This is a genomic window from Kluyvera sp. Awk 3 (genome assembly GCF_028069715.1).
Taxonomy (GTDB): domain Bacteria; phylum Pseudomonadota; class Gammaproteobacteria; order Enterobacterales; family Enterobacteriaceae; genus Kluyvera; species Kluyvera georgiana_A.
Genome location: NZ_JANEWH010000018.1, coordinates 1 through 52,235, shown reverse-complemented (window position 1 = coordinate 52,235; position 52,235 = coordinate 1). Strand labels below are relative to the sequence as shown.

53 protein-coding genes and 1 tRNA gene are annotated in these 52,235 nt (G+C 56.9%); 29 read left to right on the top strand and 25 right to left on the bottom strand.

From position 1 onward, the window contains the following. The first annotated feature begins 89 nt into the window (after positions 1-89). Positions 90-737: a biofilm master transcriptional regulator CsgD gene (gene csgD, locus NNN71_RS06305; RefSeq protein WP_163449623.1), complete on the top strand. Its 648-nt coding sequence runs from the start codon at positions 90-92 to the stop codon at positions 735-737. Between the two features lie 62 nt (positions 738-799). Here the strand turns inward: csgD and NNN71_RS06300 are convergent, their stop codons facing one another. The 4 genes from NNN71_RS06300 to ghrA all read right to left on the bottom strand — a co-directional run bounded on the left by NNN71_RS06300 (position 800) and on the right by ghrA (position 3,693). Beyond that, positions 800-1,282 carry a DUF1097 domain-containing protein gene (locus NNN71_RS06300; protein WP_271458107.1) on the bottom strand — a complete coding sequence of 161 codons (483 nt, stop codon included), beginning with the start codon at positions 1,280-1,282 and terminating at the stop codon, positions 800-802. A gap of 96 nt (positions 1,283-1,378) precedes the next feature. Further along, positions 1,379-1,930, bottom strand: a complete 552-nt coding sequence (locus NNN71_RS06295; protein ID WP_223802316.1) for a TorD/DmsD family molecular chaperone — start codon at positions 1,928-1,930, stop codon at positions 1,379-1,381. Positions 1,931-1,950: 20 nt separating this feature from the next. Further along, the gene (locus tag NNN71_RS06290; RefSeq protein WP_271458106.1) at positions 1,951-2,688 is read right to left on the bottom strand and encodes a phosphatase; all 738 of its coding nucleotides are present in this window, start codon (positions 2,686-2,688) and stop codon (positions 1,951-1,953) included. A 66-nt stretch (positions 2,689-2,754) separates the two neighbouring features. Further along, complete coding sequence (gene ghrA, locus NNN71_RS06285) at positions 2,755-3,693, bottom strand: glyoxylate/hydroxypyruvate reductase GhrA (protein WP_271458105.1); 939 nt, start codon at positions 3,691-3,693, stop codon at positions 2,755-2,757. 261 nt (positions 3,694-3,954) lie between these two features. Here ghrA and NNN71_RS06280 point away from each other — a divergent pair. Next, positions 3,955-4,042 (top strand) — tRNA-Ser (locus NNN71_RS06280). 451 nt (positions 4,043-4,493) lie between these two features. Here the strand turns inward: NNN71_RS06280 and NNN71_RS06275 are convergent. The 10 genes from NNN71_RS06275 to putP form a co-directional block, all read right to left on the bottom strand. Next, complete coding sequence (locus NNN71_RS06275) at positions 4,494-5,495, bottom strand: methionine ABC transporter ATP-binding protein (protein ID WP_163447955.1); 1,002 nt, start codon at positions 5,493-5,495, stop codon at positions 4,494-4,496. A gap of 10 nt (positions 5,496-5,505) precedes the next feature. After that, positions 5,506-6,279, bottom strand: coding sequence for a MetQ/NlpA family ABC transporter substrate-binding protein (locus NNN71_RS06270; RefSeq protein WP_167576211.1), 774 nt, complete (start codon positions 6,277-6,279; stop codon positions 5,506-5,508). A 21-nt stretch (positions 6,280-6,300) separates the two neighbouring features. Further along, positions 6,301-6,966 (bottom strand): methionine ABC transporter permease, encoded by a 666-nt coding sequence (locus tag NNN71_RS06265; protein ID WP_271458104.1) that lies wholly within the window; start codon positions 6,964-6,966, stop codon positions 6,301-6,303. Positions 6,967-6,974: 8 nt separating this feature from the next. Continuing rightward, positions 6,975-8,198: an SfnB family sulfur acquisition oxidoreductase gene (locus NNN71_RS06260; protein ID WP_271458103.1), complete on the bottom strand. Its 1,224-nt coding sequence runs from the start codon at positions 8,196-8,198 to the stop codon at positions 6,975-6,977. A 284-nt stretch (positions 8,199-8,482) separates the two neighbouring features. Then, positions 8,483-9,271: a phosphate starvation-inducible protein PhoH gene (gene phoH / locus NNN71_RS06255; protein WP_064548999.1), complete on the bottom strand. Its 789-nt coding sequence runs from the start codon at positions 9,269-9,271 to the stop codon at positions 8,483-8,485. A gap of 23 nt (positions 9,272-9,294) precedes the next feature. Then, on the bottom strand, positions 9,295-9,549 hold the full coding sequence (locus tag NNN71_RS06250; protein ID WP_163447951.1) for a hypothetical protein: 255 nt from the start codon (positions 9,547-9,549) through the stop codon (positions 9,295-9,297). Between the two features lie 319 nt (positions 9,550-9,868). Next, positions 9,869-11,143 carry an iron uptake transporter deferrochelatase/peroxidase subunit gene (efeB, locus tag NNN71_RS06245; RefSeq protein ID WP_271458102.1) on the bottom strand — a complete coding sequence of 425 codons (1,275 nt, stop codon included), beginning with the start codon at positions 11,141-11,143 and terminating at the stop codon, positions 9,869-9,871. A 5-nt stretch (positions 11,144-11,148) separates the two neighbouring features. After that, positions 11,149-12,276 carry an iron uptake system protein EfeO gene (efeO, locus tag NNN71_RS06240; RefSeq protein ID WP_271458101.1) on the bottom strand — a complete coding sequence of 376 codons (1,128 nt, stop codon included), beginning with the start codon at positions 12,274-12,276 and terminating at the stop codon, positions 11,149-11,151. Between the two features lie 49 nt (positions 12,277-12,325). Continuing rightward, on the bottom strand, positions 12,326-13,159 hold the full coding sequence (gene efeU / locus NNN71_RS06235) for an iron uptake transporter permease EfeU (RefSeq protein WP_065356260.1): 834 nt from the start codon (positions 13,157-13,159) through the stop codon (positions 12,326-12,328). Positions 13,160-13,428: 269 nt separating this feature from the next. Continuing rightward, complete coding sequence (gene putP / locus NNN71_RS06230; RefSeq protein ID WP_163447948.1) at positions 13,429-14,937, bottom strand: sodium/proline symporter PutP; 1,509 nt, start codon at positions 14,935-14,937, stop codon at positions 13,429-13,431. Between the two features lie 410 nt (positions 14,938-15,347). Between putP and putA the strand changes: the two genes are divergently transcribed. Next, positions 15,348-19,310, top strand: coding sequence for a trifunctional transcriptional regulator/proline dehydrogenase/L-glutamate gamma-semialdehyde dehydrogenase (gene putA, locus NNN71_RS06225; protein WP_271458100.1), 3,963 nt, complete (start codon positions 15,348-15,350; stop codon positions 19,308-19,310). 38 nt (positions 19,311-19,348) lie between these two features. On the opposite strand, the gene NNN71_RS06220 is transcribed toward putA, so the two are convergent. Continuing rightward, positions 19,349-20,689 carry an MATE family efflux transporter gene (locus NNN71_RS06220; protein WP_271458099.1) on the bottom strand — a complete coding sequence of 447 codons (1,341 nt, stop codon included), beginning with the start codon at positions 20,687-20,689 and terminating at the stop codon, positions 19,349-19,351. A gap of 197 nt (positions 20,690-20,886) precedes the next feature. Here NNN71_RS06220 and NNN71_RS06215 point away from each other — a divergent pair, with 197 nt between their 5' ends. Next, positions 20,887-21,282, top strand: a complete 396-nt coding sequence (locus NNN71_RS06215; protein WP_271458098.1) for a lysozyme inhibitor LprI family protein — start codon at positions 20,887-20,889, stop codon at positions 21,280-21,282. Here the strand turns inward: NNN71_RS06215 and rutR are convergent. The 3 genes from rutR to NNN71_RS06200 form a co-directional block, all read right to left on the bottom strand. Next, positions 21,279-21,917 (bottom strand): HTH-type transcriptional regulator RutR, encoded by a 639-nt coding sequence (gene rutR / locus NNN71_RS06210; protein WP_053390154.1) that lies wholly within the window; start codon positions 21,915-21,917, stop codon positions 21,279-21,281. The two genes, NNN71_RS06215 and rutR, sit on opposite strands and share 4 nt — an antisense overlap. Positions 21,918-22,034: 117 nt before the next feature. Next, positions 22,035-22,211 carry a general stress protein gene (locus NNN71_RS06205; protein WP_053390153.1) on the bottom strand — a complete coding sequence of 59 codons (177 nt, stop codon included), beginning with the start codon at positions 22,209-22,211 and terminating at the stop codon, positions 22,035-22,037. A gap of 249 nt (positions 22,212-22,460) precedes the next feature. Then, positions 22,461-22,763, bottom strand: coding sequence for a hypothetical protein (locus NNN71_RS06200; RefSeq protein ID WP_271458097.1), 303 nt, complete (start codon positions 22,761-22,763; stop codon positions 22,461-22,463). Between the two features lie 285 nt (positions 22,764-23,048). On the opposite strand from NNN71_RS06200, the gene wrbA reads away from it, so the two are divergent. Continuing rightward, positions 23,049-23,654 (top strand): NAD(P)H:quinone oxidoreductase, encoded by a 606-nt coding sequence (gene wrbA, locus NNN71_RS06195; RefSeq protein WP_271458096.1) that lies wholly within the window; start codon positions 23,049-23,051, stop codon positions 23,652-23,654. 16 nt (positions 23,655-23,670) lie between these two features. Then, positions 23,671-23,898, top strand: coding sequence for a YccJ family protein (locus NNN71_RS06190; protein ID WP_053390150.1), 228 nt, complete (start codon positions 23,671-23,673; stop codon positions 23,896-23,898). Positions 23,899-23,960: 62 nt separating this feature from the next. Here the strand turns inward: NNN71_RS06190 and NNN71_RS06185 are convergent, their stop codons facing one another. From NNN71_RS06185 to NNN71_RS06170, 4 genes are read right to left on the bottom strand one after another with little or no spacing between them, the layout of a single operon-like run. Next, entirely contained in the window at positions 23,961-24,644 is a 684-nt protein-coding gene (locus NNN71_RS06185; RefSeq protein WP_271458095.1) for an amino acid ABC transporter permease, read from the bottom strand. Continuing rightward, positions 24,634-25,416 carry an amino acid ABC transporter permease gene (locus NNN71_RS06180; protein WP_271458094.1) on the bottom strand — a complete coding sequence of 261 codons (783 nt, stop codon included), beginning with the start codon at positions 25,414-25,416 and terminating at the stop codon, positions 24,634-24,636. The genes NNN71_RS06185 and NNN71_RS06180 overlap by 11 nt, the downstream gene beginning before the upstream one ends. After that, a complete protein-coding gene (locus NNN71_RS06175; RefSeq protein WP_053390147.1) occupies positions 25,416-26,234 on the bottom strand; it encodes an amino acid ABC transporter ATP-binding protein in 819 nt (272 codons plus the stop codon). The genes NNN71_RS06180 and NNN71_RS06175 overlap by 1 nt, the downstream gene beginning before the upstream one ends. A gap of 1 nt (position 26,235) precedes the next feature. After that, positions 26,236-27,063 (bottom strand): ABC transporter substrate-binding protein, encoded by an 828-nt coding sequence (locus NNN71_RS06170; protein ID WP_053390146.1) that lies wholly within the window; start codon positions 27,061-27,063, stop codon positions 26,236-26,238. 428 nt (positions 27,064-27,491) lie between these two features. On the opposite strand from NNN71_RS06170, the gene NNN71_RS06165 reads away from it, so the two are divergent. The 5 genes from NNN71_RS06165 (at position 27,492) to NNN71_RS06145 (ending at position 30,253) form a co-directional block, all read left to right on the top strand. Then, a complete protein-coding gene (locus NNN71_RS06165; RefSeq protein ID WP_053390145.1) occupies positions 27,492-27,902 on the top strand; it encodes a Spy/CpxP family protein refolding chaperone in 411 nt (136 codons plus the stop codon). 4 nt (positions 27,903-27,906) lie between these two features. Continuing rightward, positions 27,907-28,158, top strand: a complete 252-nt coding sequence (locus NNN71_RS06160; RefSeq protein WP_053390144.1) for a hypothetical protein — start codon at positions 27,907-27,909, stop codon at positions 28,156-28,158. A gap of 190 nt (positions 28,159-28,348) precedes the next feature. After that, positions 28,349-28,927, top strand: coding sequence for a TetR/AcrR family transcriptional regulator (locus NNN71_RS06155; RefSeq protein ID WP_064548968.1), 579 nt, complete (start codon positions 28,349-28,351; stop codon positions 28,925-28,927). A gap of 19 nt (positions 28,928-28,946) precedes the next feature. Beyond that, positions 28,947-29,735, top strand: a complete 789-nt coding sequence (locus NNN71_RS06150; protein ID WP_271458093.1) for a winged helix-turn-helix domain-containing protein — start codon at positions 28,947-28,949, stop codon at positions 29,733-29,735. Next, complete coding sequence (locus NNN71_RS06145; protein WP_014839979.1) at positions 29,735-30,253, top strand: FidL-like protein; 519 nt, start codon at positions 29,735-29,737, stop codon at positions 30,251-30,253. Before NNN71_RS06150 ends, NNN71_RS06145 begins: the two co-directional genes overlap by 1 nt. Positions 30,254-30,257: 4 nt before the next feature. On the opposite strand, the gene fosA is transcribed toward NNN71_RS06145, so the two are convergent. Beyond that, a complete protein-coding gene (gene fosA / locus NNN71_RS06140; RefSeq protein WP_271458092.1) occupies positions 30,258-30,674 on the bottom strand; it encodes a FosA3/FosA4 family fosfomycin resistance glutathione transferase in 417 nt (138 codons plus the stop codon). 449 nt (positions 30,675-31,123) lie between these two features. Between fosA and NNN71_RS06135 the strand changes: the two genes are divergently transcribed. From NNN71_RS06135 to NNN71_RS06065, 15 genes are all read left to right on the top strand, one after another. Beyond that, the gene (locus tag NNN71_RS06135; RefSeq protein ID WP_001540796.1) at positions 31,124-31,402 is read left to right on the top strand and encodes a BMC domain-containing protein; all 279 of its coding nucleotides are present in this window, start codon (positions 31,124-31,126) and stop codon (positions 31,400-31,402) included. Positions 31,403-31,418: 16 nt separating this feature from the next. After that, a complete protein-coding gene (locus tag NNN71_RS06130; protein WP_006821084.1) occupies positions 31,419-31,703 on the top strand; it encodes a BMC domain-containing protein in 285 nt (94 codons plus the stop codon). 14 nt (positions 31,704-31,717) lie between these two features. Then, positions 31,718-31,996 (top strand): BMC domain-containing protein, encoded by a 279-nt coding sequence (locus NNN71_RS06125; RefSeq protein ID WP_015585230.1) that lies wholly within the window; start codon positions 31,718-31,720, stop codon positions 31,994-31,996. Positions 31,997-32,049: 53 nt separating this feature from the next. Then, positions 32,050-33,639 carry an acetaldehyde dehydrogenase (acetylating) gene (locus tag NNN71_RS06120; protein ID WP_163447936.1) on the top strand — a complete coding sequence of 530 codons (1,590 nt, stop codon included), beginning with the start codon at positions 32,050-32,052 and terminating at the stop codon, positions 33,637-33,639. Between the two features lie 26 nt (positions 33,640-33,665). Then, positions 33,666-33,923, top strand: a complete 258-nt coding sequence (locus tag NNN71_RS06115; protein ID WP_163447935.1) for a EutN/CcmL family microcompartment protein — start codon at positions 33,666-33,668, stop codon at positions 33,921-33,923. A gap of 15 nt (positions 33,924-33,938) precedes the next feature. Next, positions 33,939-35,093, top strand: a complete 1,155-nt coding sequence (locus NNN71_RS06110) for a 1-propanol dehydrogenase PduQ (protein WP_271458091.1) — start codon at positions 33,939-33,941, stop codon at positions 35,091-35,093. A gap of 25 nt (positions 35,094-35,118) precedes the next feature. Next, entirely contained in the window at positions 35,119-38,505 is a 3,387-nt protein-coding gene (cutC, locus tag NNN71_RS06105; RefSeq protein ID WP_271458090.1) for a choline trimethylamine-lyase, read from the top strand. Between the two features lie 49 nt (positions 38,506-38,554). After that, entirely contained in the window at positions 38,555-39,502 is a 948-nt protein-coding gene (cutD, locus tag NNN71_RS06100) for a choline TMA-lyase-activating enzyme (RefSeq protein ID WP_163447932.1), read from the top strand. An 11-nt stretch (positions 39,503-39,513) separates the two neighbouring features. Continuing rightward, entirely contained in the window at positions 39,514-39,927 is a 414-nt protein-coding gene (locus NNN71_RS06095; protein WP_271458089.1) for a BMC domain-containing protein, read from the top strand. Further along, positions 39,924-40,544 (top strand): phosphate propanoyltransferase, encoded by a 621-nt coding sequence (locus tag NNN71_RS06090; RefSeq protein WP_163447930.1) that lies wholly within the window; start codon positions 39,924-39,926, stop codon positions 40,542-40,544. Before NNN71_RS06095 ends, NNN71_RS06090 begins: the two co-directional genes overlap by 4 nt. A gap of 11 nt (positions 40,545-40,555) precedes the next feature. Next, on the top strand, positions 40,556-41,236 hold the full coding sequence (locus NNN71_RS06085; protein ID WP_271458088.1) for a hypothetical protein: 681 nt from the start codon (positions 40,556-40,558) through the stop codon (positions 41,234-41,236). A 19-nt stretch (positions 41,237-41,255) separates the two neighbouring features. Further along, on the top strand, positions 41,256-41,666 hold the full coding sequence (locus NNN71_RS06080; protein ID WP_163447928.1) for a DMT family transporter: 411 nt from the start codon (positions 41,256-41,258) through the stop codon (positions 41,664-41,666). A 17-nt stretch (positions 41,667-41,683) separates the two neighbouring features. Next, complete coding sequence (locus NNN71_RS06075) at positions 41,684-42,013, top strand: DMT family transporter (protein ID WP_065356243.1); 330 nt, start codon at positions 41,684-41,686, stop codon at positions 42,011-42,013. A 678-nt stretch (positions 42,014-42,691) separates the two neighbouring features. Next, a complete protein-coding gene (locus NNN71_RS06070) occupies positions 42,692-44,215 on the top strand; it encodes a sensor domain-containing diguanylate cyclase (protein ID WP_271458087.1) in 1,524 nt (507 codons plus the stop codon). A gap of 163 nt (positions 44,216-44,378) precedes the next feature. Further along, positions 44,379-46,472: a heparinase II/III domain-containing protein gene (locus tag NNN71_RS06065; protein WP_271458086.1), complete on the top strand. Its 2,094-nt coding sequence runs from the start codon at positions 44,379-44,381 to the stop codon at positions 46,470-46,472. Here NNN71_RS06065 and NNN71_RS06060 read toward each other — a convergent pair whose 3' ends face one another. Then, positions 46,473-47,168, bottom strand: coding sequence for a FadR/GntR family transcriptional regulator (locus NNN71_RS06060; RefSeq protein ID WP_163447925.1), 696 nt, complete (start codon positions 47,166-47,168; stop codon positions 46,473-46,475). A gap of 316 nt (positions 47,169-47,484) precedes the next feature. Between NNN71_RS06060 and NNN71_RS06055 the strand changes: the two genes are divergently transcribed. The 3 genes from NNN71_RS06055 to NNN71_RS06045 all read left to right on the top strand — a co-directional run bounded on the left by NNN71_RS06055 (position 47,485) and on the right by NNN71_RS06045 (position 51,767). After that, positions 47,485-49,269: a sodium:solute symporter family transporter gene (locus NNN71_RS06055; RefSeq protein ID WP_163447924.1), complete on the top strand. Its 1,785-nt coding sequence runs from the start codon at positions 47,485-47,487 to the stop codon at positions 49,267-49,269. After that, positions 49,247-50,023, top strand: a complete 777-nt coding sequence (locus NNN71_RS06050; protein WP_271458085.1) for an SDR family NAD(P)-dependent oxidoreductase — start codon at positions 49,247-49,249, stop codon at positions 50,021-50,023. Before NNN71_RS06055 ends, NNN71_RS06050 begins: the two co-directional genes overlap by 23 nt. Positions 50,024-50,201: 178 nt before the next feature. Continuing rightward, the gene (locus NNN71_RS06045) at positions 50,202-51,767 is read left to right on the top strand and encodes an EAL domain-containing protein (protein WP_333909572.1); all 1,566 of its coding nucleotides are present in this window, start codon (positions 50,202-50,204) and stop codon (positions 51,765-51,767) included. Here the strand turns inward: NNN71_RS06045 and NNN71_RS06040 are convergent. Then, on the bottom strand, positions 51,764-52,120 hold the full coding sequence (locus tag NNN71_RS06040) for a hypothetical protein (RefSeq protein ID WP_271458084.1): 357 nt from the start codon (positions 52,118-52,120) through the stop codon (positions 51,764-51,766). The genes NNN71_RS06045 and NNN71_RS06040 overlap by 4 nt on opposite strands. Between the last annotated feature and the right edge of the window lie 115 nt (positions 52,121-52,235).

The window sequence follows — 52,235 nt, the reverse complement described above, 5'->3', positions numbered from 1 at the left end:
ACCAACCACACAGCAATCACATTTCAGCAGCACTTAAATTGATGATTTATAATACTTGCCTGCTGTGAAAACGATATTGGGGACTCATCATGGCAAAAGAGCTCACCTTTACTAACCAGACGCTTTCCTTAATCACCAGACCGTCGCTGCAGTCATGCGCGCTGTCCCAGAACTTAAGGAAACTACTTAAGATGGATGTTAAAATCATCAACATTCATCTCGTTAGCATTGAGAACTTAAGCTCAGACATTATCCTTTTCGATATGATGGAAACGGATAAACGTCTTATAAAAGCCTGGCAGGAAGAGCTGTGCAAACTCAGCAATGGCGTAAAGCTACTCCTGTTCAACACACCCGAGGAGTACTCTTACCCGGATATCGAGGTGTGGCCGCACATTAGCGGCATTTTCTATGCGCATGATGAAGAACCTTTTCTGGTGAAAGGTTTGCAGAAGGTTATGGAGGGGGAGTGTTATTTTTCGCGCAAGCTCGCCAGCTACCTGATCATGCATGCCGGCAACTATCGCTATGACAACTTAGAAAGCACTATCCTTACCTATCGGGAAAAAGAGATCCTGAATAAGTTGAGGATCGGCGCGTCCAATATTGAGATAGCCCGCGCGCTATTTATCAGCGAAAGTACGGTAAAAACGCATCTGTATCATCTGTTTAAGAAAATTGACGTCAAGAATCGCACGCAGGCCGTTTCCTGGGCCAACGACAATTTTAAACATTAGCGACGGGCACAAAAAAACGGCGGGAGGATGAATCCCCCCGCCGTTTTGTCCTCTCAACGCCATTACAGCGCCGATTCTTTTGTCTGTTTACTCTCTGCTTTACGGCTCGCCAGCCACAGGCCGCTGTTTTTCATGGCATAGCCAAACAACAGACCGACCAATAGCGAAGGAACTACCGCTCGCCAGTTCCCCTGCCCTGCAAACGTCGCACAAGCGCCGATAAAGGTGCCGGGAACGAAAGACAGCAGCAGCTGTTTTGACTGTATGCACATCAAAAAGGCCACCACCCCGGTCATCACGTAGCTGACGATCTCCAGATGCGGCGCCAGCGCGCTGCCGTAGATAATCACCAGCGCCCAGATGACACCGCTCATGGTGGTACAGGCTGAAATAACCAGCCCTTTCAACCCGCCCTGCGGACAGGCGAAATAGGCCGTACAGCCAAGAAAACCGGCCCAGCTTAATAAACCCAGCGATACGGCTACCCATCCCCAGATACCGGAGAGAATGCCTGTCGTGATTGCGATAGCTAAAATAACGTTCATAGCGAGCATCTTAGCAGATGCTCGACTTTATGATGAGATCACGAGCACGTTATTCTCATCACGTACATTTCATTTGCACTAAAAATGTGACTTAAATCACTCTTCATCTTCTTCCTGCAGTTCATCCCACATCGCCGCTATCGCTTCGCGCGTCATCGGCGCCATAGTACGCCAGAAGGCGGTCGTCGCATGGGCTTCCACTTTACCGAGAAACGTTTCAAACCACGGCAGCAGATACTCAGCAAACAGCGTTTCGAGCGCGTCGCTATCCTCTTCAACGTTATCTTCCAGCCAGGAAGCCGCCAGCAACAGCGTCCCCATCTGATCCGCCGGACCCTCGCCCAGCGGCATACCGTTGCTGGTCAGGAAGGTGCGCACTTCTGCTTCGCTCGCCCCTTCCACCCATGCGCTGCGCACTGGCGGAACGCGACACTCTTCACCCACGAACAGCGCGTTGTAGTCGGCAGCAATCTGCTGAATATCGCAGCTCTTTTGCAGACGAGCCAGCAGTTCATCCTGCTCCAGCGGCCAGTGTGCCGCCAGCTTGCCTTCCCGAATCAGGGTAAACAGCGGCACCAGCAGAGGATCCTGCGGCTGACGATAATACAGGGAACCCAGCGCGCGGCAGAGGATTGAAAACTCGTTCATTCAGTTATTCCAGTTAGTCATTAAAAATCAGCAAATTCAGGAATCGACGGCATCCCGCGCGATTCAAGGAAATTCAGGAAACGTCGTGGGGTGACGTTAAGGATCCGATCCTGTGGGAAATCAACGGCATCAAGGATCTTCTGGCATTCGGTAAACTCGCCCAGGGTAAACGCGGTGTGCGAGTCAGAGCCCAGAGCCAGCCAGCCGCCCGCATCGCGAACCGCAGCGGCTATCGCCAGGCAGTTTTGTTCGCTGCCAACGCGCGAGCTGACAAACGAGGAGTTGTTGATCTCCAGCGCCACCTGATATTTCGCGGCGGCGGCGGCAATTGCCGGAATATCCACCGGGAACTTCGGATTACCAGGATGGGAGATCATGTGCACATTACCGCTCGCCATCGCGGCGATCATCGCCTGGGTATGCGTCTCTTTGTCCTGCGGAGCAAAGACCGGCTCGTGGAAACCGGCGATGATAAAGTCGAGCGAGGTTAACATCGGCCCGGTACAGTCGATTTCTCCCGCAATATTTTTGATATTGGCCTCAATACCGCGCAGGATACCGACGTCCTCTACAATTCGCGGCCAGATACGCATATTCACAAAGTGCCAGTAGTGCGGCGCATCAGCCATGTCCGGGCCATGGTCGGTAATGGCGAAGAGTTTAATCCCTTTACGTTTCGCCTCTGCAATATAGTCATGCAGCGTACTGTATGCGTGCGTGCTGGCAACGGTGTGCATATGTAAGTCAACAGGATACATCACTTTCTCCTCTCTCGTGATAAACCAAGGATAGCAGGAAAGCCTTGCGTTTATTAGCCTGACGCATCAATAGCCACGTACCCGATCGACCTGCCCGCTCGGCGTTTCGCCACGTTCAAGCTGGGTAATGGTCTGAGCAATATAGGCAATCGCCTCCTGTGGACGCGTTACAGCAGCCACGTGCGGCGTCATGGTGACGCGTGGATGAAGCCACAGCGGGCTCTCTTTCGGTAGCGGTTCACGGCTGAACACGTCGAGCATGGCGGCTTTGAGTTTACCGCTATCGAGAGCCGCCAGCAGGTCGTTCTCCACCACGTGGACGCCACGGGCGAGGTTCAGAACATAGCTGTTGTCTTGCAGCTGTTCCAGTAAGGAGGCATTGATAATACCCACGGTTTCCGCCGTATTTGGCAGCAGATTAATCAGCACCCGCGTACCGCGTAAAAACTCGCCCAGTTCAGCATCTCCGGCGAAACTGGTCACCTGTGGCCAGCTTTTGCGGCTGCGGCTCCAGACCCGCACCGGGAAGCCCCACGCCAGCAGGCTCTCTGCCACTTTCGACCCCAGAACGCCTGCCCCCATGATCCCAATGGTAAATTCGTCATGGGTATAGTCGGCCAACGGTTGCCACGTAGACTCCCGCTGCAATGCCTGATAATCATCAAAGCGGCGGAACCAGTGCAGCACCTGGCTTACCGCATATTCCTGCATCTGAATACCCATGCCGGTGTCTTCCAGGCGGAACAACGGAATCGACTGGGGCAGCATTTCCGGATTGGCCTTCAGTTTGCTGAGGATGGAATCTACTCCCGCCCCCAGCGCAAACACCGCCTTCAGCGCACGGCCTTGTAACATCTCGACCGGTGGATGCCACACCAGCGCGTAATCTGCCGGCGCATTGTCCCCGCGCTCCCAGCCGCGAATACGCGCGCCGGGTAGCTTTTTGCTTAGCTCAGCAATCCAGTAAGGGGTATCAAACGTCGGGTGATAAAAGATGATCTCCATAGTGACTCCTGCTCAGAGCGCCCGTATTCGCGTCAACCAGGCGCGGTTTTCGATTATTTTTGTGGTTTCACAGAATAACAAATTTCGGATACCCGTCCGGAAAAATGCAGGGGTGATCGCAAAAAAGACGATTTATGAATGTTTAAGAAGCAATTTGCTTGAAGTTTGTCTAAACGCACGATTTTTCGAAAAAGTTTATTGACGCTGACGGCCCTTTTCCCTACATTAGCGCTCGTCCCAGCGATGCTGGGAAGACAATATGGTGAGGTGTCCGAGTGGCTGAAGGAGCACGCCTGGAAAGTGTGTATACGGCAACGTATCGGGGGTTCGAATCCCCCCCTCACCGCCATATTCGAGAAAGAGCTCGTACGCAAGTACGGGCTTTTTTTTTCGCATGTTGCACGCCTGCGGGGGGATGAGAATCCCCGACCGGGGTTCGACAACTGGCGCAGCCAGTTGGACAGACCGCGAACGCAGTGAGTGGGCTGCCCCGAAGGGGCGAGCAAAGCGAGTCAATCCCCCCCTCACCGCCATATTCGAGAAAGAGCTCGTACGCAAGTACGGGCTTTTTTTTTCGCATGTTGCACGCCTGCGGGGGGATGAGAATCCCCGACCGGGGTTCGACAACTGGCGCAGCCAGTTGGACAGACCGCGAACGCAGTGAGTGGGCTGCCCCGAAGGGGCGAGCAAAGCGAGTCAATCCCCCCCTCACCGCCATATTTAAAGAAGAGCTCGTACGCAAGTACGGGCTTTTTTTTCGCATGTTGCATGCCTACGGGAAGATGCCTCCTGTAACCAGGCTATCCCACCGCCACGCTATCCGCGACCTGTGCCGCCAGGCGCAGCGATTCCGCCGTAAGCGGAGTATCAACGCGGATGCGCAGCTGCCCGACGATCCGTCCCTGTATCGCTTCACAACTGCTGTACACCAGCTGTGAGCGACCGCCCAATACGCTCGCAATTTGCTGTAAATCCGGTTCCCGCCCATTCACGCCGTTAAAATGCAGCGTCACCAGTTGCTGCCCTGTGGTTAATAATTCGCGATTCTCCTCCCGCCCATGATGCAACGTTTGCAGCATCCCACGGGTCACCTCGTGCTGCGGGTCGCCAAAGACGCGCCATACCTCGCCTTGTTCGATTACACGCCCCTTTTCCAGCACCGCGACGCGATCGCAGAGCGTGCGAATCACATCCATTTCATGGGTGATGAGGATAATAGTCAGCCCCAGCCGCTGGTTAATCTCTTTGAGTAAACTCAGCACCGCCAGCGTGTTCTCCGGGTCAAGCGCTGAAGTCGCCTCGTCGCACAGCAGGATCTCCGGCTGAGTAACCAGCGCGCGGGCTATACCGGTGCGCTGCTTTTGCCCGCCCGACAACCGCGCGGGCCAGCTGTCACGCAGGGCCTCCAGCCCGACCAGGCGCAACATATCGTCCACCCTGCGGCGACGCTCGGCGGCAGGAACCCCGGCCATTCTCAGCGGCAGCTCGACATTCTCCGCCACCGTCTTCGTCGACATCAGATTGAAATGCTGAAAGATCATCGCCACGCGACGGCGCAGATCCCGCAGTTGTCCCCGTCCACCGCCGCTCATCGGCACCCCATGAATGGCAATCTCGCCGCAATCGGCGGTTTCCAGACGGTTAAACAAGCGCAACAGCGTCGATTTCCCCGCGCCGCTGCGTCCGATAATGCCGAACACCTCTCCGGCATGGATATCCAGATGAATATCGTCCAGCGCCTGCACGCCGTTGGCGTAGGCTTTACTGATGCCCTGCAGGCGAATATGCGGATGTTGCGTCATAGCCACTCTCCTAAAAACCGGGGGCAATTTTTCCCTGATACTTTGTCAGAATGAACTGGCGAACCGCATCGGAGTTCAGCGCTTTGGCCAGTTTCTGAATACCGGGATCGTTAATGTTATCCGGGCGTGCGACGAGGTATTCGATATACAGGCTTTTGCCTTTTTCGACGATCAGCGCTTTATCGGTATCAATACCGGCTTCCAGCGCGTAATTAGCGAAAATAAACGCCAGATCCACCTGACTCACCGCCCGGGCCAGCATAGCGCCTTCCAGCGGGCGAATCTTGAAGTGGTGCGGGTTGGCGGTGATATCCTTCTGGGTCGATTGCGGATCCTCCGGATGCTTTAACGTGATCAGCCCCGCCTCGCTCAGCAGCACCAGCGCTCGCCCGGTATTGACCGGGTCATTCGGAATGGCGATCGTCGCCCCCTCCGGCAGTTCACTCAGGCTTTTGTATTTGGTGGAATAAGCGCCAAACGGCTCGATATGCACGCCGACCACCGGGACCAGATTGGTGTGGCGGTTCTTGTTGTAATCATCGAGGAACGGGCGGTACTGGTAGTAGTTGGCATCCAGATTTTTTTCCGCCAGCTGCTGATTCGGCTGGATAAAGTCGTTAAAGACTTTCACCTGCAAATCAACGCCCTCTTTTGCCAGCGTCGGCTTCACAAACTCCAGAATTTCGGCGTGCGGCACCGGCGTCGCGCCGACCACCAGCGTTTCATTTGCGGCGGCAGAAAAGGAAAACAGCGCCAGCAGACCGGCAATCACAGTTTTTTTCATCGTTTCACCCTGTCGGTATCGTTATTTTCGGCTCATGCGGCGCACCAGACGGTCGCCGCTCATTTGTAATATCTGCACCAGCGCAATCAGCAGCACGACCGTGACCGCCATGACATCTGTCTGAAAACGCTGATAGCCAAAGCGAATGGCGAGGTCACCCAGCCCGCCCCCGCCAATCACCCCCGCCATGGAGGTGTAATCCACCAGCACAATCGCCGTGACGGTCACCGCGGCAATCAAACCCGAACGTGATTCCGGCAACAGCGTGTGCCAAATGAGCTGCCAGGTATTGCCGCCCATCGCCCAGTTGGCTTCCACCAGCCCGTGATCGACCTCGCGTAGCGAGGTCTCAACCAGCCGCGCAAAGAACGGTGCGCAGCCCGCCACCAGCGGCGGTATCGTGCCCTGAACGCCCAGCGACGTGCCGGTAATCAGCGTGGTGAACGGGATCATCACAATCAGCAAAATAATGAATGGCAGCGACCGCATTATGTTCACCAGCAACGACAGCACGCGGTGCAGCAAGGGCGCATACAGCAGGCGCAGCTGTCCGGTCAGATACAGCAGGATGCCTAACGGCAAACCTATCAGAATCGTGAAGCCGAGCGCCCAGCCCAGCATGGTTAACGTATCGATTCCGGCTTCGGCCACATCCCGCCAGTCAATCTCAGCAAGAAAAGCGAGCATGCTCTCTCCTAGTTCCAGTCGTGACGCGCCGGAGCCTTGCCGTTGAGCACCCAGTTGCCAAGCAGGTGGTATTTCCAGCGCACCGGGTCGTGCAGCGTATGTACGCGACCATTACGCCAGTGGCGGTCGAAGTTGTAGCGGGGATGGGTTGAGCGCGTTCCCCCTAGCTCAAACAGCCTTGAGGCGGCCTCCAGCGCGGCTTCGGTGGTAAAGATTTTGGCGCGCGCCACGGCGAGCGAAGCCAGCGCCACCGTCTCTTCGCTCAAATGATGTTTATAGCGATCCAGTACCTTCCCGGCCTGCTCCAGCAACGCTTCCGCAGCGGCGATTCGGCTGTCGAGCACGCCAATCTGGTAAATGGTCAACGGATCGTCGCCCGCGCGTTCCACGCCGGCATCAATCCACGGACGCGCAAATTGATTCACAAAACTGACGGTGTCGTTCAGCGCCGCACGGGCAATTCCGGCGTCAATCGCCGCCGTCGTCAGCTGCGCAAACGGCCCGGCCAGGGTTGGCGTGTCGTACGACTTCCAGCTTGCAATCAGATTGAACGGCTCAACCGGCAGATTGTCGACCAGCACCGTGCCGCTCGAGGTTGTGCGTTGCCCCAGACATGCCCAGTCGTTAACCACCGTCAGCCCCGGCGTGCGCCGCGGCACAAACGCCAGCTGCGCTCGCCCCTCTTCGTCCAGCGCCAGCACGCCCAGCCAGTGCGCATACAAAGAACCCGTGCAGTAACCTTTACGTCCGTTGATGCGCAGCCCATCTGCCGTATGGGTCAACCGGGTCTGAATGTCCTGCACCGTCTTGCCGCCGGTTTCCGACAGCGCGTTGGCAAAGCGGTGGCCGCTGAGCGCCAGTTCAAAGAAAAAGCGTCGCTGTTCGTCGCTGCCCTGTAGCCGAATATCTTCCAGCAGGCAGTAATGGTTTTGCGGGATTTGCCCCAGCGCCGGATCCGCCGCGGAGATAATAGCGATGACCGTCGCCAGCGTGGCCGCCGACACCTCCGCACCGCCATATTCACGCGGTATGGTGATGCCCCACAGCCCACTGTTGGAAAAAGTGTTTACCACCTCTGGCGGCACGACGCCGCTGAGATCGCGATCTGCGGCGCCAGGCTGCAAATACGCGGCAATTTCATGGGCAATACTGATGGCTTCCTCATCGCTGGTAATGCGATAAGCATGAGGAGGGAGTTGAATATAGTCTGGGGTATCCTGGGTTACTGGCATAGCATCTTCTCTTCGATATTATCTGCGCGTGCCAACACAATTATCCGCTTGATATTTGTACATATCCCTTTATGGAATGAATTATTGTGTCTTTACGCTGTTAAGTTATATCTGTTGATAGCAAGCTTTGTGCCAGCCACGATGGTCATATATTTCAATGAATTAGAGAGTATGGGGTGCGATGCGCGGTGTGAAATGCAACTGGCTGGCGCCACGGCTGTCGCATTTGCAACAGCCACAAACAACAAAGCCCGGTTTCCCGGGCTTTGCAGACGTGACAACGGTTAGTAGTAGGCTTTCAGCGTACGCTGGCATAGCGCCGAACGTACGCAATCCTCTTTGGTGAATCGAACGATCCCAATCATCTCATCTTCTTCAAAACGCTCCAGCGCATCGCTAAGACCAGACTGCACGCCGCGCGGCAGGTCACACTGGGTGATATCCCCGTTGACGATAACCGTAACGTTCTCCCCGAGGCGGGTTAAAAACATCTTCATTTGTGCCGCCGTGACGTTCTGGGCCTCGTCCAGAATCACCACCGCATTTTCAAATGTTCGTCCGCGCATATAGGCGAACGGCGCGATCTCTACCTTACCAATTTCCGGGCGCAGGCAATATTGCATAAAGGAGGCACCCAGTCGTTTCACCAGCACGTCGTAGACAGGGCGGAAATACGGGGCGAATTTCTCCGAGATGTCGCCGGGCAGGAACCCCAGGTCTTCATCGGCCTGAAGAACGGGGCGCGTCACGATAATCTTCTCGACGTCCTTGTGGATGAGCGCCTCCGCGGCTTTCGCCGCGCTGATCCAGGTCTTGCCGCAGCCCGCTTCGCCGGTGGCGAAGATCAGCTGCTTACTCTCGATAGCATTCAGGTAGTGGGCCTGAGCGTCATTGCGGGCCGCAATCGGCGAGTGGTCACGGGTATCCCGCGCCATGCCTATCGCTTCCACACCACTCATCTGCACAAGCGAGGTGACCGATTCTTCTTCACGTTGTTTATGACTGCGTGAATCCCGTCTCAGCACACGTTTTGCTTCGCGACGAGCTTTGATCACTGCTTTTTGTCTTCCCATGGATAGCACCTTGAGTTGTTAGTTTACATCACACGCGCTAACAGCAGCGCGATTATGCGCACGAACGTCTGAGGTTTGGCTTCCTTGTAAGCCATAGCAACTGCCTGTCGAAATGACGCCAACGCACGGCTACGCGCACCGCGCATCAGGTCGGGAACTGCGAGTTGAATTTGATACAGGAGAAAATTTGAGGTGACGAAATCGCTGCCGGAGATGGGGCCTCCGCGCTGGATGGTGCGGGCTGTTGGTCTGTTGAGTCCAGTCAAGGACGCTACCATTCGCGATCTCCATAGTAAACGGAAACTACCGCTTTATTTATTATTACATCTAAATCAACCAAAGATGCAACATAATATTTACATAAACTCAACGATAGATGACAGAGATAGCATCTGACACTTATATGACAGTTTTATATCAATCAGGGAGAAAATGGAAAAAAAGGACTGATTTTTGGCGATATTTTGGTACTGCAGAGAAAGAAAAGGGGCAAACGCACTGACCGCACTGTCCCCTCTCCCCTGTAGGGAGAGGGGGCACATTGTGCTAATACTCTATCTGGGGGATACCTCAGACATCAAAGCCTACAAAGCAATATCACGCACCGAGCAACGTACTCCCCAGATAGCTCTGCTCCGACGCCACGCCCGGCAGCACAAAGAAATACCCGCCGCCAATCGGCTTCACGTACTCCTCCAGCGCTTCACCGTTCAAACGCTTCTGCACCGTCAGAAAACCTTTCTCCAGATCGTGCTGATAGCAGACAAACAGCAGCCCCATATCCAGCTGACCCGAGTTGGTGACACCCAGTGAATAACTGTAGCCGCGGCGCATCATCAGGCTCGACTGCGTCTCTTTCGTACGCGGGTTAGCGAGACGAATATGGCTGTCCAGCGCAATCACCTCACCGTTCGGATCGCGGCTGTAGTCCGGCACATCATGTTCGTTGCGCATCCCCAGCGGCGCGCCGCTGTGCTTGTCGCGGCCAAAGATCGTCTGCTGCTCTTTGAGCGGCGTGCGATCCCAGAACTCAACGTGGAACTGGATGATACGCACCGCCTGATACGAACCGCCCTTTGCCCACGCGGGCTCATCCTGATCGCCGGTTACCCACACCACCTCATCCATCAGCGGCTTATCGTGGCTGTCCGGGTTAGCGGTACCGTCCTTAAAGCCCAGCAGGTTCACCGGCGTCTCTTTACCCTTGCTGCGCGCGGCGTGGTCAGAGATAAACCCTTCCCGCTTCCAGCGCACGCTCAGCAGATCCGGCGTGTGCTTGATAATATCGCGCAACGCATGGATCACCGTGTCCTGCGTGTTGGCACAAATCTGCAGCAACAGATCGCCATGGCACAGCGCCGCGTCCAGCGAATCGTTGGGGAAGCGGACCATTTTTTGCAGCTTCTTCGGCGCTTTATCGGCCAGGCCAAAACGGCTGTCGAACAGCGAGTGTCCGACAGACACCGTCATGGTCAGGTTATCCGGGGCGATAAATGCCCCAAGAATGCCAGAATCCATCGGCGGCAGTCGCGGGTTCGGCGTATCCGGCGCGGGGCCGCCCTTCGTGAGAAAGGCAATACGGTCGGTCAGCAGACGGAACAGGCGCTCAAGATCGGCCTTATCCGCCGCCAGCACATCAAACGCCACCAGCATCATCGACGCCTGCTGTGGCGTCAGCACGCCCGCCTGATGCTCGCCGTAAAACGGCTGCGTCTCCATGCGGCTATTAGCCACCGGCGCGTCGCTGGCCTTCGCCGCATGCGCCATCGGGCAGCCGCCGGAAATCGCCAGCGCGCCACCCAGCGCGCCGATCCCTTTTAATAAACGACGACGTGAAGGTTCATTCAGTTCGTCTGCGGAATGCTTTGCCATCGTACTTAGTCCAGTCCCAGAATCCCACGCAGCTGCGCCAGATCTTCCGCCAACGTGGTGATCGGCCCTTTCAGCGCATTACGGTCCGCATTGGTCAGCTTGTCGTAAGTTTCAAAACCGTCTTTGGTGCGATATTTGCTGAGGATACCGTCCACTTTCTTGAAGTTGGCGTCAACTTTTGCCAGCAGCGCGCTGTTTTCTTTTTGCAGCTGCGGACGCAGCAGGTCGACAATCTTCTGCGCGCCATCGATATTGGCCTGGAAGTCCCACAGATCGGTGTGGCTGTAGCGATCTTCTTCACCGCTGATTTTGCTCGCCGCCACTTCCTCAATCAGGCCTGCCGCGCCGCCCACCACTTTTGAAGGCGGGAAGGCCAGCTCGTCGATGCGTTTTTGCAGCTCCAGCACATCGCTGTTCAGTTGGTCGGCGTAGTGCTCCATCCCTTTGGTGCTGTTATCGCCAAACAGCGCTTTTTCCAGGCGGTGGAAACCGGTGAATTTCGGATCCGCCGCTTTCTGCTCGTAATCGTCTTCACGGGCATCAATGCTGCCGTCAAGGTCGGAGAACAGTTCAGCGATCGGCTCAATACGCTCGTAGTGCTGACGCGTCGGCGCATACAGGGATTTCGCTTTTTCGATATCGCCCGCTTTCACCGCATCGGTAAAGGCTTTGGTGCCCTGCACCAGCGCGGCGGTTTCCGCCGTCACATAGGTTTTATAGGCGGTGATGGCGTCGTTGAGGCTCAACAGCGCGTTGGTCTTCGCCGCGTCTTTGGTGGCTTCGCCTTTAACGATCAGCTTGCCTTTCGGGTTCGTCAGCAGGCCGCAGGTCATGTCATATTCGCCCGGCTGCAGGTTGGCGGTCATCTTCTGGGTGAAGCCCGGCGCGATATTTTCGCGCTCTTCCACCACCATTACCCCTTTGAGAATCTCCCACTCCAGCGCCTTCTGGCTGTGGTTCTGAATGATAAACTGGGTTTTACCGGCGTTCACGGTGATGGACATCGGTTCGCACTGCTTGTCATTGACGGTGACTTTAACCTGCGGAATATCCGCAGCCTGCGCCATAAAAGCGGATGAGAAAAGTGCAGCAATACCCAACTGCAACGCGCTGCGGCGGAAGTTCTTGGTCATGGTCCATCCCTTTCAAAAGTATGTTGTCACTAAGCAACCGTTATCAGCCTTATGGGGCGATACGTGATGTTGAAGTCGTTACGCGCGGCGGCCAGAAGAACAGCGCCAGCGCCGGAATCAGATACAGGAAATAGACCGCCACTTCGCTAACGCTCGGCGCTTCCTGATAACCAAAGATGCCTTCCAGCAGGGTGCCAAAAAGCGAATGCGTGGTCAGGGTGCCGCTAAGATCAAAGGCGACGTCCTGGAAGGCGTTCCACAGGCCAGCCTCGTGGAACGCGCGAATGGCTCCCGCGGCCAGCCCGGCGGCCACCAGCAGAATAAAGAGGCTGGTCCAGCGGAAGAAGACGCCAAGGTTAAGGCGAATGCCGCCCCAGTAGAGCAGAAAGCCCAGCACTATCGCTGTCGCCAACCCCAGCATCGCGCCTAACGGCGGCCAAATGCCGAGATCCTGCTGGAAAGCCGCCAGCAGGAAGAAGACCGATTCCAGCCCTTCGCGCGCCACGGCGAAAAAGACCATCATAATCAGCGCCCAACCGTGGTTGTTGCCCTTCTGCAACGCGTTATCCACCGCTTGCTCGAGCTGCTGTTTGACGTTGCGCGACACTTTGCGCATCCAGAACACCATCCACGTCAGAATCACGACCGCCACCACGGCCACCAGCCCTTCAAACAGCTCCTGCTCTTTTTGCGGGAACTCGCCGGTGGTTTCGTTAATAAAGATGCCTAAACCTAAGCACAACGCGGCGGCCAGAATCACGCCAATCCACATTACCCCAATCCAGCGACCGCGCTGGGTACGTTTCAGATAGCTGGCAATCAGGCTGACAATCAGCGCCGCTTCCAGCCCTTCGCGCAACATGATGAGAAAAGGAACAAACATGCAAACACCCTTAAATGTGAAACGCCGTCAACTTTTGCAAAGACAGGTAAATGTGAGTGATAGTGATTATCATTAAGCAAAAAGGAAACACAAGCGAAATATGATGGAAATGATGACGAGATGTAAAAGAATAGCGGGGATATAGTTGCGTTAATTATCACTAGCGCGCTATAGCAATACGCGTAAAAAAACCCGCGGAGCCGCGGGTTTAAACAGGCCTGATAAGCGTAGCGCGATCAGGCCATTCGATGCAGATTATCCCTGCAACCTTACTCTTCCTGTAAACGCGACGGCGGCGCAGAGTGATAATGCGCGTCCGCTTTGGCGAAGCGCTCCTGCATACTGGCCGACGGCGCTTTACCCAGCAGGCTGAACAGCACGATGCCAACGCTGCCGAAGATAAAGCCCGGGATAATTTCGTACAGGCCCAGCCAACCGAACTGTTTCCAGACGATCACGGTGACGGCGCCAATGATCATCCCCGCCAACGCGCCGTTGCGCGTCATGCGTGACCACATGACCGAGAACAGCACCACTGGCCCGAATGCCGCGCCAAAACCAGCCCATGCGTAGCTCACCAGGCCCAGCACGCGGTTTTCCGGGTTAGCCGCCAGCGCAATCGCCACCAGCGCGACAACCAGCACCATCAGGCGCCCTACCCACACCAGCTCTTTCTGGCTGGCGTTTTTACGCAGGAATGCCTTGTACAGATCTTCGGTAATGGCGCTTGAACAGACCAGCAGCTGGCAGCTCAGCGTTGACATCACCGCCGCCAGAATGGCTGACAGCAGGATACCGGCAATCCACGGGTTAAACAGAATCTGCGCCAGCTCAATGAACACGCGCTCGGCGTTCTGACTGACCGGGCCCGCAACAGACGGGTTGTTCTGGAAGTAAGCAATGCCGAAGAAACCGACCGCCACCGCGCCAGCGAGGCACAGGATCATCCAGGTCATACTGATACGACGGGCATGCACGATGCTGTGGTGGGAATCCGCAGCCATAAAGCGCGCCAGAATATGCGGCTGACCAAAGTAACCCAGCCCCCAGCCCATCAGCGAAACAATCGCCACGAAATTCAGCCCTTTGAGCATATCCACGTTCTCAATGCTCTTTTGCTTAATCACTTCCAGCGAATCACCCAGCCCGCCAACGGCAAAGATCACGATAACCGGCGTCAGGATCAGGGCAAAAATCATCAGGCTCGCCTGTACGGTATCGGTCCAGCTCACCGCGAGGAAACCGCCGATAAAGGTGTAGAGAATCGTCGCCGCCGCGCCGGCCCACAGTGCGGTTTCATAGCTCATCCCGAAGGTGCTCTCAAACAGGCGAGCGCCGGCCACAATCCCGGAGGCACAGTAAATGGTGAAGAACAGCAGAATCACCAGCGCGGAGATAATCCGCAGCACGCGGCTGTTATCTTCGAATCGACCGGTGAAATAGTCCGGCAGGGTTAAGGCGTTGTTGTTGGCTTCGGTGTGCACGCGCAGACGCCCGGCCACCAGTTTCCAGTTGATCCACGCGCCTAACGTCAGGCCGATGGCGATCCAGCTCTCTGAAATCCCGGCGATAAAAATCGCCCCCGGCAGGCCCATCAGCAGCCAGCCGCTCATATCAGAGGCCCCCGCCGAAAGCGCGGTCACGAAGGGACCGAGACTGCGGCCGCCGAGAATATAGTCGTCAAAGTTTTTGGTGTTGCGCCATGCAAAAAAGCCAATGAGGATCATGCCAAAAATATAGACAAGAAAGGTCACCAGCATCGGTGTGCTTATAGTCATTCAACTCTCCAGAATTATGCGTCGGCAACATTCCCATTTGCCGTTTTTATCATTGCCGGAACGGGGCAATAATTTGAAGCGACCGTATCCTGACGGAAGCCGAATTTTTTCACAAACGATTTAACACCGCATTTACATTGAATGCACCAGGGCAGCGATAGCATTTTTCTATAGGTTGCACTCCCTCACGCTTTTTCGGGTTGCACCGAAAATATCTGTTAAGTAGCGCATAAAATCACGTCTTACCGCGTATTGTTCACCGCCTCTATCATAAGTTTTGCCATTAACAATTAATTCATTTTTAAGCCTGCAACGGGCGTCACATTTAACACGGTTGCACAAAGTTGCAACATGGTGGATATTCCTGTTACGCAAAATAATATGACAACCGAGCAACAGGAGTAGATGGCATGGGCACCACCACCATGGGGGTTAAGCTGGATGACGCAACGCGTGAGCGAATTAAGAGTGCGGCGACCCGAATCGACCGTACCCCTCACTGGCTGATCAAGCAGGCAATTTTCAATTATCTGGAAAAGCTGGAAAACGATGAGGTCCTGCCGGAGCTACCTGCTCTACTGTCCGGCGCTGCCAATGAAAGTGATGAAGCTGGCCATCCGGCGGAAGAAAACCATCAGCCGTTCCTCGAATTTGCCGAGCAAATCCTGCCCCAGTCGGTGACCCGCGCCGCGATCACCGCCGCCTGGCGTCGCAGCGAAACCGACGCCGTGCCGATGCTGCTGGAGCAAGCCCGTCTGCCGCAACCGATCGCCGAACAGGCGCATCAGCTGGCGTGGAAGCTAGCGGAAAAACTGCGCAACCAGAAAACCGCCAGCGGTCGTGCGGGCATGGTGCAAAGCCTGCTGCAAGAGTTCTCCCTCTCCTCTCAGGAAGGCGTGGCGCTGATGTGTCTGGCGGAAGCGCTGCTGCGTATTCCGGACAAAGCCACCCGCGATGCGCTGATTCGCGACAAAATCAGCAACGGCAACTGGCAGTCACACATTGGCCGCAGCCCGTCGCTGTTCGTCAACGCCGCGACCTGGGGTCTACTGTTTACCGGCAAGCTGGTCTCCACCCATAACGAAACCAGTCTGTCACGCTCGCTGAACCGCATTATCGGCAAGAGCGGTGAACCGCTGGTGCGCAAAGGCGTGGATATGGCGATGCGCCTGATGGGCGAGCAGTTCGTTACCGGTGAAACCATCGCCGAAGCGCTGGCTAACGCCCGCAAGCTGGAAGAGAAAGGCTTCCGCTACTCCTACGATATGCTCGGCGAAGCCGCGCTGACCGCCGCCGATGCACAGGCCTATATGGTCTCTTATCAGCAGGCGATTCATGCCATTGGCAAAGCCTCTAACGGCCGCGGCATCTATGAAGGCCCGGGGATTTCCATCAAGCTCTCCGCCCTGCATCCTCGCTACAGCCGCGCGCAGTATGACCGCGTGATGGATGAACTCTACCCGCGCCTGAAATCGCTGACGCTGCTGGCCCGTCAGTACGATATCGGCATTAACATCGACGCCGAAGAGGCCGATCGTCTGGAGATCTCCCTCGATCTGCTGGAAAAACTGTGCTTCGAACCGGAGCTGGCGGGCTGGAACGGCATTGGCTTCGTCATCCAGGCTTACCAGAAGCGCTGCCCGTTTGTTATTGATTATCTGATAGACCTCGCCACCCGCAGCCGTCGCCGCCTGATGATCCGTCTGGTGAAAGGCGCCTACTGGGATAGCGAAATCAAACGCGCGCAGATGGACGGCCTTGAAGGCTACCCGGTTTACACCCGCAAGGTTTACACCGACGTCTCCTATCTGGCCTGCGCCAAAAAGCTGCTCGGCGTACCAAACCTGATCTACCCGCAGTTTGCCACCCATAACGCCCACACTCTGGCGGCGATTTATCAGCTTGCCGGCAATAACTATTATCCTGGTCAGTACGAGTTCCAGTGCCTGCACGGTATGGGCGAACCGCTGTACGAACAGGTGGTCGGGAAAGTGGCCGATGGCAAGCTGAACCGTCCGTGCCGTATTTACGCGCCGGTCGGCACGCACGAAACGCTGCTGGCCTATCTGGTCCGCCGTCTGCTGGAAAACGGCGCCAATACCTCCTTCGTTAACCGCATCGCCGACCACAACCTGCCGCTGGACGAACTGGTCGCCGACCCGGTGCTGGCCGTGGAGAAAATGGCGCTGCAGGAAGGTACACCCGGTCTGCCGCATCCGAAAATCCCGCTGCCGCGCGCTCTCTACGGTAAAGGCCGCATTAACTCGGCCGGTCTGGATATCGCCAACGAACATCGCCTGGCGTCGCTCTCCTCCTCGCTGCTCAACAGTGCGCTGCACAAGTGGACGGCCAAACCGATGCTGGAGAACCCGGTTGCCGATGGCGATATGACGCCGGTAATTAACCCGGCGGAACCGAAAGACATTGTCGGTTACGTACGTGAAGCCAGCGAGCAGGAAGTGGAACAGGCGCTGGAAAGCGCGGTCAACAACGCGCCAATCTGGTTCGCGACGCCGCCGCAGGAGCGCGCCGCCATTCTGGAACGCGCCGCCGTGCTGATGGAAGATCAGATGCAGCCGTTGATGGGCATCCTGGTGCGTGAAGCCGGAAAAACCTTCAGCAACGCCATCGCTGAAGTGCGCGAGGCCGTGGACTTCCTGCACTACTATGCCGGTCAGGTGCGTGACGATTTTGATAATGAAACCCACCGTCCGTTAGGCCCGGTAGTCTGCATCAGCCCGTGGAACTTCCCGCTGGCCATCTTTATGGGCCAGGTTGCCGCCGCGCTGGCCGCGGGTAACAGCGTGCTGGCGAAACCCGCCGAGCAAACGCCGCTGATTGCCGCGCAGGGTATCGCGCTGCTGCTGGAAGCCGGCGTGCCGGCTGGCGTCGTCCAACTGCTGCCGGGACGCGGTGAAACGGTCGGCGCGCAGCTGACCGCCGATGCCCGCGTACGCGGCGTGATGTTCACCGGCTCCACCGACGTGGCCAGCCTGCTGCAACGCAATATCGCCACCCGCCTCGACACACAGGGCCGCCCGACGCCGCTTATCGCTGAAACGGGCGGGATGAACGCGATGATCGTCGACTCCTCCGCCCTCACCGAACAGGTGGTGGTTGACGTGGTCGCCTCGGCGTTCGACAGCGCCGGGCAGCGCTGCTCGGCGCTGCGTATTCTGTGCTTACAGGACGATGTCGCGGACCACACCCTGACCATGCTGCGCGGCGCGATGGCCGAGTGCCGGATGGGCAACCCAGGCCGTCTGACCACCGACATTGGGCCGGTTATCGACGCTGAAGCAAAAGCGGGCATCGAGCAGCACATTCAGGCCATGCGCGCTAAGGGACGTACGGTATTCCAGGCCGCCCGTGAGAACGCTGAAGACAGCCGCGAATGGCAGAGCGGAACCTTTATTCCGCCGACGCTTATCGAGCTGGAAAGCTTCGACGAGCTGAAAAAAGAGGTCTTCGGCCCGGTGCTGCACGTCGTGCGCTACAGCCGTAACCAGCTCGATACGCTGATCGAACAGATTAACGCTTCCGGCTATGGCCTGACGCTGGGCGTGCATACCCGTATTGATGAAACCATCGCCCAGGTGACCGGCAGCGCCAAAGTCGGCAACCTGTACGTCAACCGGAATATGGTGGGCGCAGTGGTCGGCGTGCAGCCGTTCGGCGGCGAAGGGCTCTCCGGCACCGGCCCGAAAGCGGGCGGCCCGATGTATCTGTACCGCCTGCTGGCAAGTCGTCCGGAAACGGCGCTCGCCACCACGCTGGCGCGTCAGGATGCCGGTCAGGTTGTCGATAGTCAGTTAAAAACGCTGCTGGAAAAACCGTTGCTCGCATTGCAGGAATGGATGGCGGATCGCCCGGAACTGCTGGCGCTGAGCAAGCAGTACGGCGAGCTGGCGCAGGCCGGAACCCAGCGCGTGCTGCCGGGGCCGACCGGCGAACGCAACACCTGGACGCTGGTGCCGCGCGAGCGCGTGCTGTGCGTCGCGGATAACGAATCGGATCTGCTGACCCAACTGGCGGCGGTGATGGCGGTGGGTAGCGAAGTACTGTGGCCGGACGCGCCGTTGCAGCGCGAGCTGGCGAAAACGCTGCCGAAAGCGGTCACTGAACGTCTGCACTTTGCCAAACCGGAAACGCTGATGAACAGCTTCTTCGACGCGGCAATCTACCACGGCGACTCCGACCAGCTGCGCGAACTGTGCGAGCAGATTGCGGCGCGCGATGGCGCGATTGTTTCGGTACAGGGCTTCGCGCGCGGAGAAACCAACCTGCTACTGGAGCGTCTGTATCATGAACGCTCGCTCAGCGTGAACACCGCGGCAGCAGGCGGTAACGCCAGCCTGATGACGATTGGTTAACCCCTCAAACCCGGCGAAAGCCGGGTTTTTTATGCACCTTAGAACATTGACTTCGTCGTCCACACCCGGCTGTGCCAGCGACGATACATCAGCATCGCCCGCAGCCCTTCATCAATAATGTAGGCCAGCCACACCCCCACCAGCCCCATGCCAATATAAACACCCAGCAGATATGAGAACGGCAGGCTGACAATCCACATCACAATAATGCCGCAAATAAACGGGAAGCGGACATCGCCGGTGGCGTTGAGGCTGCTGATCACGATGATATTGGTCGCACGCCCAAGCTCGAGCAAAATAGACAACATAAACAGCTTTTTGGTCAGGGCGATAACCTGTTGATTGGGCGTAAAGAGCTGCATAATCGGCTCGGCCAGCAAAAAGATAATCAGGCTGAGAGAAAAAGCCACCAGCAGCCCCAGCCGCCAGCTTTTAACGCCCTGCCGGTAGGCGGATTCTATTTCCCTCGCCCCCACCGCGCGGCCAATAATAATCTGCGAAGCCTGGCCTATCGACATCGCAAACAGCGCCACAAACTGGCTGATGGTTGACGCATACACTTTGGTGGTTAGCGCCTCGGTGCCGAGAAAGGCGATAATGGCGGTCACCACCAGCTGCGACCCGGCGTAGGAGAGGTTCTCCCCGGCTGACGGCAGACCAAAACGCAGAATCGCCCCCAGCATTTTGCGCGAGCACTGCCGCAGCTTCTGCCAGCGAAACACGTAGCCGATGTATTTTTTCAGCATCCACGCCGACATCAGCATACCGATGACGTTGGCAATGCACACCGCGATCCCAACGCCGGTGACCCCCAGCCCAAGAAAGCTGAGCTGGCCGTACAGAAACAGGTAGTTAAATACCACGTTTACCACGCTGACGGTGATCGGCACCAGCATCGCCTGACGCACAAAGCCGTGGGTACGCAGAATAGGTAAGATTGACGAATATAGCGCGATAATTACCGAAATACCGCCGATAATGCGGATAAACGGCGAACCAACCACCACCAGCTCATCGCTTAGCCCGAGCATCCGCAGGAAGGCATCGCCAAACAGCACAAACACCAGGCTCATCGCGACGCCGATCAGAAACGCCACCACCAAACCGTTGGTAATCACCCGCTCAACGCGCCGAAAACGCTTCGCGCCCAATAGCTGCGCCACCACGATCTGTACACCGACGGTGAGAAAACCGTAGAAGATCACCGAAATGGCGAGGATCTGATTAGCGACCCCGGTGGCGGCGACCGCTTCATCCGAATAGTGCCCTAACATGAAGACGCTGACGTAGCCGAGCATTAATCGCAGCAGCTGTTCGACAAATATTGGCCATGCCAGAGTAAACAGCCCCAGCCGAACCTGACTTTCCATGCCCGTCATCGCTGACGCTCTCCCTTTTTCAGTCTACACACGCACCCAACGCGGGATGATCAACCTTCTACACCCAAGGCGTCTATCCGAACATTGCGCTGGCTTTCAAAATCAGAAAAACACACGGTGGTAGGAGGAGATTCCGGGGTAAAATCGTGTTATATCCAGAGCCTGGACTCTGTAGCAATACTTTGGGGAGTTATCGAATGAAACGTGCATTATCGGCTCTCGCCCTGCTGCTCACCAGCAGTTACGCACTGGCAGACGCGTGTGACAACGCCAACACGCAGGCCGAGCTGAACAGCTGCAGCGCTGAACAATATCAGGTGGCAGATAAGAAGCTGAATCAAACCTGGCAGGACGTGCTCAAGCGCGCCGAGCCTGCGCAGCGCGATTTACTCAAGAAGGCCCAAAGCGCGTGGATTGCCCTACGCGACGCGGACTGCGCGTTTATGAGCTCCAGCAGCCACGGTGGCAGCGTGCAGCCGATGGTCAACAATCAGTGCCTGACGGATAAAACCAACGAACGTGAAGCGTTTCTCGCCTCGCTACTGCAATGTGAAGAAGGCGATCTGAGCTGCCCGCTACCGCCAGCCAGCTAGCGTACGCGAATACCGTCGATGATAATCCGCTGGACGTTTTCGACGGTCTGCTGGAAGAACGCCTCGTCGCGCAGCGTTTTCCCGGTGACCGCCTCCACTTGGGTGGCGAAATCGGCATAGTGCTGGGTGGTCGCCCAAATCATAAAAATCAGATGATGGGGGTCGATGGGCGCCAATTTTCCGCTCTTCACCCACGCCGCGATAATCGCCGATTTATCGGCCACCAGCGTTTTTAAATCGCCGGTCAGCTCATCCATCACCAACGGCGCGCCCTGCAGCATCTCCAGACAGAACAGCTTCGACGCCTGCGGGTAATCACGCGATACCTCAAGTTTGAGACGAATGTATTCGCTAATGGCAACCAGCGGTGCCAGATCTTCGCGAAAAGCACGCAGCGGCGCCAGCCAGATATCGAGGATCTGCTGCATCACGGCAACGTACAGTGCTTCTTTAGACGGGAAATAGTAGAGCAGGTTGGTTTTTGACACCCCGGCCAGCTCGGCAACCTGATCGAGGCGCGTGCCATGGATCCCATACTGGGAAAAGGTGTTCAGCGCGGCGGTGAGAATAGCCTGCTTTTTAGCGCTAACCGCCTGAGAACGTTTGCCGCTTTTCTTTACTGCATTCAGAGCCATACGCCCTCTCCTTGTGATTTTCTCCTATTTTGCGGGTAGCGAGGGCCGGCTTCAACCGGAAAAAGAAACCGCCGGTAAAACCGGCGGTTAGGTGAGAAACCATAACGTTATGCGCCGTTAGGTGCCGCGATGACTACCATGGCTATTTTTCCCGCCTTTTTTGCCCGCTTCTGAGGCGCGCTGGGGATCGTTTTTAAAGTTCCCGCCGCTATGCTGGCCCCCCTTACGACCTGCTTCTGATGCTCTTTCCCGGTCTTCAGCGAAGTTACCTGAACCGCCGCGATGGTTTGCCATTACTGACCTCCAGTTGAGAGAACGACATCGTGCATTACGTAGATGAAAAGCGTAATCACCCGCGATATAACGCGGTAGTGATAAGCATAGTCGCCGTAGGGGTGTGAAACGGCAGCTGGTCATATTTTGACATATCTGCCGTCAGGTTTTACCCGCTGACGCCGGGGTGTTCCCCTAATCAACTCTTATCATGGGGGAAAATCGGCGACAGAAAAATGTGACATTATGCGTCAGCCGCACCTCGCGAGGTTACTTCAGCACGCCCACATAGCTGCCGTCTTTCATCAGCCGGACTTTGCCGGTGCGCTTGTGAAATACCAACCGGTACGGCCCCTGAATATAGACGTCTGCATCGGCGTTATATTCCGCCTTCTCTGCCGCCGCGCCGTTCACCGTCACCCTATCGCCCTGCCGGGTGACCGTCACGCCGAAGCCTTGATAAATTTGCTGACTGGCCATCTGCGCGTCCTGCGCGATCGCCGGGGCTGATGCCAGCGAAATCGCCAGCAGGCTCGCGCCCATCATGACAGCCGCCGCTATTTGTTTCTTCATGCACCTACCGTTGTTTGTGACCCACCAGCGCACATTCTCCGGGAATGAGGCGCAAAAGTTGTTGATAACAATCAACCAAATAAATAGTTAATCGCCAATATTATTTATCATAGTTATTAATGAGTTACTGTTTTGATGCACCGCAGAGCCGGCCTTCGTTTAAAAAACAGGCAATCGCGTTGTTTAAGCGAGAATTTACTGGCGTGATGCAGCGAATCCGTCAGCACGGGCTATGCTTAATGAAGCTTGTTACGTAACCAACGAATTTGACACAGGAGAGTTAAGATGAGTGGAAAAGCAAGTGTTCTGGTGCTCTATTATTCCATGTACGGACACATTGAGACGATGGCTAAAGCCGTCGCGGAAGGCGCAAATAAAGTGGACGGTGTTGATGTCGTCGTCAAGCGCGTACCGGAAACCATGCAAGCAGAAGCGTTCGCCAAAGCGGGCGGCAAAGCGCAGGCCGTCCCGGTCGCTACGCCGCAGGAGTTAGCCGATTACGACGCCATTATTTTTGGTACGCCAACCCGATTCGGCAATATGGCCGGACAAATACGCACCTTCCTCGATCAGACCGGCGGCCTGTGGGCCTCCGGCGCGCTGTACGGCAAACTGGCCAGCGTGTTTAGCTCAACCGGCACCGGCGGCGGTCAGGAACAAACCATCACCTCCACCTGGACTACGCTCGCCCACCACGGTATGGTGATTGTACCGATCGGTTATGCGGCGCAAGAACTGTTTGATATCTCGCAGGTTCGCGGCGGCACGCCGTATGGCGCTACGACCATTGCCGGCGGCGACGGCTCACGCCAGCCAAGCCAGGAAGAGTTGTCGATTGCCCGTTATCAGGGTGAATATGTCGCTGGCCTGGCCGTTAAACTCAAAGGCTAATTAAGGGAGAAGAGAGATGCCCACACAAGAAGGCAAAGCACATCATATTGGTGAATGGGCGAGCTTGCGTAATACCTCGCCGGAAATTGCCGAAGCGATTTTTGAACTCGCAAAGTATGACGAAAAAGTCGCAGAAAAAATCTGGGAAGAAGGCAGCGATGCCGTTCTTGAGCTGGCCTTCCGTAAAACAGACAAAGATGCACTGTTCTGGGGCGAGCAAACCATTGAACGTAAGAACGTTTAATTCGGACCTGACCAAATAACATCCCAGCCCGGCTGAGCATCACGCGACGCCGGGCTGTTTTTTTATACCGTCACTCGACGCTGCCAGCGCTTCGCCACCCTTTCCAGCCCAAAACAGAGCAGATAGTAGACCACGCCAATAAAGACAAAAATGGCCGTCGGGTAGATTTGTACGCGGTTATTCACCTGCCCGGCCACGGTCGTCAGCTCCGGGACGTTGACGATAAACGCCAGCGAGGTATCTTTCAGCAGGTTGATGAAAATCCCCACCAGCGACGGCAGCACGTTGCGCAGCGTTTGCGGCAACAGAATTAACCGCAGACTCTGTCCGGCGCTAAATCCCTGAGTGAGTGCCGCTTCATACTGCCCCTTCGGCAACGCCTGCAGCCCTGCCAGCACCGAGTGCATCACCGACGCCGCGGTAAACCAGGCCAGCGCTAAGGTCACCGTGACCGCGCCGGGTAAATCGCTGCCGGTCAGCATTGGCAACAGGTACCACAGCCAAAAGATAACGAATATCAGCGGAATACCGCGAATAATCTCCGCCCACAGGTACAGTAAACGCCGCGTGATGCCGGGGAATCGCCATGCCGCGCAGGCCAGCAACACGCCACCCGGCAGCGCTAATGCGCCCGCCCCCAGCGCCATCATCAGGGTCAGCGCGACGCCGCCCGGTTCGCCGTCCGCCAGTCGCCCCCACAGCAGATAGTCGAGGTTATCGACAATGACCGCCAGATTAGCGTTCATGCTGAATCCCTCCCTGCACATCCCTAACCTGACGTCGCCGCTTCGCCTGCCCTACTGGCTTTGGCCCCAGGCGGCTCAATAGCACCCCCAGCACGACGCCGGTAAACAGGTACAGCACGGTGCCCACGGCAAAGGCTTCCAGCGCATGCGCGTTGTAGCTCTCTATCTGCCGCACCTGATAGGTCAGCTCGGCAAACCCAATACCGCTGGCCAGCGATGAGAGCTTCATCAGGTTAAGATACTGGCCGACCACCGGCTGCCAGGCATTCGCCAGCCCCTGCGGCAACAGGATGTGGCGCAGCAACCCGGCGGTGGAAAAGCCCTGCGCCAGCGCCGCTTCCCGCTGCCCGTTCGGCACGCTTTGCAGCCCCGCCGCCACCTCCTCAATCAGAAATGCCGAGGTAAAAACGCCAAGCCCCCATGCCGAGCAGAGAAATTCCGGCGTCAACCACCAGACGTCGCCGGGCAGAATCGACCAGTCATGCGGATCGTTCACAAAATCACGCATCCCCTGCGGCAGAAAGTTCCAGGCCGCGAAGTACCAGAACAGCAGCTGTACCAGCAGCGGCGTATTACGAAACAGCGACACCCAGCAGCCGGTAATACCCTGACCCAGCCGACCACCCGCCAGCCGCAGCAGCAAAAACAGCGTCGCCAGTACGCTTGCCAGCACAATTCCCGCAAGGGAAACCCACAGCGTGGTGAGAAAGCCCGAAATAATCCATTGCAGAGGCTGCCCGCTGAGCACCCCGTGCCAGTCGAAATTGCTCATCACGCCGTCCGCTCCTGATGCAGCGGATCCAGCACCTTCTGTAGAAAACGTACCGCACGAGGATGTTGTGGACGGGCGAAAAACGCCGCTGGCGGCGCCACTTCCAGCACGTCGCCGCCGTCGATAAACACCACTCTGTCGGCGATTTCGCGGGCAAACTGCATTTCGTGCGTCACCACGATCATGGTGATACCGCTGTGGGCCAGAGATTGCATCACGTGCAGCACTTCGCCAATCATTTCCGGATCCAGCGCCGAGGTCGGTTCATCAAACAGAATAATCTGCGGCGACGAAGCCAGCGCCCGGGCGATCGCCACCCGCTGCTGCTGCCCGCCCGACAACTGCGAAGGCATAGCGTCCGCTTTTTCCGCCAGCCCCACCTGCTGTAATAGCGCCAGCGCCCGCTGATGCGCATCGCTGCGCGTCCAGCCGTGAACCGACTCCAGCGCCAGCATAATGTTTTGCGCCGCCGTCAGGTGGGCATAGAGATTGAACTGCTGAAAGACAAAGCCAATCCGGCTACGCAGCTGGCGCAGCGCCCGGCCGTTGAGCTGGCGGGTGGCTTTACCGTCCACCAGAATCTCGCCGCCGCTCAGGCTTTCAAGCTGGTTGATGAGGCGAATCAGCGTCGACTTTCCCGAGCCGGAAGGCCCAAGGATCGCCACCACTTCGCCGGGATTAATCGTCAAATCGATGCCGTTCAGCACGCGATGACTGCCGTATTCCTTCACCACCTGACGGAACTCCACGCTGGCGTTCTGCAGATGTGAAAAATCCGCGGCCTTCGCCGCGGAACGAGAGAGTAAAGCCGACAACATATTATTTTGCTTCTATGGTAAAGGAACGCGGCTGCGGCGCTTTCGTGGAAGGACCAAACCAGACATCATAAATTTTGGCTGCCTCGCCGGATTTCTCCAGCGCCACCAGCTCATCGTTCACCGCCTTCAACAGCGCCGGCTCCCCTTTTTTCACGCCCACGCCGATCTCTTCTTTACTCAGCAGATCCGGCAGGATTTTGAATTTCGCTTTATCCGGCGCTTCGCCCAGCAGGCCCGCCAGAATGGTGCTGTCCTGGGTAATCGCCTGCACGTTGCCGTTGCGCAGCGCGGTCAGCGCCAGCGGGATATCATCATAGGAAAGCACGCGCGCCTGCGGGAAGCGCTGGTGCAGCGTCTGCTCGCCGGTGGTGCCTTTCACCGCGCCAATACGCGATTTGCTGTAATCGTCGAGCTTATCGCCGCTGCTCGCTGGCACCAGGAACTGCTGACCGGTGACGAAGTACGGCGTGGAGAAATCGATCACCTGCGCGCGCTCCGGCGTGATGGTGATATCGGCCACGATCAGATCCGCTTTGCCAGACTGCAACAGCGGAATACGGTTGGCCGGGTTGGTCGCCACCAGCTCCAGCTTCACACCCAGCGATTTCGCCAGCGCTTTGGCGAAATCAACGTCGTAGCCCACCAGTTCATGGGTTTTGGCATCCACCGAGCCAAACGGCGGGTTCGCGTCAAAGGTGGCGACTTTCACCACCCCTTTCGCCTTAATATCCGCCAGCTGATCCGCCTGAGCGGTAAAGGTCGTGAAGCTGGCCGCCACCAGGCCGGTCACGATCGCGAGCTGTGCTACTGTCTGTTTTGTCTTTGCCATAATCTTTCTGGATACCCCTGTTTTTGTATTGTCTTTTTACGCTCCCACACCGTCTTCATCGGCACAAATAACGATTCGCTATGGCTTATAACGAAATATCCTTTAACGAAAGTGATTGTTATATAAAGGTAAAAAATTGATTAGCATGGCTTAACTGCGACAAAAACCGCAAATGCTTAGCGATATTTCGCATTTCCACAGACACCGGGTTTGCTGCTGAAATAGCAGGGAGAGCGCGAAAGATTAAGACGGTCTTAATACGTAAAAAAGGATGATTTCACAGAGTCATTGTTTCCCATCGTTACCAACAGACACAACAATCCGCAAGCATCGTCAGCATCAGGCAACCTATTATTAGCCCGACAATAAATGGGGACTCCCCCGTCTGATGCTTCGGCGTCAATTCAAATGCTTTATGGATGACTACAATGAAAAAATTTACCCGCACGGCTTTACTGGTCGCAACTCTCGCTGGCGCAACCTTCACCGCTCAGGCCGCTGATGTCGCAGCCGCCCCGGCTCCAGCTCAGGACCCGATTGTTCAGCACCTGAAGCTGACCGATGCTCAGGTTTCTAAAATCAAAACACTGCACCAACAGCTGGAGAAAAACGTTCAGTCTATCTCCATGAAAGATGTTAAAGACGGCATGATCATCGATATGATTCAGTCCGGTAAATGGAACGAAGCGGGCGTGAAGCAGCAGCTGGCGGCATTCAGCAAAGTTGACCAGCAGGTACGCTACTACAAAGTGAAATACTACTTCGACTTAAGCCAGGTGCTGACCGCAGAGCAGCGTAAGCAGGTACAGAACGATCTGGCCCAGGCGGCAGCGGAGTAAGTCCATGAAAAAAATCACTCTGATGCTGGGCGCATGCGCTATGTTGATTTGCGGCGCAGCAACGGCGGCTAACGGTCAGGCTGTCAGCAAAGCGAAAACCGCCTGCCAGGACAACCCTACGCAGTGCGCTCAGGCCAAAAGCACGGCGAAAGCTAACGCACAGAAAGAGGCGAAAGCCGCGAAAGACGCCTGTGCGAAAAACCAGACCGCCTGTGACAACGCCAAAGCGAAGGCCAAAAGCGCCGCGCAGAAGTAAGTCGTTATCGTCATAAACGTTCGAACGCGGTGAGCCCCCTCACCGCGTTTTTTTTGCCAAAACGGCACCTGGGTGATAACTGCCTGATTCATACTACGAATTGTGACCTCTCACGCATTAACCACATTCAATCTACTGACATCCCGTACGCCTTGATCGTCGTCAAAAATAATCATACCGTCTGGTCGGTATGATTCGGGCCATGAATATGGAAGCCCAACACCGCAAGAAAGATCCGGTCCGTCTGCACCAACAATTGCTGGAATCCGCGGCAATGATTGCTGGTCGGGATGGCATTGCCGCCCTGTCGCTGAACGCCGTTGCCCGCGAGGCAGGTGTCAGTAAAGGCGGCCTTATCCACCATTTCCCGAACAAGCAGGCGCTGATATTCGCCCTGTTCGCGCGTCTGCTGGCAATCATGGAAGAAGCGATTACCGCGCTGATGCAACAGGATGGCGTGAGCTACGGCCGGTTTACCCGCGCCTATCTGAACTATCTGGCGGATCTCACGGACACCCATGAAAGCCGCCAGCTTATGGTTTTGTCGCTGGCGATGCCCGATGAACCGGTGCTGCGCAAATGCTGGCGCGACTGGATGCTGGAGAAACTGGCGCAGGGCGATGAGCTGGATAACAGCCCAACCGGCACGCTGGTGCGCTACGCCGCTGACGGCATCTGGCTTTCGGAGTTGACGGAAGGGATCACCATGAGCGCCGACCACCGTCGCGCGCTGGTTGACTCCCTGAATAAAATGACGCTTCCCGCGTGAAGCACAGACTGAGGCCGCGATGCGCTACAACATCAATGCCCGTTTTATCTACGACGCCACCGACGGAACCCTGACGCTGCCACAAAGCGATGAACCGGACAGCCAGCTATCCCTCACCGCCAGCGCCCTGTTTAACTATTTTCTGCGCCATACCGAGATTGTCAGCCGGGAAGATGTTCTGAAAAAAGTCTGGGATGACAATGGATTAACCTCATCCAACAGCAATCTGAACCAGTATCTCAGCATGCTGCGGAAGACCTTTCGCCATTACGGCGTCGATAACATCATCGTCACCGTCTCGCGCGGCTATTTGCAGCTTAACCCCGAGGTCATTATCGAAGCGCTGGACGACGCGCCGCCGGATTCGCCACAACAGACGCCAGCCGAACCGCCGCCCGTTGCGACAACGCCAGACGCACCGCGCTCCGCACATGCCCGCGGGATGTGCTGGTACATGGCCGGAGCCTGCTTGCTCACCATTGCCCTGCTTCTGGTTACCTTCAGTCTGGTCGGCATCAGCGAATCTCAGCCTATCGCGCTGACCCGCCTCAGCCATAGCCAGTGCGAACTGCTGGCCAGCGATGAAATGCGACGTTCGGTCAGCGAAGAGTCCTACGGCAAAAACTTCGATGAGGTGCGCCAGCGGCTGAATATTGCCTGTAAACCCGGTGAACGTTTTCTTTTCTTCTATGGCGACCGGCTCGAAACCAACGGGCTGGGGCGCGTGTTCCTTGCCCACTGCGCCATGCATGAAGATAACCCGTTCAGCTATTGCGATAACTACTTTTACTACTCCTGGAAGCCGTAATGAGACTCGCGCCGCGTCCGTTCTTTGCCCTCTGCGTTCTGGTATTTATTGCCGCCGCCGCGTTTAGCGCCTGGCGGCTGCTGCCTGCCGACAACGCGGGTGTCATGAGCTGTTCCACTAAGGGCATCATGCGCTTTGAGAACATGGACAAAGAGAACGTTAACGGCAATATTCACTTCAATTTTGGCGCGCAGGGTAAAGGCTCGATGGTGGTCGAAGGTTACACCGACTCCGCCGCCGGCTGGCTCTACCTGCAACGCTACGTGAAGTTTACCTACAGCAGCAAACGCATCTCGGCCACCGAGCGTCATTACCGCATCAATCAGTGGGAATCGAGCGCCTCCTCGATTGATGAATCGCCGAACGTGATTTTCGACTACTTTATGCGCGAGATGTCCGACAGCCACGACGGGCTGTTTCTCAACGCTCAGAAGCTCAACGAAAAGGCTATCTTGCTCAGCTCTATCAATTCACCGCTGTGGATCTGCACGTTGAAATCCGGCAGTAAGCTGAACTAACCCGTCAATCAAAAAAGACCATCCCCTTGTAGGGGCGTTCGCGACAGGCGGCCAGCCGCTGCGCCAGATTCCCCACATGCAGCTCCAGCTTATGGCCGTCAGGGTCGAGAAAATAGTAAGACGCCCCTTCACTGCGGTTATCTTTCCATACCTCAGCCCCCGCCTGCGCCAGCAGAGCCACCACCCCGGCAAAGTCTTCTTCCGCCACGCTGAAGGCGTAGTGGGTATAGTCGCTTTCCTGAGGGGGCGTTTTACGCCGCTGCTCATCCAGCGACAAGCACAGCCACAGCGCCCCACAGGAGAGATAGGCTCCGCTATCCCAGCTGGCGTGCAGACGCATTCCAGGTAACTGCTGATAAAATGCCAGGCTTGACGCCAGATCGCTGACCGCCAGCGTCAGATGATTCAATCCCTGCAGCATGACTTTTCCTCCCGTTATCAAACCCTGTTGTAAACTGTGATCGGCGACGCATCCCCTCCCGGCCTCACCTCATCACCGGCTAAAAAGCGCATTTTTTGCGTTTAGGCTACCGCCGGAAACCTGCGCCTCGCCACACTAATCCCCGCGCTATGTTACCCCTTTTTTGAAATCATTTAGCAATCCAATAACATTTCATCCCCCCGGAAAAAGCGGGCTAAAAATCGCCTTATTGAAGACCAAATCAGCACCGACATTACAGCATAAAGACATAAATACACGGCCTGATAAGACTAAATCACAGAGTTATATCCTAAATAATTACATCTATCGGATTTAAGTTCCATCCAGATTCTCCCCCCCTATAGTGACATTCGAACGCCGCAGCCGTGGGTTAACGCCGTGACACGGCCGGTTTTCCTTAAATCACAACCTGTTCTGAGGAGAGAGCCATGGGTGATGCATTGGGGCTTATCGAAACCAAAGGTCTGGTGGCCTGCATTGAAGCCGCGGATGCGATGTGTAAAGCCGCGAACGTCGAGCTGATTGGCTATGAAAACGTCGGCTCCGGCCTGGTCACCGCGATGGTGAAAGGCGATGTCGGCGCGGTGAAAGCGGCGGTGGATTCCGGCGTCGAGTCCGCGCAGCGCATCGGGGAAGTGGTGACGTCGCTGGTGATTGCGCGTCCGCATAACGACATCAACAAAATTGTCATTAAACACAAGGCTTAAGGCCAGGAGAACGCAAATGGGTGATGCATTAGGTCTGATTGAAACCAAAGGGCTGGTGGCCTGCATTGAAGCGGCTGATGCCATGTGTAAAGCCGCCAACGTTGAACTGATTGGCTACGAAAACGTCGGCTCCGGCCTCGTCACCGCGATGGTGAAAGGCGACGTCGGCGCGGTGAAAGCGGCGGTAGATTCCGGCGTCGAGTCCGCACAGCGCATTGGCGAAGTGGTGACTTCACTGGTTATCGCGCGTCCGCATAACGACATCAACAAGATTGTCGCTCACTACAAAATTGCCGAATAACCGGAGAGAACATGATGAAAGAAGCGCTTGGCTTAATTGAAACCAAAGGTCTGGTGGCCTGCATTGAAGCGGCTGATGCGATGTGTAAAGCCGCCAACGTTGAGCTGATTGGCTATGAAAACGTCGGCTCCGGGCTGGTCACCGCGATGGTGAAAGGCGACGTCGGTGCGGTCAACGCGGCGGTGGATTCCGGCGTGGAAGCGGCAAAACGCATCGGTGAAGTGGTCACTTCCCGCGTGATTGCGCGTCCGCATAACGATATCGAAAAAATCGCGTCGCAGCATAAAGCATGACCTGACAGGGCACGCCCCGTCTGCACTCTTTTAGTCTGATGAAGGATAGACTCATGATTGAACTGGATACCGATTTGCTCTCTCGCCAGAACGCGCGAGAACTGGTGCGCAACGCCAAAAAGGCACAAGCCGTGATGGCCACCTTTTCACAGCAGCAAATCGACGCCATCGTGAAAAACGTGGCCCAGGAAGCGGCGCACCATGCCGAAGCGCTGGCGAAAATGGCCGCGGAAGAGACCGGCTTCGGCAACTGGCAGGATAAAGTCCTGAAGAACCGTTTTGCCTCGCTGCGCGTTTACGACGCCATCAAAGATATGAAGACCGTCGGCATCATTCATGACGATCAACAGAAAAAAGTGATGGACGTGGGCGTGCCGCTCGGCGTTATTTGCGCGCTGGTGCCTTCCACCAACCCTACCTCGACGGTTATCTACAAGACGCTGATTGCCCTGAAAGCCGGTAATGCGATTATTTTCTCGCCGCATCCGGGTGCGCGTCAGTGCAGCTGGAAGGCCATCGAGATTGTCAAACGCGCGGCTGAAGCGGCGGGCGCACCGGCGGGGATCGTCGACGGCATCACTGAACTGACGCTGGAAGCCACCTCCGAGCTGATGCACAGCAAAGAGGTGTCGCTGATTCTGGCGACCGGCGGTGAAGGGATGGTGCGCGCCGCCTACGCCTCCGGCACGCCAACCATCAGCGGCGGCCCGGGTAACGGCCCGGCGTTTATCGAGCGCAGCGCCGATATCCACCACGCGGTGAAAGACATCATCACCAGCAAAACCTTCGATAACGGCGTCATTTGCGCCTCCGAACAGTCGATCATCGTCGAACGTTGCATTTACGACGAGGTTCATCGCGAGCTGGAAGCCCAGGGCGCGTACTTTATGAACGAAGGCGAAGCGGCGAAAATGGCGGCCCTGCTGCTGCGTCCGAACGGCACGATCAACCCGAAAGTGGTCGGCAAAACGGCACTCTATTTAAGCCAGATGGCGGGCTTCTGCGTCCCGGCCAGCACCCGCGTGCTGATCGCCGAGCAGACTACCGTTTCGCACACCAACCCCTACTCCCGAGAAAAACTGTGTCCGGTACTCGGCCTGTACGTGGAAGAGGACTGGAAAGCTGCCTGCAACCGCGTGATGGAACTGCTGACCAACGAAGGCCTCGGCCACACGCTGGTGATCCACACCCGTAACCAGGATGTTATCCGCCAGTTCTGCCTCGAAAAACCGGTTAACCGCATTCTGATCAACACCCCCGCGGCCCTCGGCGGCATCGGCGCGACCACCAACATCTCTCCCGCGTTGACGCTGGGCTGCGGTGCGGTCGGCGGCGGTTCCAGCTCCGATAACGTCGGGCCGATGAACCTGCTGAACATCCGCAAAGTGGGCTACGGCGTGCGCTCCATTGACGAGTTGCGCGCACCGGGTAGCCGCGTCGAGCCACAGCCGACGATCGTCAGCCAGTCGGTCGACCCGCGCCGCAGCATCCTCGACGACGCGCGCTTCACCTCCCCTTCCCCTGCCGCCGCTAGCGCAAGCGATAACCGCTTCGCCAGCGCGACGACAGAGCAGGAAGGCGAGATAAGCGAGCAAAACGTGGAACGCGTCATCCGCCAGGTGCTTGAGCGCTTAGGCAAGTAACGCATTGATATAAGGCGATAAAAACGATGATTCTCGCAAAGGTAACCGGACATGTCGTCGCCACGCAGAAATGCGATGAGCTACGCGGCAGCAACCTGCTGCTGATAACCCAACTGGACGACGATCAGCAGCCGATGAAGAACCGCACCTGGGTTGCCGTCGACAGCGTCGGCGCAGGCATGCACGACATTGTGCTGGCGGAAGAGTATTTCGCGCTTAACAAGGACCGTTACAAGGCGATGTCGGTGGTTGCCATTGTCGAGAACGTCTTTCGGGACGCGTAAGGAGTGAATAACCCAATGAGTGAATTTTTGCTGAAACCCCGGATCCGTTTTGGTCAGGACGCGCTTGCCGCCCTGAACGACGTGCCCGCTCAGCGTGCGCTGCTGGTCACCGACCAGGCGATGGTGAAATTTGGCCTCGCCTCCCGGGTGACCGACATCCTGCGCCAGCGCGGTATCGAGATGCAGGTCTGGGACGATGTGGTGGCCGACCCGGATATCGCCACCGTGGTGCGCGGGATGAAGCGCATGGACAGTTGCGCGCCGGATCTGGTCATCGCGTTGGGCGGCGGCTCCGTGATTGACGCCGCCAAGGCGGTTATTTTCGCTCTGGCGCAGACCCGTCCGGAGGCAGGACGTGAACGCCCGCAGTTTGTGGCGATCCCCACCACCAGCGGCACCGGCTCGGAAGTGACCAGTTTTTCGGTGGTCAAGGCCCATGCCGAAAAACTGGTGCTGGTTGACCCGTCGCTGCTGCCGGATATCGCCATTCTTGACCCGTCGCTGGTCGCCTCGGTACCGCCCGCCATCACCGCCGATACCGGTATGGATGTCCTGTGCCACGCGCTGGAGGCCTACGTCTCCACCGCCGCCAGCGACTTTTCCGACGCGCTGGCCGAGAAAGTGGTGCAGCAGGTGTTCCGCTATCTGCCCACCTGTTGGCGCAACGGACACGATCTGCTGGCGCGAGAAAAAATGCACAACGCCTCCTGCATGGCTGGCATGGCGTTTACCAATGCCTCGCTGGGCATCACCCACAGCCTGGCGCATGCGCTCGGCGGCGTATTCCACGTACCGCATGGCCGCGCCAACGCCCTGCTGATGGGGAGCGTGGTGGCATGGAACGCGGACTATCAGGGTCAGTGCGACACCGCCGCCGCCCATAAATATGCCCGGCTGGCTCACCTGCTGGATCTGCCCGCAGCCACGACTCGCCAGGGGGTCAATAGCCTGCTGGTCGCTATTGCGGCGCTGAAAGAAGAAATGACGATGCCGACGGGAATACAGCAAACCGGCGTTGATGCCGCCGATTTTGAGCGCCGACTGGCGGAAATGGTCGGCCAGGCGCTGCGCGATAGCTGCACCCCGACCAACCCACGCGCGCCGGACGCCCAGGCTTTAACCGAACTCTATCGCCAGGCATGGAGCGGCAGCGCCGCCCACTGCCGCTGAGAACAAGAACTGGAGAATCTTACCTATGGCACACTATAGCTTAACGCCGCGCGTCAAAGTGCTGGCTGAACGTTTACAGGCACACGCCAGCACCCTGTGCACCGAACACGCCGCCATTCTGAGCGGCCTGGACGGCGATATTGCCGGCGTTCCCGCTGCCGTTAAACCGGCGAGCCGTTTCTATGAACTGATGCGCCAGCTGCCGCTGACCATCAGCGCCGATGAGCTGATCGTCGGCAACCAGACCCGCAAGCCGCACGGGGCGATTTTCCACGACGAAAACGCCGCGCGCCGCCCATCCGTCTTCCAGTTTCTGAATCTGAACAGCGATCTCGACTCCCCGGATTACAAGCTGGTGGTAGAGAAAGGCGTGCTGGCGATTAAACACCAGCTGGAAGAAAAGACCCGTACGCTCGGCAGCGCGGTTAGCCGCAGCGGCATGGACGAAGTCAACGGCTGTCGCGCGGCCATTTACGCCTGCGACGCGCTGATGGCGCTGGCGCAGAACCTGGCCAACAGCGCGGAACAACTCGCCGCCGCAGAGACCAACGCCTACCGTAAGGCCGAACTGCTCGACAGCGCCGCTATTTTGCACCATGTTCCAGCCCACCCGGCGCGCAGCTTCAAAGAAGCCTGCCAGGCATTTTACCTGTTCCAGCTGGCGCTCCAGTTGGATAACGGCAGCTACGCGGTCAACCCGGAAGGCGCAGACAAAGCGCTGCTGCCGTACTATCAGCACGACATCGCCAACGGCACGCTGAATGAAGCGCAGGCCTATGAGATCGTCGAATGCCTGTGGTTTAAACTGGCAGAGCTGAGCGAAGTCCGCGCCGCCAGCGCTATCGACGGCTACCCGATGTTCGATGCCCTGCTCCACGGCGCGAGCCTTGAAAACGCGGGTATCAACGAACTTTCCGCCATGTTCCTCAGCGCGCAGCAAAACCTCAGCGCCCTGCGCCTTCCGGTGCGTCTGTTCAGCGGCGAGCAGAAAGTCGCCGCCGTGCCGTTCGCCGCCGCAAGCGAAACTCCCACCACGGAAGGCCTGACTCCGCGCATGCAGCGCCTGCGCAACCACTACCTGACAGTGCGTCCGAGCGTCTCTATCTACCGCGCGCTGGCCTTTACCGAAGTGGTGAAAGCCAATCCAGGCATGCCGACCATTCTGCTGCGCGCCAAAGCCTTCCGCCACGCCTGCGAAACCGCGCCGATTCTGATTCAGGACGACGAGCTGATCGTCGGCCATCCGTGCGGCAAGCCGCGTGCGGGCGCCTTCTCCCCGGATATCGCCTGGCGCTGGGTGCGCGACGAGCTCGATACCATGAGCACGCGCCCGCAGGATCCATTTGAGATCAGCGAAGAAGACAAGAAAACCATCCGCGAAGAGATCGTCCCGTTCTGGGAAGGCCGCTCACTGGATGAGATCTGCGAAGCACAGTACCGCGAAGCGGGCGTCTGGGCGTTCAGCGGCGAGACCTTCGTCAGCGACCTCTCCTACCACCAGATCAACGGCGGCGGCGACACCTGTCCGGGCTATGACGTGCTGCTGTTCACCAAAGGCATGAACGGCATTAAAGCGGATGCCGAGGCACAGCTCGCCAGCCTGAGCATGGAAAACCCGGAAGATATCGATCGTATTTACTACTACAAAGCGGCGATTGAAACCTGCGAAGGGGTGATTAACTACGCCCACCGTATCGCCGCCCGCGCTCGCGAACTGGCCGCGCTGGAGCAAAATCCTCAGCGTCGCGCCGAGCTGCTGACCATCGCCGAAGTGAACCAGAACGTCCCGGCCAATCCACCGAAAACCTTGCAGGAAGCGCTGCAAAGCATCTGGACGGTGGAATCGTTGTTTGAGATTGAAGAAAACCAGACCGGCCTGTCGCTGGGTCGCGTTGACCAGTACTGCTACCCGATGTTTGAAGCCGATATCCGTGAAGGCCGCCTGACCCACGAAACCGCACTGGAGCTGATGCAGGCGTTTATCATCAAGTGCGCCGAACTAATGTGGATGTCCAGCGAGCTGGGCGCGAAATATTTCGCTGGCTACCAGCCGTTTATCAACCTGACCGTCGGCGGCCAGAAGCGTTCCGGCGGCGATGCCTGTAACGACCTGACCTACCTGATTATGGATGCCGTGCGCTTCGTGAAGGTGTACCAGCCGTCGCTGGCCTGCCGTATTCACAACCAGTCGCCGCAGAAGTACATGGAAAAAATCGTCGACGTGGTGAAAGCGGGCATGGGCTTCCCGGCCTGTCACTTCGATGACTCCCACATCAAGATGATGCTGCGCAAAGGCTTCGATTTCGAAGACGCCCGCGACTACTGCCTGATGGGCTGCGTGGAACCGCAGAAATCCGGCCGCATCTACCAGTGGACCTCCACCGGCTACACCCAGTGGCCGATTGCCATCGAGTTCGTACTCAACCGTGGCCGTATGGTGCTGTTTGATAGCTATCAGGGGCTGGATACCGGCGACCTGCGTGACCTGCACACCTTCGAAGAATTTGACGCGGCAGTGAAAAAACAGATCGCCCATATCGTCCGCCTGTCGGCCATCGGTACGGTGATCAGCCAGCGCGTCCACCGCGACGTGGCGCCAAAACCGCTGATGTCGCTGCTGGTGGAAGGCTGCATGGAAAAAGGCAAAGACGTCTCCGCTGGCGGCGCGATGATCAACCACGGGCCGGGGCTGATTTTCTCCGGTCTGGCCACCTACGTCGATTCGATGGCCGCGATTCGCAAACTGGTGTACGAGGATAAAAAATATACCCTCGAGCAGATGCGCGATGCGATGCTGGCGAACTTTGAAGGCTTTGAAGCGCTGCGCCGCGACTGCCTGAACGCGCCGAAGTACGGCAACGATGACAACTACGTTGACCAGTACGCGCTGGATATCACCGAATGGACCGAGCGCGAGTGCCGCAAGTACAAAATGCTCTACTCCACCCTGAGCCACGGCACCCTGTCTATCTCCAACAACACGCCAATCGGTGAGCTGACCAACGCCACGCCGAACGGACGTCTGGCGTGGATGCCGCTCTCTGATGGCATCAGCCCAACCCAGGGCGCGGATAAGCAAGGTCCGACGGCGATCATCAAGTCGGTGAGCAAGATGAACGTGGAAACCATGAACATCGGCATGGTGCACAACTTCAAGTTCCTCAAAGGGCTGCTGGATACTCCGGAAGGTCGCCACGGCTTGATTACGCTGCTGCGCACCGCGTCGATTCTTGGCAACGGTCAGATGCAGTTCAGCTACGTCGATAACGAAGTGCTGAAAAAAGCGCAGCAGGAGCCGGAGAAATACCGCGACCTGATCGTCCGCGTAGCGGGTTACAGCGCCTATTTCGTTGAATTGTGTAAGGAAGTTCAGGACGAGATCATCAGCCGTACGGTGATTGAGAAGTTCTGATAAGACGGACCGCTGTGGACAAGGAAGTCCGATGTTTCAGGAGGCAAGCGTGATAGCAAAGACAGAATTAACCGGGCGTATTTTCAACATTCAGAAATACTCGATCTACGACGGCGACGGCATCCGCACGCTGGTGTTTTTTAAAGGCTGCAATATTCGCTGCCCGTGGTGCGCCAATCCGGAAGGGTTAAGCAGCCAGTTCCAGGTGATGTTCTCGCAGGATAAATGCATTAACTGCGGCGACTGCGTCAACGTCTGCCCGGCGGGCATTCACTACCGGGCCGAAGAAAACGGCGCGATGAAACACTTCGTCAACCGCAATAAAGACTGCATTGGTTGCCGTAAGTGTGAAGAAATCTGTACCCAGAACGCGCTGGATATTATGGGCAAAGACGTCACCGTCAGCGAGCTGATGGACATCATCATGCAGGACTATGACTTTTACGTCTCTTCCGGCGGCGGCGTCACCATCGGCGGCGGCGAAATGAGCCTGCAAACCGACTTTGCCGTGGCCCTGTTCAGTGAATGCAAGAAGATGATGATCAACACCGCCGTCGAGACGCAGGGCACTACGCCGCTGGCCAATTACCAGAAGCTGGCGCCGGTCACCGATACCTTCTTGTTCGACATCAAACAGATCGACAGCGATCACCACAAAACGCTGTTCGGCATCGGTAACGAAGGGGTACGCCGTAACCTCGAGTGGCTGGTTGATTCCGGCGCGAACGTGATTGTGCGCATGCCGTTGGTGCGCGGCTACAACGATTCATGGGAAGCCATTACCGGGGCGATTGATTACGTCCAGAAGCTGGCGAAGCGCGGCAATATTCGCCGTATCGATATGCTGCCGTACCACCAGCTGGGGCGCAAAAAGTACGAACGTCTGGAGATGCCCTACCCGATTCTTGAGGACCCGACCTACAGCGTGGAAGAGCTGAACAAGCTTGAAGCGTTTTTCGCCCAGTTTGAGTTTGATATTCGCTTAGTTCGTCATTAAAGGAGCCGATAATGAAAAGTTTAGGCGTCATTGAAACACGAGGATTAGTCGCCGCCGTTCAGGCCGTCGACGCCGCCTGTAAAGCCGCGGGCGTGGCCTGTATTGGCTATCGCAAGGTGGGTTCAGGGCTGGTGAGCGTCTGCTTTGAAGGCGAAATCAGCGCGATTCATACCGCCGTCGAGCGCGGCGTAGCGGTGGCAAAAATCAGCGATCCGCAGGTCACATCGCTGGTGATTGCCCGTCCGGAACGCTGCGTGGTGGAAGCGCTCAACAACCTGAAGGGCCACCCGCCGCGCGCCGCCGCGCCAACCACCGTGGTCGCTGAACCGGCAATCGAGGCTCCCGCCGTTGAGCCGCAACCGCTGGTGCCCGCGCCGAACGCCGATGAGAAACACGCTGCCAATAAGAAAGGGAAGAAGGCATGATTGACGCCCTGCTACAGGAAAAAATCGCCGCCCGGCTGACCGAGTCTACGCCCGTCATTCCGGTCGGCATCTCTAACCGCCACGTGCATCTGTCGCAGCAGGACGTCGAAGCGCTGTTCGGCAAGGGCTATACCTTGACGCCGTTTAAGCCGCTGCGCCAGCCGGGACAGTTTGCCGCCGAAGAGTGCGTGACCATCGTCGGCCCGAAAGGCTCGCTCAGCAACGTGCGCGTGCTCGGCCCAACCCGGCCTACCACGCAGCTGGAAGTGTCGCGCGCCGACTGTTTCGCGCTGGGCATCAAAGCGCCGGTGCGCGAATCCGGCCAGCTGGAGAATGCCGGCAGCGCGCTGCTGATTGGCCCGAAAGGCCACGTTGAACTGCACTCGCAGGTGATCTGCGCCTGGCGGCACATTCATATGTCGCCGCAGGATGCCCGTCAGCTAAACGTCAGCAACGGCCAGAAGGTGAGCGTGTGCAGCCACGGCGAGCGTCGGCTAACGTTTGATGAAGTGGTGGTGCGGGTGCGCGAAGATTTCGCCCTCGAATTCCACATCGATACCGAAGAGGCCAACGCCGCCGGGCTGAAAAACGGCGAGCAGGTGGCGCTGATAGGCTAACGGAGGCCATGATGACCGAGCAACAGATCGACCGTCTGGTGACGCAAATCCTCCAGCGCCTGCAGCCTCCCGTGCTGGTGATGGTGACCGCGGCGGAGGGGTATCGCCACGAGATTTGCCAACGCCTGGCGTGCTGCGGCGAGCGGCTGCATCTGGCGTTAAGCGGCGAGCTGACGGATGCTGAGCGCTGGCAGACGCTTGGCGATGTGCAACCCGCGGAGATCTGGCACCGTGCGTTACCGCCCGCCCCCTACAAGGCGCTGCTGCTACCGTTTCTCGATTATCCGCTGGCGGCGGATCTGCTGAACGGCACGCTACAAAGCCCGGTAGCGCAAAGGGTACACGATGCGCTACTGGCAGGCATTCCGGTGCTGGCGCTGCGTTATCTTTGCGACCCGCACAGCGAGCTAAACGCGCTACGCGGCGTCGCGCAGCCCGGCTACGCGGCGCAAATGAGCGCAACGCTGGAACGCCTGACGGCCAGTGGCATCACCCTGGGTACGCTGAACGAACTACTGGACAGGCTGACCGCGAACGCCAGGCCGCCAGCCGTCAGTGAAAGCCCACGGCGTTATCTGACTGTCACAGATATCGTCAATAATCCGGCGCTGGCCGACTCACCCGACGCCGTGTTGACCGATGCCGCCGTCGATTTTTTAAAAGCACAGAAAAAAATAACCTTACCTCGATAACACACCCTGGAGTGTAGATATGTCTTCGAAAACAAAATGCTGGCTATGGATGCTGTTGGTTATCTTGTCGGAAACCTCGGCCACCTCAACGCTTAAAATGTTCGACTCCAGCGAAGGGATGACCAAAACCCTGCTGCTGGCGCTGATCGTGGTGCTTTACTGCATCTGCTACTACTCGCTCTCCCGCGCGGTGAAAGATATTCCGGTCGGTCTGGCCTACGCCACCTGGTCGGGAACCGGCATCCTGGTGGTCTCAACGCTGGGCATGGCCTTCTATGGTCAGCATCCGGATACCGCCGCCATCATCGGCATGGCGGTGATTGCCAGCGGCATTGTCATCATGAACCTGTTCTCGAAAATGGGTCATGAGGAAGCGGAAGAGACGCCGCCGACGCCGGTTTCCACCCTTGATAACAAAATCGCCAACTAACGCAGAAGGAATCGCTCATGTTTAATCTCGGATTTTTATGGCTGGCGCTGTCTATCGGCTCCGAAATCACCGGCACCTCGATGATCAAAAAAACCAACGGTTTTAGTAAACTGGGGCCATCAGTGCTGGTGGTTTGCGCTTACGCGCTGTGCTATTTCGCCCTGACCCGCGCCATGAGCACCATCCCCGTTGGCGTGGCCTACTCACTGTGGTGCGGTTTTGGCATCGTGGGCGTCACCATCTTCTCGATGATTCTCTATAAGCAGAAGCCCGATCTACCCGCGATTTTCGCCATGCTGTTGATCATCAGCGGCGGCGTAATCATGAACGTCTTCTCCGGAATGTAATAGACAATAGAGACCTTCCCTGGCCGGGAAGGTCTCTGCACGGCGAGCGCTTAATATCCCTCAGGATGAGAAATAATTTTTCCCCGTTATATTTACTCCTCTCACCCTTCAGCATCAGAAATCTGCCGCCACCTTTCAGGAAATATTATTTCCGCAAGGAAAGAAGATTTATTTCCCATCGCCGCGAAAAAATACCTCCCCGAAAATCATTCTCCATCAAACAAATGTAAATATCCGAAACATTATTACACAATGGCATTAACGTTCCCCAAAAAGTTATTACACATAGCCTAAGCCATCACTTACGATCATATTTTTATTAGAGTAAAAGACAACAATGACATTGTTTTAAAAGGAAATTAATCCATATGAAATGATAACAACAGATCGTTTTCGCCAATCAATAAAGGGATATCGATCGTTGTCATCTGGCTTATTGCTAATACCCGTGACGATCGGTTTCAACGATCGATATGAATTAGTTCAATCGCCTTTGACAATGGTATTTACGGGTTGTAACATTCGCAACCTTTAATTAAAGGCAGTAAATCGAGTGAGTGTGCGTAGCGTATTTACATCGGGAAAATAATAATTTTCAGTGGTTATTTACTACCGTCATACCCAAAAAATCGTTCTTGCGTGAATGGATTTATTGATTTTTTGCTTCTGGAGAAAGCTGTGATTCGGAACCTGAATTTCCGCCGCCCGTTAAATATCTGTTTCCTGAAAACGGCCATTATTTTCACCCTCGCCTGCATCGCAGTGCTGGCGGTGCAGTGGTACGACGTCAAAAGCAGCTATCAACGGCAAAACATGCGCGACGTGCAGAATCTGGCCGCTTACACCGCAAAGTACCTTCACGACTACGACATCATGCTTGATGAAACCATCGAGCAGTTTATCAGCATCAAACAAGATAAGAAGAATGACGACGGCGAGCTCCGTCACTGGCTGTTTGAGCGCTTTAGCACCATGCCCGACGCCCGTACCTTGGTGTACGCCGACCAGCAAGGGGGTTTTATCCGTCTGCCCAACGTTGAGCTCAACGACAAAACCGAGGAAGACACCGACCCGCGCCACAAGATCTGGTATATGGCGGCCATTCGCGATGACGGAGGCAATACGCACTATACCCGCAGTCGGGATATCTTTGATGATGCCGTCAGCACCCTCACGCTCTCCAAATCGCTGATCAACAACGTAGACGGCGAAAAGCTCGGCGTGCTGGCCATCCGGCTTAACCAGGAACCCAGCATGGATATCCTGAACGCCGCCTACTCCACCCTGCCGGGGCGCAAGTGGATCATGGATAACGAAGGCCAGCAGATAACCAATGAAAGAGAGGCGGTGAATCCCCAGACGCTGGCCAACGTCGCCCCCCGACTCAATAAACAGACGCCCTTTTTCTATCTGCCTGACAGCGAAAGGTGGTATTTCTGCAGCGCGGTGGGCGACACCACGTGGTTTCTGGTTCATGAAGTGCGCAATAGCGATTTAATCTCGCAGGTCTTCACCCACAGCCTGAACGTTATCTACTGTCTGGCCTTCGGCCTGCTGGCGCTGTTTGTCTGTTGGTGGATGGTGCGCTCTTCTCTCAACGGCCTCTATATCAGCATCGCGAACGGTATTCGCAACGGTGCCATCGAACTTAAAGCTGCGGAGGAGATGCTGTATGAAGAGATCCACAATACTACCGTGCAGCAAGAAATGATTAAAAACGAAGCGCTGACCGATGGTCTCACCGAGCTCAAGAACCGCCGGGCTTTTGATAACGATATTGAATTTCTTCAACAGACCAACGATCTGTGCATCGCCATGATCGATATCGATAACTTTAAGACCATCAACGATACTTACGGCCACGCGGTTGGCGATATGGTCCTCAGGACGGTAGCGGATATCGGGCTGCGTCTGCGCGGAATGGATAACATCACCCTCTACCGCTACGGCGGCGAGGAGATTGTCGCCCTGTTTCACGGGATGACGCAGCACGACGCGTTGGCGTTTCTGGAACGCTGGCGTGAAACCTGCGAGCAGCGACACTTTCGCGAGACGAACCTGCGCGTCACCTTCAGCGGCGGCATTGCCACCAAAGACGATATGCGCGTAGAAGAGGCGCTGGTGCTGGCGGATAAACGGCTCTACGAAGCCAAGCGAAATGGTAAAAACCGCATTATCAGCGAGTCGCTGACCTTCGCTTGAGCATTCTGCGGCTCAGGGCTGATAACATCTATAGTATGACAAATAATGTTTATTTTGTGACCTCGCATGCAACTTAAAGCCATAGCGCTGGCTGTTAATGAGGTGATAGGTTTATTTTTTGCATCAAATAGTCATACTAATAAACATGACCTGGAGATGCTTGATGATCCTCGACCGCTCCCTTTTCCTCTCCCCTTCTGATATTACGGCGCTGCGGGCGTGTTTCACGCACGATACGCAGCCCGGCATCACGCTGCGCCACCAACGCCAGCAGCTGGAAGCCTGGCTGGCTCGCCCGCAGTGGATCCCTGGCCACGGCGAAGGCGGCGGCCCGGAACATGCCCGGCATAAATACAATTATCAGATGATGGATCTCGCCGGGCTCCACTGGCTGCTGAGCGGCGACGTCCGCTACCGCGACGCCCTGCTCGCGCTGCTGCGCGGCTATGCCGACGTCTACCCGACGCTGGGCAGCGCCACCAGCCGCGACAGCAATCCGCCGGGCAGGCTATTCCACCAGACGCTCAACGAAGATATGTTTTTACTTTACGCCGCCGGAGCGTGGGCCTGCGTGAAAGGCTCGGCCAGCGAGGCAGACCGCGCGCATATTGAAGAAAACTTGCTGTGCCTGATGGTGCGTGAGGCCATTACCGTCCACCGGGACACCTTCGATATCGTCCACAACCATGGCATGTGGTCGGTGGCCGCCATCGCGCTGTGCGGCCTGGCTACCGACCATCCCGAGTGGGTGGAGATCGCCCTGCACGGTAAGCTGCGCGATGACGTCAGCGGCGGATTTTACGCCCAGCTTAACCAGCTGTTTTCTGTCGACGGCTACTATATCGAAGGGCTTTACTACCAGCGTTTCGCGCTGCGCCCCATGCTGCTACTTGCCGCGGCGCTTGACCGCTGCCAGCCGGAACGGGAAATCTGGTCCTACGGCGATCGTTTAATCCAGCGCGCCTGCGTCACGCTGTTCGATATGGCGTTCCCGGACGGCACTCTGCCAGCACTGAACGATGCCTCGAAAACCATGAATCTGCGCGATGAAGGCGCGCTGATGGCGGTCAGCCTGTGTCGCCAGCACTATGGCGCATCGCCGCAGCTGTCGGCCATCGCCCACTATCAACAGGCATGCTGGCCGTGCCGGGGGGCGCTATTGCTCAGCGAAGATGCGCAAGCACCGGGTGAGGCCACGGTCCGCCGTTCGCAGTTGGTACGCGACGGCGTGGCAGGCGATCGCGGCGCAGGCGGTATTCTGCGCGCTCAGCCTGACGGAGAATCGGAGAGTATGGCGCTGCTTTGGTGGGGCGGGCATGGCAATATCGCCGGTATGCACAGCGCCCTGAACCATGGCCATTTTGACGGACTGCACCTCAGCTACTTTACCCGTGGGCACGAAATCCTTCAGGACTACGGCTTCGCCCGCTGGGTTAACGTCGAACCTAAATTCGGCGGTCGCTACGTGGCGGAAAATAACGGCTACGCCAAGAAAACCGTGGCCCACAACACCGTGGTGGTGGATGAAGGCTGCCAGAATCAGGGCGACAAAGAACGGGCGGCGGCGCGTCACGGAAATACCCATTTCTTTACCGGCAGCGGCCCATATCAGGGGATGAGCGCCTTTGCCGACGACTACTGGCCGGGGGTTAACCAACAGCGCACGGTCCTGTTGCTCACGCTGCCGCAGTGCGAGCGCCCGCTACTGGTCGATCTGTTTGCGCTGTACAGCGACAGCCGCCATCAGTATGACTATTGCCTGCACACGTTGGGGCAAATCATCCACTGCAACCGTGAACTGAAGGCGGAACCTACCCGAGCGCCGCTCGGCACCTCGCAAGGCTATGAGCACCTTTGGCGCTGCGCCTGTGGCCCGGTGCCCGCCGCAGAAGCGGCGCAGTTGAGCTGGCTATACGGCGACAGCTTCTACACGCTGACCAGCACAATGCCACAGCCCGGCGAGCTGATAATCGCCCGGACAGGTGCCAGCGATCCTGCGTTTAACCTGCGCGAAGAGCCCGCATGGCTGTTACGAACACATGCGCAAAACACGCTGTTTGCCAACGTGCTGGAGTGCCACGGCGAGTTTGACGAGTCGCGGGAAGTTTCGCGCCAGGCGCGGGGGAACGTACGGGAAGTGGTGATTGAGGAGCACAGCGCGGCGCAGACGGTTGTGTTAATCGCCTTCCACCAGGGCGAGCCCTGCCGGATAGCGGTAGATAACCGCCGCGGACACGGCGGGTTCAGCGTGGCGTAATCAGAGGCGGTGTTTGCTGGCGTCCATCATGCCGAGGGACGCCTGGAACGCCGCCTCCGCATCGCCCGCCATAATCGCTTTATAGATGCGCTCATGGTCGTCGAGACACATGCCGCCCTCTTTTGAGGAGTGGCTGATAAACCATTTGAACACCGTAGTCAGCACGTTGCCAAACGGCTGATAGAAGCAGTTACCGGACGACATAAAAATGATGCGGTGAAAGCGCGTATCGGCATCCACCCACCGTTCAGCGTCAAAATTTTGCGCAATGCGGCACATTTCTTCCCAGGTCTGTGACAACGCGATGCACTGCTCGCGCGTGGCATTTATCGCCGCCAGACGGGTCGCGTGCGGCTCAATCACCCGCCGGAACTCAAGAAACTGCTGATACATTTCCAGCGTGCCTTCCATGCCGCTCAGCCATTCCAGCAGCTGTACGTCGAGAATATTCCAGTCGGTGCGGGCGCGAACGCGGGTACCGGTTTTCGGCCGCGACTCCAGCAAGCCTTTAGACGATACTAGTTTCAGCGCCTCGCGCAGCGCCGTGCGGCTGACTCCCAGCTGTTCACACAGCTCAACTTCGGCCGGTAATACGGTGCCAGGCTGCAGCTGACCGGAGAAAATCTTGCGGGCAATGTCGCTGGCAATCAGGCCATCCAGGCCGCGCTGTGTCGTCGTAATCGTCGTGAAGTTCATGCTTTTGTCATACCTGAACAAGAATTATGGCTCAGTGTAACATAGCCAGGGGGATCGATTAGCGCATCCAGCGCAATTTTCTCGGCTTTTTCCGTACATTTAACCATCACTCGACAGCCTGATATCGCATTTAGTCATACTAATAAGGATCGTTTTTACGCCAAATTGTTCAATTACTCAACACAGATCACAAGTCACACTCGATAAAACGCCAAACATTGAAGTGGATCGCAAATCAGCTCACGCCAATTTTATTAGTCATACTAAATGACAAATAATACTTCATCTCCTGATACAACTCGCGAGTGTGGACATAATGGATATCAACATTATTGTGATGGTGGTGTACTTCGTGCTGATGATTGCTATCAGCTACGCGTTCAAAAAAATGGGTACCGGGTCGGCAAGCCACTACTTCCGCGGCGGCGGCAGGATGCTGTGGTGGATGGTGGGCGCGACGGCGTTCATGGCGCAGTTCAGCGCCTGGACCTTCACCGGCGCCGCCGGTCAGGCCTATCGCTACGGCTTTACGGCCATCGGCGTCTTTGCCGGTAACGTCATTGGTTACATCGTCGGCTGGTGGTGGTTCGCCACCCGTTTCCGCCAGCTGCGGGTCGATACGCCCACTCAGGCCATCAGCCAGCGCTTTGGCCCGAAAAACGAGCAGTTCTTTACCTGGATCCTGATTCCGCTCAGCATCCTTAACGCGGGCGTGTGGCTTAACAGCCTGGCGGTGTTTGCCAGCGCGGTCTTTAAGTATGACTTAACGCTGACGCTGTGGATCACCGGTCTGGTGGTGTTGCTGATCTCCCTGCTGAGCGGCTCCTGGGGCGTGGTGGCCAGCGACTTCGTACAAACGCTGATTGTGGCGATTATTTCGGTGGTTTGCGCGGCGGTGGCGCTGTTTAAAGTCGGCGGCCCGGTCAAAATGGTCAACGACTTCCCGTCCGGCTTCTTTACCGGCCCGGACACCGGCCCGCACTATATTCTGATCCTGATCGTCTGCTTCGCCTTCTTCTTTGTGAAGCAGCTGCAAAGCTTCAACAACCTGCAGGATTCCTATCGCTACCTGAACGCCAAGGACAGCGCCAACGCCAAAAAAGCCGCGCTGTTTGCCCTGTTCCTGATGCTGTTCGGCACCCTGATTTGGTTTATACCGCCGTGGGCCACCGCCATTCTCTACCCGGATATGGCGCAGTCGCACCCGGAACTGGGGAAAAACGCCACCGACGCGGCCTATCTGGTGTTCGCCGAACGCGCCATGCCGGAGGGAACCGTCGGGCTGCTGATGGCCGGCCTGTTTGCCGCCACCATGTCGTCGATGGATACCGCGCTTAACCGCAACTCGGGCATTTTCGTGCGCAGTTTCTGGACGCCGGTGGTGAATCGCAATGAACCCAAAAGCGAGCACTACCTGCTGCGCGTCGGCCAGACGGCGTGCATCGTCAACGGCGTGCTGGTGATTCTGGTCGCGCAGTATATGCAATCGCTGCAAGAGCTGAGCCTGTTTGACCTGATGATTCAGGTTGGGACCCTGGCTTCCGCGCCGATTATCGTGCCGCTGTTCTTCGGCATGTTTATCCGCAAAACACCGGACTGGTCCGCATGGGGGACGGTGGTCTTTGGGCTGATTGTTTCTTACGTCATTACCCACTGGATCACGGTGAAAGACGTGAGCGACGCGCTGGGGCTGACGCTGACCAACCGTGAACTGAAAGATCTCTCCGCCGTGTGGAATATCTTCTGCCACCTGGTGTTTACCGGCGGCTTCTTCTGCCTGTCGACGCTGTTTTACCGCGAGCCGGGTAAAGCGCGCGCTTCGGTACTCGCTACCTTCTTCAGCAATATGGAAACACCGGTCTACGCCGACCACGAGCAGGATGGCTTCGACCGCCTGCAGCGCAGCAAAATCGGCAAGATATCGCTCGCCATGGGTCTGTGCATGCTGCTGATGATCCTGATTCCTAATCCATTGTGGGGACGCCTGCTGTTCCTGCTCAGCGCTGCCGCCATCATTTTGTTCGGCTACGTTCTTTGGCGCAGCGCCTCTTCTGATTCTTCAACACAAGGGAGCAACTATGTTTACCGACCTGAAAAATAAGCGCGTATTAATCACCGGGTCCAGCGCAGGGATGGGGCTGGCCGCCGCGCTGGCGTTTGCCCGCCAGGGAGCCAAAGTCGGCATCAACAGCCATAACGTACCGCCGGAGCTGGAGGAGACGTTGAGTCTGCTGCGTCAATACGGCGGCGAGGTCGAATTCTTGCAGGCCGATGTCACCAGCTCGGACGAATGCGCTCACCTGGTCGCCGCGTTTGTTGAACGCTTCGGTGGCCTGGACGTGTTGATTAACAACGCCGGCGGTCTCGGAGGGCGGGCCAACCTGGAAGCCATTGACGATGAATTTTACGACCGGGTGATGGATCTCAACGCCCGCTCGGCGCTGATGATGACCCGCTTTGCCATTCCGCATTTACGCGCGGCGGCGAAAGCCCGAGGCGAAACCACCTGCGTTATCAGCACCGGTTCCATCGCCGGGCGCGAGGGCGGCGGCGTGGGTGCGGGCGTCTACGCGGCGTCGAAGGCATGGTTGCACGATATTCACCGTAACTGGGTGAAAGAATTTACCGTCGACGGTATCCGCTTCAATATCGTCTCACCGGGCACCATCGATACCGCGTTCCATGACGGGAAAAGCGACGAACTGCGGGCCAAAATCGCCGCCAGTATCCCGATGGGCCGCTTTGGCACCGCTGAGGAGGTTGCACCAGCGTTCTTGTTCTTCGCATCGCACGCCTGCAGCGGCTATATCACCGGGCAGATTCTGGACGTCAACGGCGGACAAATGGCGCCATAATGGATAAAAAACACCCCTTCAGTTCATCCTGAAGGGGTATTTCGCTTCGAGCCAAAATCGGTATCCAGCAGAATGATAGGCATAATCTTTATATTGTTATAGTCCGGAGCCCCCTGCCAACGATATAATCAGCAGCGAATAAATCGCTTAATAACCTCCGCTCGAGCACCAGGAATTTATGATGACCACGCAGCGTCTGGTGAGCATAATCACGGGCGTGCTGATTATCCTAATCATTCTGCCCATTACGCTCAGCCTGTGGCTGGCCCACCGCCAGGCCCACGAACTCTTTGACCAGGAGTTAAACAACTACGCCGCACGGGTCATGGCGCGTTCAGAGCGCGTCAAGCATCAAACGCGTACCGCGCTGGAAGAGGTCAGCCGCTTCCGGGGCGAGACCTGTAGCCTGGCGCATCTGCGTCAGTTGCAAAAGATGTCCTATATTCATCAATACGTGCAGAGCGTGTTTTTCCTTGAAAACGCGGTCCATCCCTGCGCCCTGTTGGGCAATAGTCTGGGCGAAAAAGTCCCGGACTCCGAATTTACCGCCCCCGGCGGTTATCAGGTGTGGCTGGTGTCGCGTCACGACCTGCAAACCGACGACAAAATGGTCGCCGTCAGCAACGGTCGGTACGTCGCCATTGTGGATCCCGATTCACTGATCGACGTCTTGCCGCACCCTCACTACCCCATTCATGCCGCGTTGATCAGTACGAAAGGTTATCAGGTGATCACCAGCAATGCGCCTGTCGACGCGGACTTCTGGCAAAAAAATCTGCATGTCTTTCAGCCAACAATCGAAAAAGATGGCATCGTTTACCACCAGCAGCTTCTGCCAACGGTGGGGGCGATTTTACTGACCTGGTCTTCCCTGCAGCCGATGGAATCCAGCTTGCGCCACCAGCTGATGATTTGGGTGCCGTTGGGCATACTCCTGAGTCTCATCACGGCATTTTTGATGCTGCGTCTTCTGCGCCGCCTGCGTTCATCACATTACCGCATTCTCGATGCCATACGGACGAAGGAAATCAGCGTGCACTATCAGCCGGTGGTCGACCTGAAGAGCGGACGCATCGTCGGCGCCGAAGCGCTGGCCCGCTGGCAGCAGCCGGACGGCCACTGGCTACCGCCGGATATTTTCATCCCGCTGGCCGAGCAAACCGGCGTTATTAATCAACTGACCGAATATATCGTGCGTACGGTATTTGACGATCTCGGGAACTGGCTGGCCGCGCATCCACAACAACATATTGCGATTAATTTCTCCGCCGCCGACCTCAGTTCGCCTCCCCTGCCGACGCTCGTCAAACAACTGCTCACGCAGTGGCAGGTTGCCGCCAATCAGATTGCGATTGAAATTACCGAGCGCGAACTCATCACTCCCAAAACCGCGTGCCCGGTGATTCAGGCCTACCGGGAAATGGGCCATACCATTTGTATTGATGATTTTGGCGTCGGCTATTCAAGCCTCAGCTACTTGCAGGATCTGGACATCGACACGCTGAAGATCGATAAATCCTTCGTCGACAGCCTGGAACACAATCGCGTGACCGGCCATATCATCGACATGGCAAAATCGCTCAACCTGACGATGGTGGCCGAAGGGATTGAAACTCCCGCGCAACGCGACTGGCTGCTCGCCCACGGCGTGCAGACCGGACAGGGTTGGCTATTCAGCCCAGCGCTGGCGAAAAAAGCGTTTATCCACTGGGCGAACGATAACCTACAGCCAGGCGAACGTTAATGGTGATAGGCCAGCGTCTGCGCATGGAGCGGGCTTTCGGAAAGCTTCTGGCAGTGCTGTAGCGTCCCCTTCCCCGCATAGCGATATAAAAACTCGCCGCTACGGCTGCGGTGGATAAGCCTGTCGCCATTGCTAAAGCTGACCACCTCGACGCCGTTATCCTGACGGTGGCCAGCGCCGACTTCATAATGCCCCTGCCACAGTTCCGATACATGACCATAGACATGGAGAGTGACCTCCACCAGGCCGCGCGACGGGCAATGAAGCTGCAGCGCCGTCGAGTTAAAATTCAGCGCCAGAGATGAGGGGGAAATTAAAATAAACGATAATAATAACAGCAGATTCTTCATCATTTTATAGGTAAACAGACTCAATATGAGGCGCTACCATACAGGCCTGATGAATATAACGTTTTTGTTCTGACTCAATAAAAACGAAGAAACAGAAATGGATATTACGAAATAAAAT

Bases quoted from the DNA above. Each gene is read 5' to 3' on its own strand.
- NNN71_RS06175 (WP_053390147.1), bottom strand. From the start codon at position 26,234: ATGTTGTCGGCTTTACTCTCTCGTTCCGCGGCGAAGGCCGCGGATTTT.
- NNN71_RS06095 (WP_271458089.1), top strand. From the start codon at position 39,514: ATGAAAAGTTTAGGCGTCATTGAAACACGAGGATTAGTCGCCGCCGTT.
- NNN71_RS06190 (WP_053390150.1), top strand. From the start codon at position 23,671: ATGCCCACACAAGAAGGCAAAGCACATCATATTGGTGAATGGGCGAGC.
- phoH (WP_064548999.1), bottom strand. From the start codon at position 9,271: ATGGGAAGACAAAAAGCAGTGATCAAAGCTCGTCGCGAAGCAAAACGT.
- NNN71_RS06155 (WP_064548968.1), top strand. From the start codon at position 28,349: ATGATTCGGGCCATGAATATGGAAGCCCAACACCGCAAGAAAGATCCG.
- NNN71_RS06085 (WP_271458088.1), top strand. From the start codon at position 40,556: ATGACCGAGCAACAGATCGACCGTCTGGTGACGCAAATCCTCCAGCGC.
- NNN71_RS06040 (WP_271458084.1), bottom strand. From the start codon at position 52,120: ATGATGAAGAATCTGCTGTTATTATTATCGTTTATTTTAATTTCCCCC.
- NNN71_RS06160 (WP_053390144.1), top strand. From the start codon at position 27,907: ATGAAAAAAATCACTCTGATGCTGGGCGCATGCGCTATGTTGATTTGC.
- rutR (WP_053390154.1), bottom strand. From the start codon at position 21,917: ATGGCTCTGAATGCAGTAAAGAAAAGCGGCAAACGTTCTCAGGCGGTT.
- NNN71_RS06090 (WP_163447930.1), top strand. From the start codon at position 39,924: ATGATTGACGCCCTGCTACAGGAAAAAATCGCCGCCCGGCTGACCGAG.
- NNN71_RS06120 (WP_163447936.1), top strand. From the start codon at position 32,050: ATGATTGAACTGGATACCGATTTGCTCTCTCGCCAGAACGCGCGAGAA.
- NNN71_RS06075 (WP_065356243.1), top strand. From the start codon at position 41,684: ATGTTTAATCTCGGATTTTTATGGCTGGCGCTGTCTATCGGCTCCGAA.
- NNN71_RS06200 (WP_271458097.1), bottom strand. From the start codon at position 22,763: ATGAAGAAACAAATAGCGGCGGCTGTCATGATGGGCGCGAGCCTGCTG.
- NNN71_RS06060 (WP_163447925.1), bottom strand. From the start codon at position 47,168: ATGAACTTCACGACGATTACGACGACACAGCGCGGCCTGGATGGCCTG.
- NNN71_RS06130 (WP_006821084.1), top strand. From the start codon at position 31,419: ATGGGTGATGCATTAGGTCTGATTGAAACCAAAGGGCTGGTGGCCTGC.
- cutC (WP_271458090.1), top strand. From the start codon at position 35,119: ATGGCACACTATAGCTTAACGCCGCGCGTCAAAGTGCTGGCTGAACGT.
- putP (WP_163447948.1), bottom strand. From the start codon at position 14,937: ATGACTATAAGCACACCGATGCTGGTGACCTTTCTTGTCTATATTTTT.
- efeB (WP_271458102.1), bottom strand. From the start codon at position 11,143: ATGGCAAAGCATTCCGCAGACGAACTGAATGAACCTTCACGTCGTCGT.
- NNN71_RS06125 (WP_015585230.1), top strand. From the start codon at position 31,718: ATGAAAGAAGCGCTTGGCTTAATTGAAACCAAAGGTCTGGTGGCCTGC.
- NNN71_RS06065 (WP_271458086.1), top strand. From the start codon at position 44,379: ATGATCCTCGACCGCTCCCTTTTCCTCTCCCCTTCTGATATTACGGCG.
- efeU (WP_065356260.1), bottom strand. From the start codon at position 13,159: ATGTTTGTTCCTTTTCTCATCATGTTGCGCGAAGGGCTGGAAGCGGCG.
- NNN71_RS06050 (WP_271458085.1), top strand. From the start codon at position 49,247: ATGTTTACCGACCTGAAAAATAAGCGCGTATTAATCACCGGGTCCAGC.
- NNN71_RS06080 (WP_163447928.1), top strand. From the start codon at position 41,256: ATGTCTTCGAAAACAAAATGCTGGCTATGGATGCTGTTGGTTATCTTG.
- NNN71_RS06250 (WP_163447951.1), bottom strand. From the start codon at position 9,549: ATGGTAGCGTCCTTGACTGGACTCAACAGACCAACAGCCCGCACCATC.
- NNN71_RS06110 (WP_271458091.1), top strand. From the start codon at position 33,939: ATGAGTGAATTTTTGCTGAAACCCCGGATCCGTTTTGGTCAGGACGCG.
- wrbA (WP_271458096.1), top strand. From the start codon at position 23,049: ATGAGTGGAAAAGCAAGTGTTCTGGTGCTCTATTATTCCATGTACGGA.
- NNN71_RS06300 (WP_271458107.1), bottom strand. From the start codon at position 1,282: ATGAACGTTATTTTAGCTATCGCAATCACGACAGGCATTCTCTCCGGT.
- NNN71_RS06180 (WP_271458094.1), bottom strand. From the start codon at position 25,416: ATGAGCAATTTCGACTGGCACGGGGTGCTCAGCGGGCAGCCTCTGCAA.
- NNN71_RS06170 (WP_053390146.1), bottom strand. From the start codon at position 27,063: ATGGCAAAGACAAAACAGACAGTAGCACAGCTCGCGATCGTGACCGGC.
- efeO (WP_271458101.1), bottom strand. From the start codon at position 12,276: ATGACCAAGAACTTCCGCCGCAGCGCGTTGCAGTTGGGTATTGCTGCA.
- NNN71_RS06265 (WP_271458104.1), bottom strand. From the start codon at position 6,966: ATGCTCGCTTTTCTTGCTGAGATTGACTGGCGGGATGTGGCCGAAGCC.
- NNN71_RS06045 (WP_333909572.1), top strand. From the start codon at position 50,202: ATGATGACCACGCAGCGTCTGGTGAGCATAATCACGGGCGTGCTGATT.
- ghrA (WP_271458105.1), bottom strand. From the start codon at position 3,693: ATGGAGATCATCTTTTATCACCCGACGTTTGATACCCCTTACTGGATT.
- fosA (WP_271458092.1), bottom strand. From the start codon at position 30,674: ATGCTGCAGGGATTGAATCATCTGACGCTGGCGGTCAGCGATCTGGCG.
- NNN71_RS06275 (WP_163447955.1), bottom strand. From the start codon at position 5,495: ATGACGCAACATCCGCATATTCGCCTGCAGGGCATCAGTAAAGCCTAC.
- NNN71_RS06165 (WP_053390145.1), top strand. From the start codon at position 27,492: ATGAAAAAATTTACCCGCACGGCTTTACTGGTCGCAACTCTCGCTGGC.
- NNN71_RS06270 (WP_167576211.1), bottom strand. From the start codon at position 6,279: ATGAAAAAAACTGTGATTGCCGGTCTGCTGGCGCTGTTTTCCTTTTCT.
- NNN71_RS06135 (WP_001540796.1), top strand. From the start codon at position 31,124: ATGGGTGATGCATTGGGGCTTATCGAAACCAAAGGTCTGGTGGCCTGC.
- NNN71_RS06145 (WP_014839979.1), top strand. From the start codon at position 29,735: ATGAGACTCGCGCCGCGTCCGTTCTTTGCCCTCTGCGTTCTGGTATTT.
- csgD (WP_163449623.1), top strand. From the start codon at position 90: ATGGCAAAAGAGCTCACCTTTACTAACCAGACGCTTTCCTTAATCACC.
- NNN71_RS06115 (WP_163447935.1), top strand. From the start codon at position 33,666: ATGATTCTCGCAAAGGTAACCGGACATGTCGTCGCCACGCAGAAATGC.
- NNN71_RS06205 (WP_053390153.1), bottom strand. From the start codon at position 22,211: ATGGCAAACCATCGCGGCGGTTCAGGTAACTTCGCTGAAGACCGGGAA.
- NNN71_RS06220 (WP_271458099.1), bottom strand. From the start codon at position 20,689: ATGACGGGCATGGAAAGTCAGGTTCGGCTGGGGCTGTTTACTCTGGCA.
- NNN71_RS06290 (WP_271458106.1), bottom strand. From the start codon at position 2,688: ATGTATCCTGTTGACTTACATATGCACACCGTTGCCAGCACGCACGCA.
- NNN71_RS06260 (WP_271458103.1), bottom strand. From the start codon at position 8,198: ATGCCAGTAACCCAGGATACCCCAGACTATATTCAACTCCCTCCTCAT.
- putA (WP_271458100.1), top strand. From the start codon at position 15,348: ATGGGCACCACCACCATGGGGGTTAAGCTGGATGACGCAACGCGTGAG.
- NNN71_RS06150 (WP_271458093.1), top strand. From the start codon at position 28,947: ATGCGCTACAACATCAATGCCCGTTTTATCTACGACGCCACCGACGGA.
- NNN71_RS06215 (WP_271458098.1), top strand. From the start codon at position 20,887: ATGAAACGTGCATTATCGGCTCTCGCCCTGCTGCTCACCAGCAGTTAC.
- NNN71_RS06185 (WP_271458095.1), bottom strand. From the start codon at position 24,644: ATGAACGCTAATCTGGCGGTCATTGTCGATAACCTCGACTATCTGCTG.
- NNN71_RS06055 (WP_163447924.1), top strand. From the start codon at position 47,485: ATGGATATCAACATTATTGTGATGGTGGTGTACTTCGTGCTGATGATT.
- NNN71_RS06295 (WP_223802316.1), bottom strand. From the start codon at position 1,930: ATGAACGAGTTTTCAATCCTCTGCCGCGCGCTGGGTTCCCTGTATTAT.